At 72.1% G+C, this 42,228-nt stretch carries 43 protein-coding genes and 2 pseudogenes; 28 read left to right on the forward strand and 17 right to left on the reverse strand.

Translation table 11 applies throughout. The annotated features are described in order from the left end of the window. The coding region (locus tag ACZ51S_RS33035; protein WP_468963009.1) for an S-adenosylmethionine synthetase N-terminal domain-containing protein at positions 1 to 119 on the reverse strand (119 nt) is incomplete at its 3' end. A gap of 246 nt (positions 120 to 365) precedes the next feature. On the opposite strand from ACZ51S_RS33035, the gene ACZ51S_RS33040 reads away from it, so the two are divergent. Together ACZ51S_RS33040 and ACZ51S_RS33045 are read left to right on the forward strand one after the other, a co-directional pair. Then, entirely contained in the window at positions 366 to 1,079 is a 714-nt protein-coding gene (locus ACZ51S_RS33040; RefSeq protein ID WP_468479130.1) for a class I SAM-dependent DNA methyltransferase, read from the forward strand. A gap of 139 nt (positions 1,080 to 1,218) precedes the next feature. Continuing rightward, on the forward strand, positions 1,219 to 2,667 hold the full coding sequence (locus tag ACZ51S_RS33045; RefSeq protein ID WP_468479131.1) for a DHA2 family efflux MFS transporter permease subunit: 1,449 nt from the start codon (positions 1,219 to 1,221) through the stop codon (positions 2,665 to 2,667). Positions 2,668 to 2,702: 35 nt separating this feature from the next. Here the strand turns inward: ACZ51S_RS33045 and rfbA are convergent, their stop codons facing one another. The 5 genes from rfbA to ACZ51S_RS33070 all read right to left on the reverse strand — a co-directional run bounded on the left by rfbA (position 2,703) and on the right by ACZ51S_RS33070 (position 7,981). Then, on the reverse strand, positions 2,703 to 3,635 hold the full coding sequence (gene rfbA, locus ACZ51S_RS33050; RefSeq protein WP_468479132.1) for a glucose-1-phosphate thymidylyltransferase RfbA: 933 nt from the start codon (positions 3,633 to 3,635) through the stop codon (positions 2,703 to 2,705). Positions 3,636 to 3,791: 156 nt separating this feature from the next. Beyond that, complete coding sequence (locus ACZ51S_RS33055; protein ID WP_388945696.1) at positions 3,792 to 4,706, reverse strand: NADP-dependent oxidoreductase; 915 nt, start codon at positions 4,704 to 4,706, stop codon at positions 3,792 to 3,794. Between the two features lie 33 nt (positions 4,707 to 4,739). Beyond that, complete coding sequence (locus ACZ51S_RS33060; protein WP_468962989.1) at positions 4,740 to 5,684, reverse strand: aromatase/cyclase; 945 nt, start codon at positions 5,682 to 5,684, stop codon at positions 4,740 to 4,742. Positions 5,685 to 5,707: 23 nt separating this feature from the next. Next, on the reverse strand, positions 5,708 to 6,763 hold the full coding sequence (locus ACZ51S_RS33065) for a hypothetical protein (RefSeq protein WP_468889432.1): 1,056 nt from the start codon (positions 6,761 to 6,763) through the stop codon (positions 5,708 to 5,710). A 63-nt stretch (positions 6,764 to 6,826) separates the two neighbouring features. Continuing rightward, positions 6,827 to 7,981 (reverse strand): nucleotide disphospho-sugar-binding domain-containing protein, encoded by a 1,155-nt coding sequence (locus ACZ51S_RS33070; protein ID WP_468479135.1) that lies wholly within the window; start codon positions 7,979 to 7,981, stop codon positions 6,827 to 6,829. Between the two features lie 127 nt (positions 7,982 to 8,108). On the opposite strand from ACZ51S_RS33070, the gene ACZ51S_RS33075 reads away from it, so the two are divergent. After that, on the forward strand, positions 8,109 to 8,603 hold the full coding sequence (locus ACZ51S_RS33075) for a nuclear transport factor 2 family protein (RefSeq protein ID WP_468479136.1): 495 nt from the start codon (positions 8,109 to 8,111) through the stop codon (positions 8,601 to 8,603). An 89-nt stretch (positions 8,604 to 8,692) separates the two neighbouring features. Here the strand turns inward: ACZ51S_RS33075 and ACZ51S_RS33080 are convergent, their stop codons facing one another. The 4 genes from ACZ51S_RS33080 to ACZ51S_RS33095 all read right to left on the reverse strand — a co-directional run bounded on the left by ACZ51S_RS33080 (position 8,693) and on the right by ACZ51S_RS33095 (position 12,680). Then, entirely contained in the window at positions 8,693 to 9,619 is a 927-nt protein-coding gene (locus ACZ51S_RS33080; RefSeq protein WP_468479137.1) for a ParB/RepB/Spo0J family partition protein, read from the reverse strand. Then, on the reverse strand, positions 9,616 to 10,872 hold the full coding sequence (locus ACZ51S_RS33085; RefSeq protein ID WP_388945675.1) for a ParA family protein: 1,257 nt from the start codon (positions 10,870 to 10,872) through the stop codon (positions 9,616 to 9,618). The genes ACZ51S_RS33080 and ACZ51S_RS33085 overlap by 4 nt, the downstream gene beginning before the upstream one ends. 170 nt (positions 10,873 to 11,042) lie before the next feature. Further along, on the reverse strand, positions 11,043 to 11,714 hold the full coding sequence (locus ACZ51S_RS33090; protein ID WP_468804052.1) for a ScbR family autoregulator-binding transcription factor: 672 nt from the start codon (positions 11,712 to 11,714) through the stop codon (positions 11,043 to 11,045). A 192-nt stretch (positions 11,715 to 11,906) separates the two neighbouring features. Continuing rightward, positions 11,907 to 12,680 (reverse strand): SDR family oxidoreductase, encoded by a 774-nt coding sequence (locus ACZ51S_RS33095; RefSeq protein ID WP_468804063.1) that lies wholly within the window; start codon positions 12,678 to 12,680, stop codon positions 11,907 to 11,909. Positions 12,681 to 12,905: 225 nt separating this feature from the next. Between ACZ51S_RS33095 and ACZ51S_RS33100 the strand changes: the two genes are divergently transcribed. Further along, on the forward strand, positions 12,906 to 13,871 hold the full coding sequence (locus ACZ51S_RS33100; protein WP_468804051.1) for an NAD-dependent epimerase/dehydratase family protein: 966 nt from the start codon (positions 12,906 to 12,908) through the stop codon (positions 13,869 to 13,871). A gap of 96 nt (positions 13,872 to 13,967) precedes the next feature. Here the strand turns inward: ACZ51S_RS33100 and ACZ51S_RS33105 are convergent, their stop codons facing one another. Further along, entirely contained in the window at positions 13,968 to 15,137 is a 1,170-nt protein-coding gene (locus tag ACZ51S_RS33105) for an FAD-dependent monooxygenase (protein ID WP_468962991.1), read from the reverse strand. Positions 15,138 to 15,222: 85 nt separating this feature from the next. On the opposite strand from ACZ51S_RS33105, the gene ACZ51S_RS33110 reads away from it, so the two are divergent. The 9 genes and pseudogenes from ACZ51S_RS33110 to ACZ51S_RS33150 all read left to right on the forward strand — a co-directional run bounded on the left by ACZ51S_RS33110 (position 15,223) and on the right by ACZ51S_RS33150 (position 22,785). After that, positions 15,223 to 15,960 (forward strand): TetR/AcrR family transcriptional regulator, encoded by a 738-nt coding sequence (locus ACZ51S_RS33110; protein ID WP_468962993.1) that lies wholly within the window; start codon positions 15,223 to 15,225, stop codon positions 15,958 to 15,960. A 141-nt stretch (positions 15,961 to 16,101) separates the two neighbouring features. Then, positions 16,102 to 16,593 (forward strand): annotated as a pseudogene (locus ACZ51S_RS33115) (cation:proton antiporter domain-containing protein); the annotation flags it as partial. 155 nt (positions 16,594 to 16,748) lie between these two features. Beyond that, a pseudogene (locus ACZ51S_RS33120) lies at positions 16,749 to 17,206 on the forward strand (cation:proton antiporter domain-containing protein). Positions 17,207 to 17,342: 136 nt separating this feature from the next. Beyond that, positions 17,343 to 17,957 (forward strand): ScbR family autoregulator-binding transcription factor, encoded by a 615-nt coding sequence (locus tag ACZ51S_RS33125; protein ID WP_468479143.1) that lies wholly within the window; start codon positions 17,343 to 17,345, stop codon positions 17,955 to 17,957. Between the two features lie 238 nt (positions 17,958 to 18,195). Continuing rightward, positions 18,196 to 19,044, forward strand: coding sequence for an AfsR/SARP family transcriptional regulator (locus tag ACZ51S_RS33130; protein ID WP_468479144.1), 849 nt, complete (start codon positions 18,196 to 18,198; stop codon positions 19,042 to 19,044). Between the two features lie 78 nt (positions 19,045 to 19,122). After that, positions 19,123 to 19,893 carry a ScbR family autoregulator-binding transcription factor gene (locus tag ACZ51S_RS33135; RefSeq protein ID WP_468479145.1) on the forward strand — a complete coding sequence of 257 codons (771 nt, stop codon included), beginning with the start codon at positions 19,123 to 19,125 and terminating at the stop codon, positions 19,891 to 19,893. Positions 19,894 to 20,124: 231 nt separating this feature from the next. Continuing rightward, positions 20,125 to 20,946 carry an AfsR/SARP family transcriptional regulator gene (locus tag ACZ51S_RS33140; protein ID WP_468479146.1) on the forward strand — a complete coding sequence of 274 codons (822 nt, stop codon included), beginning with the start codon at positions 20,125 to 20,127 and terminating at the stop codon, positions 20,944 to 20,946. A gap of 122 nt (positions 20,947 to 21,068) precedes the next feature. Continuing rightward, positions 21,069 to 22,268, forward strand: coding sequence for an epoxide hydrolase family protein (locus tag ACZ51S_RS33145; RefSeq protein ID WP_468804061.1), 1,200 nt, complete (start codon positions 21,069 to 21,071; stop codon positions 22,266 to 22,268). 10 nt (positions 22,269 to 22,278) lie between these two features. Further along, positions 22,279 to 22,785 carry a DinB family protein gene (locus ACZ51S_RS33150; protein WP_468804047.1) on the forward strand — a complete coding sequence of 169 codons (507 nt, stop codon included), beginning with the start codon at positions 22,279 to 22,281 and terminating at the stop codon, positions 22,783 to 22,785. Positions 22,786 to 22,827: 42 nt separating this feature from the next. On the opposite strand, the gene ACZ51S_RS33155 is transcribed toward ACZ51S_RS33150, so the two are convergent. Together ACZ51S_RS33155 and ACZ51S_RS33160 are read right to left on the reverse strand one after the other, a co-directional pair. Beyond that, entirely contained in the window at positions 22,828 to 23,373 is a 546-nt protein-coding gene (locus tag ACZ51S_RS33155) for a flavoprotein (protein WP_468962996.1), read from the reverse strand. Between the two features lie 103 nt (positions 23,374 to 23,476). Beyond that, positions 23,477 to 23,989: an FBP domain-containing protein gene (locus tag ACZ51S_RS33160; RefSeq protein ID WP_468804046.1), complete on the reverse strand. Its 513-nt coding sequence runs from the start codon at positions 23,987 to 23,989 to the stop codon at positions 23,477 to 23,479. 266 nt (positions 23,990 to 24,255) lie between these two features. Here ACZ51S_RS33160 and ACZ51S_RS33165 point away from each other — a divergent pair, with 266 nt between their 5' ends. The 3 genes from ACZ51S_RS33165 to ACZ51S_RS33175 all read left to right on the forward strand — a co-directional run bounded on the left by ACZ51S_RS33165 (position 24,256) and on the right by ACZ51S_RS33175 (position 26,081). Beyond that, a complete protein-coding gene (locus tag ACZ51S_RS33165; RefSeq protein ID WP_468962998.1) occupies positions 24,256 to 24,810 on the forward strand; it encodes a dihydrofolate reductase family protein in 555 nt (184 codons plus the stop codon). A gap of 117 nt (positions 24,811 to 24,927) precedes the next feature. Then, entirely contained in the window at positions 24,928 to 25,134 is a 207-nt protein-coding gene (locus tag ACZ51S_RS33170; RefSeq protein WP_388945635.1) for a DUF4287 domain-containing protein, read from the forward strand. Between the two features lie 116 nt (positions 25,135 to 25,250). After that, entirely contained in the window at positions 25,251 to 26,081 is an 831-nt protein-coding gene (locus tag ACZ51S_RS33175) for an NAD(P)H-binding protein (protein ID WP_468963012.1), read from the forward strand. 121 nt (positions 26,082 to 26,202) lie between these two features. On the opposite strand, the gene ACZ51S_RS33180 is transcribed toward ACZ51S_RS33175, so the two are convergent. From ACZ51S_RS33180 to ACZ51S_RS33190, 3 genes are all read right to left on the reverse strand, one after another. Continuing rightward, positions 26,203 to 26,676, reverse strand: coding sequence for a GNAT family N-acetyltransferase (locus ACZ51S_RS33180; RefSeq protein ID WP_468963000.1), 474 nt, complete (start codon positions 26,674 to 26,676; stop codon positions 26,203 to 26,205). 219 nt (positions 26,677 to 26,895) lie between these two features. Then, positions 26,896 to 27,576: a ScbR family autoregulator-binding transcription factor gene (locus ACZ51S_RS33185; RefSeq protein WP_468804043.1), complete on the reverse strand. Its 681-nt coding sequence runs from the start codon at positions 27,574 to 27,576 to the stop codon at positions 26,896 to 26,898. A 388-nt stretch (positions 27,577 to 27,964) separates the two neighbouring features. Beyond that, entirely contained in the window at positions 27,965 to 28,966 is a 1,002-nt protein-coding gene (locus ACZ51S_RS33190) for a ScbA/BarX family gamma-butyrolactone biosynthesis protein (RefSeq protein WP_468963002.1), read from the reverse strand. A gap of 1,162 nt (positions 28,967 to 30,128) precedes the next feature. On the opposite strand from ACZ51S_RS33190, the gene ACZ51S_RS33195 reads away from it, so the two are divergent. The 4 genes from ACZ51S_RS33195 to ACZ51S_RS33210 all read left to right on the forward strand — a co-directional run bounded on the left by ACZ51S_RS33195 (position 30,129) and on the right by ACZ51S_RS33210 (position 33,646). Next, a complete protein-coding gene (locus ACZ51S_RS33195; protein ID WP_468479154.1) occupies positions 30,129 to 30,950 on the forward strand; it encodes an AfsR/SARP family transcriptional regulator in 822 nt (273 codons plus the stop codon). A gap of 314 nt (positions 30,951 to 31,264) precedes the next feature. Then, positions 31,265 to 32,086, forward strand: coding sequence for an AfsR/SARP family transcriptional regulator (locus ACZ51S_RS33200; RefSeq protein WP_362457485.1), 822 nt, complete (start codon positions 31,265 to 31,267; stop codon positions 32,084 to 32,086). 247 nt (positions 32,087 to 32,333) lie between these two features. Next, entirely contained in the window at positions 32,334 to 32,606 is a 273-nt protein-coding gene (locus ACZ51S_RS33205; protein ID WP_468963004.1) for a phosphopantetheine-binding protein, read from the forward strand. A gap of 74 nt (positions 32,607 to 32,680) precedes the next feature. Further along, the gene (locus ACZ51S_RS33210) at positions 32,681 to 33,646 is read left to right on the forward strand and encodes an SRPBCC family protein (RefSeq protein ID WP_468804041.1); all 966 of its coding nucleotides are present in this window, start codon (positions 32,681 to 32,683) and stop codon (positions 33,644 to 33,646) included. 127 nt (positions 33,647 to 33,773) lie between these two features. Here ACZ51S_RS33210 and ACZ51S_RS33215 read toward each other — a convergent pair whose 3' ends face one another. Continuing rightward, positions 33,774 to 34,388, reverse strand: coding sequence for a ScbR family autoregulator-binding transcription factor (locus ACZ51S_RS33215; protein ID WP_468479156.1), 615 nt, complete (start codon positions 34,386 to 34,388; stop codon positions 33,774 to 33,776). Positions 34,389 to 34,621: 233 nt separating this feature from the next. On the opposite strand from ACZ51S_RS33215, the gene ACZ51S_RS33220 reads away from it, so the two are divergent. The 8 genes from ACZ51S_RS33220 to ACZ51S_RS33255 all read left to right on the forward strand — a co-directional run bounded on the left by ACZ51S_RS33220 (position 34,622) and on the right by ACZ51S_RS33255 (position 42,030). Continuing rightward, the gene (locus tag ACZ51S_RS33220) at positions 34,622 to 35,395 is read left to right on the forward strand and encodes a response regulator transcription factor (protein ID WP_468479157.1); all 774 of its coding nucleotides are present in this window, start codon (positions 34,622 to 34,624) and stop codon (positions 35,393 to 35,395) included. A gap of 63 nt (positions 35,396 to 35,458) precedes the next feature. Beyond that, entirely contained in the window at positions 35,459 to 36,304 is an 846-nt protein-coding gene (locus ACZ51S_RS33225; protein ID WP_468963006.1) for a hypothetical protein, read from the forward strand. Positions 36,305 to 36,540: 236 nt separating this feature from the next. Beyond that, positions 36,541 to 38,013, forward strand: coding sequence for an FAD-dependent monooxygenase (locus ACZ51S_RS33230; RefSeq protein WP_468479159.1), 1,473 nt, complete (start codon positions 36,541 to 36,543; stop codon positions 38,011 to 38,013). 86 nt (positions 38,014 to 38,099) lie between these two features. After that, positions 38,100 to 38,747: a TetR/AcrR family transcriptional regulator C-terminal domain-containing protein gene (locus ACZ51S_RS33235; protein WP_468479160.1), complete on the forward strand. Its 648-nt coding sequence runs from the start codon at positions 38,100 to 38,102 to the stop codon at positions 38,745 to 38,747. 47 nt (positions 38,748 to 38,794) lie between these two features. Continuing rightward, the gene (locus tag ACZ51S_RS33240) at positions 38,795 to 39,127 is read left to right on the forward strand and encodes a TcmI family type II polyketide cyclase (protein WP_388945592.1); all 333 of its coding nucleotides are present in this window, start codon (positions 38,795 to 38,797) and stop codon (positions 39,125 to 39,127) included. Between the two features lie 52 nt (positions 39,128 to 39,179). After that, positions 39,180 to 40,433, forward strand: coding sequence for a beta-ketoacyl-[acyl-carrier-protein] synthase family protein (locus tag ACZ51S_RS33245; protein WP_468804039.1), 1,254 nt, complete (start codon positions 39,180 to 39,182; stop codon positions 40,431 to 40,433). Continuing rightward, positions 40,430 to 41,650, forward strand: a complete 1,221-nt coding sequence (locus ACZ51S_RS33250) for a ketosynthase chain-length factor (RefSeq protein ID WP_468479162.1) — start codon at positions 40,430 to 40,432, stop codon at positions 41,648 to 41,650. The genes ACZ51S_RS33245 and ACZ51S_RS33250 overlap by 4 nt, the downstream gene beginning before the upstream one ends. A 110-nt stretch (positions 41,651 to 41,760) precedes the next feature. Then, positions 41,761 to 42,030 carry an acyl carrier protein gene (locus ACZ51S_RS33255; protein ID WP_388945583.1) on the forward strand — a complete coding sequence of 90 codons (270 nt, stop codon included), beginning with the start codon at positions 41,761 to 41,763 and terminating at the stop codon, positions 42,028 to 42,030. The last annotated feature ends 198 nt before the right edge of the window (positions 42,031 to 42,228 follow it).

The following is a 42,228-nucleotide window of genomic DNA, read 5'->3' on the forward strand; positions in this document are numbered from 1 at the left end:
ACACGCGAGGTCGGGTCCTCGGTGAGGAGCGCGTCGAGGATCGTGTCGCTGATCTGGTCAGCGATCTTGTCGGGGTGACCCTCGGTCACGGACTCCGAGGTGAACAGGCGGCGGGACATTGCTCTCCGGGGGTGGCTCGAGGGGCAGCGGGTCGGTGTCGCGAAGGGGGAACGCCCCAGGCTCGCCAAGACCTCTGGAGGCTCGCTCAACCTGGAACTGCCTGACGGAGGCTCGGGCGGGCCCTGACGACGGCAGTGGGCCTGGCTCCCGACGTCCAGTGGGGGTCGAGGTGGACACGAGCCGGCCGGGTCAGCCTCGTCCCGGTCCCAGGACCGCGCCGGGACGTGTTCAACGGGAGGGGATCCATGTACGAGAACAAGAGCCAGGCGGAGCTCTACGACCGGCTCTACCAGGACCGCAAGGACTACGAAGCGGAGGCCGCCCAGGTGGCCGGGTTCATCCGCGGGCGCAAGCCGGACGCGGCGAGCCTGCTGGACGTGGCCTGCGGCACGGGCATCCACCTGGCCGCCTTCGCCAAGATCTTCGACCGCGCGGCCGGGATCGACCTGTCCCAGTGGATGGCGGACCTCGCCTTCGAGCGGCTCGCGGGCGTTCCCGTCCACCAGGGCGACATGCGCTCCTTCGAGCTCGGTGAGACCTTCGACGCCGTGGTGTGCATGTTCAGCTCGATCGGCTACCTGCGCACCGTCGAGGACCTGGACTCCGCCGTCCGGGCCATGACCCGGCACCTCGTCGAGGACGGCGTCCTGGCCATCGAGCCGTGGTACTTCCCGGACAACTTCCTCCCCGGCTACGTCTCCACCCACGCGTTCAAGGACGGCGACCAGGGCATCTCCCGCGTCTCCCACTCCACGCGGGAGGGCAACGTCACCCGGATGGAGATCCACTACGTGGTCGCCGACGCCGGGACGGGAATCCAGCACCGCAGCGAGGTCGACTACCTGACGCTGTTCTCCCGCGAGGAGTACACGAACGCCTTCCGCAAGAGCGGTCTCGACGTGGAGTACGTCGAGACGGGCGGCGGCCGTCCCGGATTCTTCCTCGGCACCCGCAAGTAGCCCGGGCCCCACGGCGGTCGGCGCCCTCCGGGCGTGCCGCCGACGCCCGTCCGGGGCGGCCGCGGCACGCGTCCGCGGGAACAGGATCGCTCGAACCGGATTCGAGGCGGAGCAGAGCGCGGCTTCGTACGGTCCTCGTATGCAGACTCCACCCCCGGAACGCCTGGACCGCAGACTGCTCATCCTCGCGGGCACCCTGCTCATAGGCGCCATCGCCTCACTGCTGGACTCCACCATCGTCAGCGTCGCGCTGAACGAGATCTCGGCCGATCTGGAAGCGTCCGAGACGGCGCTGTCCTGGGTCAGTACCTCGTACCTCCTCACCCTGGCCCTGGTGACGCCCCTGGTGGGGTGGGCCGTCGACCGGTTCGGCAGCAGACGGATGTGGATGTTCGCCCTGGCCGTGTTCCTCGGCGGATCGGTGCTGTGCGGGGTGGCCTGGTCGGTCGAGAGCCTGATCGCCTTCCGTGTCGTCAAGGGCGTCGGCGGCGGCATGGTGCTCCCGATGGTGCAGACGATCCTCGCCCAGGCGGCGGGCCCCAAGCGCTTCGGCAAGGTGATGAGCCTGGTGGGCGTACCCGGGCAGCTCGCCCCGATCCTTGGGCCGGTCGCCGGCGGCCTCATCATCGACGTCGCCAGCTGGCGCTGGATCTTCTTCGTGAACGTACCTCTGATCCTCGTGGCGCTCGTCCTGGCGCACAGGGTGCTGCCGCCCTCCGCCGGCGGAGGGGACGCCAAGGTCGACCGCGTCGGCGTCATGCTGCTGCCCCCGGGCATGGTGGCGCTGGTGTACGGGTTCTCGCGGGTACGTGACGTCGCGCAGCTGACCGACCCGCTGACGGTGGGAGTCCTCCTCGCCGGGGCGGTGCTGATCGCCGCGTTCTGCGTGCACTCCGTGCGTTCGCGGTCCCCGCTCGTCGACGTGGGGCTCTTCCGCTCCCGGGCCTTCTCCTCGTCCTCACTGCTGGTGTTCCTCAGCGGTGTGGCCGTCTACGGCCCGCTCTTCGTCCTGCCGCTCTTCTACGCCCGCTCCCTGGGCTATGACAGCTCCACCATCGGCTGGCTGCTCGCCCCCCAGGGCCTCGGCATGCTGGTCGGCCTGTCGGTCGCCGGGTGGCTCACGGACCGCTACCAGCCCCGGGTGCTGATCCTGTTCGCCACCGCCCTGTCCGTGGCGGGCACCGTCGGCTTCACCCAGCTCGCCTCAGACCCGGACGACCTGCTCCTCGGCGTCTCCCTGGGCGTACGGGGCCTGGGGCTCGGAGTGGTCGGCGTGGCCATCCTCATCACCGCCTACCTCGACATCCCGAGCGACCGGATTCCCCGCGGCACCGTCATGATCGCGGTGGTGCAGCGCGTCGGGGCGTCGTTCGGGACCGCGATGGTCGCCCTGCTGCTGTCCGTGAACCTCGGCTCCTCGGACTCCGGCGGCCCGCAGGCAGACCCGTCCGCCTACGCGAACACCTTCTGGTGGGTGCTGGGCATGGCGGCGGCGATGGTCGTACCCGCGCTCTTCATGCCGAGGCGGCCCGACGGGGAGGCCGCCGACGAGACGGCGAAGGCGGCACCGGAGTCCAGCCGCAGCTGACCAGGGGTGCCCGGCCCTGATCCGCCGGGCACTCCCTAGAACAGGGCCGCGACGGTGTCGGCCGTCGCGGCCGGAGCCGTCGCGGCGAGCCGGCCGGCCCGGGCGGACTCCGCCACGGACATGACGTACTCGCCGTAGCCGGACTTGCGCAGGAGCCAGCCGAGCCGGTGGCACTGGTCGGCGTCGATGAACCCCATCTGGAGGGCGATCTCCTCGACGCAGGCGACGCGCAGCCCCTGGCGCCGCTCGAGGGTCTGGATGTACTGGGACGCTTCCAGCAACGAGTCGTGGGTGCCGGTGTCCAGCCAGGCGAACCCCCGGCCGAGATCGATGAGCGAGGCCTTGCCGCGGGCGAGGTACTCGAGGTTGACGTCCGTGATCTCGAGCTCGCCGCGTGCGGAGGGGCGCAGTCCACGGGCGATGTCGACCACATCGCTGTCGTAGAAGTACAGGCCGGTGATGGCCCGGTTCGACTTCGGCCGGGCCGGCTTCTCCTCGATGGAGACGAGCCTGCCGAGGGTGTCCGTCTCACCCACTCCGTACCGCTCCGGGTCGCGCACGGGGTAGCCGAACAGCAGGGCCCCCTCCTTGTGCGGGACGTGGCGGTGCAGCAGCTGGGCGAATCCGGGTCCGTGGAAGACGTTGTCACCGAGGACGAGGGCGACGGAGTCACCGCCGATGTGCTCGGCCCCGATGACGAACGCCTCCGCGAGGCCGCGCGGCTCCGGCTGTTCGGCGTACGACAGATTCAGACCGAGCGCGCTGCCGTCACCGAGGACGCGGCGGAACTGCGGCAGGTCCACCGGTGAGCTGATGATGAGGATGTCCCGGACTCCGGCGAGCATCAGCACGGACAGCGGGTAGTAGATCATCGGCTTGTCGTAGACCGGGAGCAGCTGTTTCGAGATTCCCAGGGTGAGCGGATGCAGCCGGGTGCCGTTCCCGCCGGCCAGGATGATTCCCTTCACGGAAAGTCTCACCTCGTGTTGTCGTCGGCTCGTTCGCAGGGGCCCGGAGGGTTGCTCCGAGACTGTGGCAGGCCGGTCGAGGAAGCCTTGAAGCGCGCACGCGAGAGGGGGCGGCCGTGGTGGCCGCCCCCTTCGCGGTGGGGCATCGCGAGCCGGTCAGCCGATGGTCAGGACGACCTTGCCGCGGCCGTGGCCGCTCTCCACGTCCCGGTGGGCCTCGTCTGCCCTGGCGAGGGGATACGCCTCACGGATGTGGATGTTGACCTTGCCCTGGACGTACAGGCCGACGAGTTCGGCGAGCCGCTCGGCCGAGCGTGCGCCCGCCACCGACGGCAGCCCCAGTTCCTGCGCCGCTTCGTCGGCGATCATCGTGACGACCCGGTTCCGGTCCTTGGCCACCTCGACGGAGGCCCGCAGGGCGTCGGGGCCCGCCGCGTCCAGGGCCGCGTCCACGCCGTCGGGCGCGATCGCCCTCACCCGCTCGGCGAGGCCCTCGCCGTACGTCACGGGGATGGCACCCAGTGCGCGCAGGTGGTCGTGGTTGCGCTCGCTGGCCGTGCCGATGACCCGGCCCGCACCCCAGGCGAGGGCGAGCTGCACGGCGAAGGTGCCGAACCCGCCCGCGGCCGCGTTGACGAGCACGGTGTCGCCCGCGTTGACGCCCACCGTGGACAGGGCCATGTGCGCCCCCTGGCCGTTGCCGGAGAAGCCGGCCGCGACCTCCCAGGGCATGGCCGGGGGCTTGCGGACGATCTGGTCCGCCGCCACGGTGATGTACTCGGCGTAGGCGCCCAGGACGCTGTAGCCGAGCACCTCGTCGCCCTCCGCGAAGGCCGTCACCCCCTCGCCGGTCTGGTCGACCGTGCCGGCGAACTCGTTGCCGAGGACCATCGGGAACTCCCGCTTGATGAACGGCGGGGTCCAGCCGCCGCGCACCCGGACGTCGAAGGGCAGCACTCCGGCGGCCCTGACGCGTACGCGCACTTCGCCGGGTCCGGCCTGCACGTCCTTGACGGTGGTCTCCCGCAGCACCTCGGGGGCGCCGAACTCGGACAGAGCGGCTGCTCGCATCACGGGGGTCCTTTCAGTAGTTCGTCATGTGGATCAGTTCGCATCCTGCTCGAGACGGTTCTTGACCGCGTCGAGAATCAGCCGGACCTTCGAGCTCAGTTCGTTCTGTACGAATTCCCTGGCGGCCGTCAGCCCGGTGCCCTCGCCGAGCACGGCCGCGACGCCGGACTCCTTGATGACGACCGTCTGCAGGGAACGGACGACGGTGCTGCCGTCCCGCTCCGTGAGGAGCCACTGGACGTGGTGCGAGGCGCCCAGCGGCGGCAGCAGCAGCTGTTTGTAGGCGATCTTCGAACCGGGCAGCCCGACCCGGGCCGCCCGGGTGGTGAAGATCCCGCCGTGACGCTCGACGGTGTCCAGCTCCAGGACCTGGGTGTGGCCCTCGCTCCCCTCCCGGACGTCGGCCCGTGCCACGTGCGCCATGTAGGAGGGCCACTCGCCGGCCTCGTAGAGGGCGGAGAACACCGCCTCGACGGGCGCCGTGACGGTGACGCCGTCCTCCACGGTGACCAGGGCCTCGGGCCGCAGCGCGGCCAGCTCCGCGGCGTCGCGCACCGCCGCGACCTCGGTGCGGGCGATCGTCTCGACGGTGGTACGGACCGTCTCGGCCGCCGCCGGGTCCTTGAGACGGTACTCGTGTTCCAGGCGCACCACGGAGCCGCCGTCCGGGGCGGGTTCGACCACCCAGGAGCGGAGCATCGACTCCACCTGCGGCGGAAGGGATTCCGGCCGGAACTCGACGCGCAGGGCTTCCCGGTCGACGCGGCGCAGCGCCACCCAGTGCTCGACGGTTCCGTCGTAGTGCCCCCACATGCCGATCCGGTCGAACTCGCCGTCCCGGCCGAGGTTCTCCAGGTGGACGAAGGGGGCGAAGACGCGCGGCCAGTTCCCCTCGTCCGCGAGCAGCCGGTGCACGTCCTGAGCGGACGCTCGCACCGGCAGCTCGTGCGCGGAGCGGTGCGTGTGTGTCTCTCCCATGTGCTCCTCTTCCGTGGTGCCGGTCAGCTGCGCCAGCGCGCCGCGCGCAGCACGCCCGCGCCGGTGGTCAGCGAACCGACCGCCGTACCGGAGTCGTTGACGGCGTAGGCCTCGGTCGCGCCGGACGGCCAGGCGACGCCGAGGTCGGTGACCGTGCCGTCCGGGCTCCAGGTCACGGCGTGGTAGACGCCGCCGGGCGAGTACGAGAACCCGGCCGTGACCCCGAGGTTGTTGATGCCGTAGGCGGCGGATCCGGTGTGGCCGGGCAGCGGCGCCAGCGGTACGGCCTGCCCCTGCTGGTTCCAGCGCACCGCGTGGTACGGGCCGTCGTAGAACTTGCCGGCCTTGAACGAGTTGCCGACCGTGACGCCGAGGTCGTTGATCCAGCTGGCCTGGCTCGAATCGTCGCCGGGCAGGATGCCGCCGAGCGGGACGGGGGTGCCGTCGGCGTTCCAGCGGACCGCGTTCTGGAAGCCGTTCTGGAGGGAGTAGCCGACCGTGACACCGGAGTTGTTGATGGAACCCGCGGAGCTGGCGGTGCCGCCGGGCAGCGGGGGCAGGTGGACGGCCTTGCCGTCCGAGTCCCAGCGCATCGCCTTGTAGACGTTGTCCGGAGTGGCCGAGAAGCCGGCCACCGTCCCGAAGGTGTTGATCGAGTAGGCGCGGCTCTTGACCGAGCCGGGCAGCCCCTGCAGCTGGACGGGCGCGCTGTTGGGGCGCCACACGACGGCGTGCTCGGACTTGTCGGCACCGACCGAGCGGCCGGCGATCGTACCGGAGGCGTTGATGACGAACGCCGTGCCGCTGACGTCACCGGGCAGCGTGCCCAGGTCGGTTATGTTGCCGTTCGCCGCCCAGCGGACCGGGCGGCTGACGCCCTGGGCGTTGGCGGAGTAGCCGACCGTGACGCCCCAGGGGTTGATCCCGTACGCCAGGCTGGAGGTGTGCCCGGGCAGTGTGCCGAGATCCGTGACGGTCACCGCCGAGTGCGCCGGCAGTGAGGCGGCCGCCACCAGGGCCGCTGTGCCGAGCGCGAGGACGGTCCCTCGCGAAGCGCGGGACAGCAGGGTGAGTCTCATGTTCCGTGATTCCTTTCGTCGTCCGGTATGTCGCGGCGCGCGGAGGGCGCGGCCTCGCCTCCGTCAGCGCCCGCCGGCCAGTTCCACGAGGCGCGGGACCATCGCGTCCGGGCCCGGCTGGGAGGTCAGGTGCTCGGCGACGGCGGCCGCGGTCTTGCGCAGCTGGGCGTCGCCCACGAGGCTCCGCAGCACCTCGACGTCGATCTCGTCCGGCTGGAGGTTGAAGCCGATCCCCGCCGTCTCGACGATGCCGGCGTTGATCCAGTTGTCGGACCCGTACGGCATCGCGAGCTGCGGCACACCGGCGTGCGCGGAGGCCAGCGTGGTGCCCGCGCCGCCGTGGTGGACGATGCCGTCGAGGGTGGGCAGGAGCGCGCTGAGCGGGGTCCAGCCGACCGGCCGGACGTTGCCGGGGAGCGGGCCGAGCGGCTCCAGGTCCACCTGGTCACCGAGCGCCAGTACCAGTTCGGCGTCCAGGCCCTCCGCGGCGTCCAGGACGCTGCGCAGGCTGCCCACGCCCGCCACGCCGGGCACGATGGTGCCCAGGGTCACGACGATGCGCGGACGCTCCTTGGGGGCGGCCAGCCACTCCGGCAGCACGCCGCCGCCGTGGTGCGGGACGAAGCGCATGCTCCAGCCCTCGCCCTGGCCGCGCATGAACTCCTGCGGGGCGAAGTAGACGGGCTGCACCGTGGGCAGCTCCACCGGGACGCCGAGGCGCTCGAACGTGGGCGCGAGGTGCGGCAGCAGGCGCTCCGGGAGGTTCCCCTCACGAAGGAAGCTGTAGCCGTTCTCCACCGCCGGGATGCCGAGGGCGCGGGCGGTGAGCAGCGCGGTGCCCTGCAGGCGGGAGTAGACGATCAGGTCGGGCCGCCAGTCGCGCGCGAACTGGAGGGTCCGGTCCGCCATCAGGTCGTTGATCTGGCTGAACTTCTCCAGGATGAAGTCCGGCGTCTCCTCGGACCGGGTGACCTCCTCGCCCCGGGCGCGCATCGCGGTCATGCGCTCCTGCGGGGTTCCCTTCTTGGGGAAGACCATGGAGAAGTCGGCCTCGGGAGCCACGTCGTAGGCCATGAGGCCGGCGCCCACCGCCGCCTGGACGGAGACTCCGGAGGTCGCCACGGCCACCTCGTGACCGGCGGTGCGGAGGGCCCACGCGAGGCCAAGAGCGGGATAGATGTGGTCGAGTCCGGGAGAAACGTTGAACAGGACACGCACGAGTGCCACCTCGATTCGGCTGGAAGATGCTGCGCGGTCACGATGGCGGGCCCGGCTCAACTCGGACTCGAGAGGCGCGTTGGAGCCTCGGCGCGATGAGCGCGTGTGCGAGAGACGGGGAGTGCGGATGAGCGGGACCACGAGCGGCGCGGAGCCCTACGTGTCGGTTGAGCCCGATGTGTCGGCGGAGCCGTATGTGTCGGCTGAGCTGTACGCCGAGGTGCAGCAGTTCTACGCGTGGCAGATGAATCTGGTGGAGGGCCCCGGCGCGGACGCGGACGCCTGGGCGCAGACCTTCACCGAGGACGCCGTCTTCGAGTCGGCGGGCGAGCCGGAGCCGCAGCGCGGCAGGGACGCCCTGCGCGCCACCGTGCGCGCGGGGGTCGAGTACATCGCCGCGCAGGGGCTCGACTTCCGGCACTGGTTCGGGATGGTGGGTGTCGAGCAGCGGCCCGACGACACGCTGCGCACCCGCTACTACGCGCTGGCGATGGCCACCGCGCCGGGTGGCCCGCTGGCGATCCGCGGCTCACTGCTCTGCCATGACGAGCTGGTCCGCGCGGACGACGGCCGTCTGCTCGTGCGGCGGCGCAGCCTGGAGGCGGACGGCCGCGCTCGCTGAAATCCCCCTTGCCCGCACGCGGGGCGTTGGCGGTGCGGATGCCGCCAGCGCCCCGGCGTGTGCGCGGCCCGTGCGTGCGGGCCGCCGGGTCAGATGCGCTGCATCAGCAGCTCCGTGACGGCCTTCAGGTCGTCCGGGGTGAGGTGCGCGGTGAGGGCGTCCGCGATGGTCTCCGGGGAGTGGGTGGAGATCGTGAGGCGGGGGGCGGGTGCGGGAGGGGTGCCCGGCGCCGGCGTGCCGGCGGCGTTGACGGCGTTAACGCCGTCAACGGTCTGGGGTGCCGGGCGGGTGCGCTGGCGCGGGGGGTTGACGGCCTGGATGCTCTCGGTGGCGGCCGCCGCCTGTTCCTCCTGGGGGAGGCGGCCGATGCGGCGGGCCGGCTCGACCTTCAGCTCGCCCGTCTCCACCTTCCCCTGGAGCTCGGGCGTCAGGTTCAGCAGGGTCAGGCGCTGGGAGACCCAGGCCGCCGTCTTGCCGATCCGCTTGGCCACCTGGGCCTGGGAGCCGTGCACCTCGACCAGTTCCTGGAGGGCGCGGGCCTGGTCCATGGGGGCCACGTCGACCCGGTGGACGTTGGCGATGAGCGCCGATTCGAGGATGTCCGCCGCCGAGGCGGACAGGGCGTCGTTGACGTGGATGTGCATCGTCTTGAGGCCGGCCAGCTGGGCGGCCGCGAGGCGGCGGTTGCCGTCGATGACCACGTACGGGGCGCGGCCCAGGCCGTCCGTCTGGCCGGGGTGGGCCTCCATGAAGGCCAGCCGGGTCGCGACCGCGAGGGGCTGCAGCTGGCCCCGTACGGCGAGGGACTGGGCCAGCTCCTCGAGGTCGGTGAGGTCCTCGCGGAGGTTGAACGGGTTGTGGGCGAGGGCGTCGATGGGGACCTCGGACGGCGGGACCACCCCGGAGGTGGGGGCGCCGGTGGCCTCGGCGATGGCGGCGCGGCGGGGGCTGACCCCGACGGGCTGGGCCCGCGCGAAGGACGCCGAGACGCCGAGCTTGTCGGCCTTGCTGCTCATGAGATCTCCCGGGCGAGGGCGCGTAGGGCGACGGCCTGGTCGCCGTTGGGGGCGTAGACGAAGAGGGGCTGCTTGAGGCGGACGGACTCGCGCTGTTCCTTGAGGTCGGGGACGATCGCCACGACCCGCGGATCCTTTATGTCCATCCACGCCTGGAGCGAGCTCGTCGCGATGTAGCCGCGGCGGCCGTCGTAGAGGTTCACGACGAGGCCGAGGTAGTCGATGTCGAGGCTGAGGTCGTCGCGTAGATCGTTGATCTGGGAGGTGAGGAGGTCGTACGCGTCGGCGGAGGAGTCCTCCGCCTGTACGACGATCAGCGCCCCGGAGGCGCCCGGCTGTTCGGCGTCACGGCGCCGGCCGTAGTAGATCGCCGCGTCCATGCTCAGGCCGAGGCTGGGCGGGCAGTCGATGAGGATGACGTCGTAATCGGACTCGACGGGGGCCAGGGCGCGTTCGAGGGCGGCCTCGCGGGCGCGGACGGTGGAGAGGCGGACGTCGAGGAGGAAGGCGTCCGTGCAGGCGGGCAGGAGGTGGAGGCGGTCGCCGAACCGGTCGTGCGTGATGGGGGCGATGAGGTCCTGGAGGGGGCCCTTGGCCTCGCCGGCCATGTGGCAGGTGAGGCTGTCGCCGCCGATGGGCAGCGGCTGCTGGCCGAGCTGCTTGGTCAGGTGGCCCTGGGGGTCGAAGTCCACCAGCAGGACGCGCATGCCCAGCCCCGGGAGGTCTTCGAGGTCGAGGGAGGAGCCGGAGTGGCCGGCGTCCGTGTCCTCGGGGGTGGCGAGGCGGGCCAGTTGGCGGGCGACGCGGACCGGGTGCAGGCTCGCGGGGTCCTCGGCGAGGGCTTCGGCGGTGCCGGCGGTGACGGCGGTCTTGCCGACCCCGCCCTTCTGGTTGCACACGACGATGCGGCGCACGACGGAGGGACGCTTGACGGTGGGGGCCGGGTTCAGCTCCAGCCAGAGGCGCACCGCTTGGGCGAGACCCTGGATGAGGGAGACGCCGCGGTCCTTGCAGTCGGTGCGGAAGGACTCCCACTGTCCGGCGGGCAGCCAGGTCGAGAACGACTCGGCGCCGGAGGTGTCGACGGGGGAGGGGGCGGAGGCGAGGGCGCTCCAGTGGGCGATGCCCTGGTGGACGGCGTCCTGGATGTCGACCCGCAGTTGGGCGGTGCGGATCTTCAACTCCTGGCGGAGCCACGGGGGGAGCTTGGAGACGACCTTCTCTCGGTCGTTCTGGGACGAGGGCGAAGTCATGAGAGGGACTTTACTAACGTTCTGAGGTGTGCGTGGGTGCCACGCTTGGGTTTTGCTAACGAAATGGGTGGCGAAGGGTTCCGGATACGCGACAGGGCGGCCTCGCACACGCCGTAGCGAGCACCCCCGTGGTTCACCACGGCGTGCGCGAGGCCGCCCTGGAAGCGTCGTCAGCCGACCGGAACGGGCGCCTGCGGGCCGGTCAGGCCCAGCGCGGCGCGGCAGGAGGGGGAGCCCGCCGGGTCGAAGAGGGGGATGCGGGAGGCGGGCACGATGCCCGGGAGGAGGTAGTTCCACAGGTCGACGACCCGGTCGTGCAGGTCCTCGCGGTCGGCGCGGACGTGCGAGGTCACCTGGACACCGGTGAACGAGCCGACGAGGAACGTCGAGAGGTCGTCCACGTCGAGCGAGGGCATGATGTCGCCGCGTTCCTGGGCCGGCGTCAGACAGCTGCGGCAGGTCTCGATCCAGGCGTTGTACGGGGACGGGTCCGGGCTGGTGAACGACCCGAACTCGATGACCAGGCGGATGCCGGCGCGGATGCGGGCGTTGGTGCGCAGCCCGGACGCCATCTGGTGGGTCAGGTCGATGACCGTCTGGAGGCCCGGGTCCTCCAGGGCGGGGACGTCCTTGGACACCTGGAACTGCTCCTCCACCAGGGTGCGGGCGAGGGCTTCCTTGGACGGGAAGTGGAAGTAGAGGGCGCCCTTGGTGACTCCGGCGTGCCTCACCACGTCGCTGAGGCTGGTGCCGCCGAAGCCGGCGCGGTCGAAGGCGACGGCCGCGCCGTCGAGGATCGCCTGCCGGGTGATCTCGGCCCGTTCCTGCCTGACCCTCGCCACGTGTGTGTCTCCTGCTGCGGTCGCGTCCGGTGATACAGGGGGAATCTAGTGGGATTCAGTCAAAGAAAACCAGTCGACAAGTACTTTTCCAGACGTATGGAAGCCGTATTTCAGGACTGGGTGGGATTTTTTGCCGTAGCACCTTTCGTGTCGGAGTGAGCGGCGCGCGGGAGGAGTTGACGCGGGTGCGGGCTACAGGTGGGTGCCGCCCGACGCGTCGAGGCGCTGACCGGTGACCCACAGGGAATCGGGGGAGGCGAGGAAGGCCACGACGCCGGCGATGTCGGAGGGAACGCCGATCCGCTCGAAGACGGACATCCCGGCCAGCCGCGCCGCCCCCTCGGGTGTCGTACGGAGCTTCGCGTTCATGTCGGTCGCGACGAACCCGGGGGCGACCGTGTTGACCGTGATGCCCCGGGGACCGAGCTCCTTGGCCAGGGCAAGTGTGAGGGTGTCCATGGCGCCCTTGCTCATGGAGTACACGACGGACTCCGGGTAGGACATCCGGGTGGCGGCGGAGGAGATGTTGATGACCCGCCCGCCCGCCGGCATGCGGGTCAGGCCCTCCTGGATGACGAAGAGGAGCGCTTTGACGTTGACGGAGAAGATGCGGTCGACCAGCTGCGGCGTGACCTCGTGGATCCGTGCCGAGCCGCTGACCGCCGCGTTGTTGACGAGGATGTCGAGCCGGGGCTCCATGCCGCGCCGGGTCAGCTCGGAGTCGAGGGCGGCGTAGAGGGCCTGGGCGTCTCCATCGAGGCCGAGCTCGGCCCGCACGGGGAACGCGTCCCCGCCCGCGGCCCGGATGGTGTCCACGACATCGCCGGCGGCTTCACCGTTCCGCGCGTAGTGGACGGCGACGAGGGCGCCGTCGGCGGCCAGGCGCTCCGCTATCCCGCGGCCGATGCCGCGGCTGGCGCCGGTCACCAGGGCGGTCTTGGCGGACAGCGGACCGGTGACGGGCAGCGCCGGGGCGGGGCTCGCGGCTTCGTCGGCAGGGGAGGGCTTCCGGCGGGCGGGCGGACGGGAGAGGGGTGAGGTGGACACGTCGGTGCCGTTCTGGACCGGGAAGGTCCGGGTGAGTGCGCGGGCGGCTGTCCGACTGATTGTCACCTGGCCGGTACTCAACGCCGTCGGGGCCGCCACATACGATCACGGCTGTCCGGTTCCGGGGAGAGATCGAGGTACCTGATGAGAGAACCGCAGAGGCTGGTGATCACCGGCTCTACCGGGTTCATCGGCTCGGCGGTCCTGGCGGAACTCGCCCGTCTCCGGGAAGGGCCGGGTGCTGCCGTACCGGGTCTCCTCCTGCGGGCAGTGGGCCGCAGGCCTCCGCAGGCGGCCGACGGGGTGGCCGAGTGGTTCCGGGCGGACCTGTCCGATCCCGGTTCCCTGCGGGGCTGTTGCGAGGGAGCGGACGTCCTGGTCCACCTGGCCTCGCGGATCGGATCGGACGAACGCGACTGTGCCGTCGTCAACGTCGAGGGAACCGCGGCGCTGATGGCGCAGGCCCGCGAGGCCGGTGTCCGCCGGATCGTCCACCTGTCCACCTCCGCCGTCTACGGGCAAGGTCCTCACCGGGGGATCGCCGTGGACGCGGTCCCTCCCGCGCCCCTCTCGCCCGCCAGCCGCACCCGCCTGGCGGGCGAGGCCCACGCACTGGCCGCGGGCGCCGTGGTGCTCCGTCCCGGCCTCGTGATCGGGTCCGGGGACCGTTGGGTGGTTCCCGCCCTGGGCCAGCTCCTCGGATCCACCGGGGCGCTGTGGGGAGGGGCGCGGTCCCGGTTGTCGGCGGTGGCCGTCGGCGACCTCGCCCGCCTCGTCGCCCGTCTCGCGCTCGGCCGTCGCCCGGCCGGCGGGACGGTCTGGCACGCCAGCCATCCGGAGCCGGTTCGGGCCGTCGAGCTGGTGCGGGCGCTCATAGAACGGGGCGTGCTCCTCCCGGTGGACCAGGAACTCCCGGAGGCCGAGTTCCTGGCACGGATGGCGGCGTCGGGCTGCCGGGTGAGCCCGACGCAGTTCAGGCTGGTGGCGCAGGACCACTGGTACGACAGCGCGGGCATCTGGACGGCGGCCGACTGTCCGCCGGGGCCCGGCCCACTGGCGTGCCTTGACGAGGCTGCCCCCTGGTACCGGGAGCACCTGGCCCGCGTGTGAGACGCCCGCGCCGCGTGGCGGTGGCGGGCGGGGGCGTTGACGGCGTTGACGGCGTTAACGGTCCAGTGGTGGGGCCGGGGTGGGGTGTTAACGCCGTTAATGGGGGAGGGGGAGGGTGGCCGTCGTGCGGCCCGCCTTCAGCATCAGGGCCAGGCAGCCGGGGCGGCTCAGGAGGGTGTTGCGCAGGCGCAGGCCGAGGGGGGTGGCGGGGGCCAGGAAGGGGCCGGTGCGGTTGCCGCCGCGCTGGCAGGCCCGGGCGTAGGGGCGGACGAGGGACTCGTAGCGGCGGAAGGCGGCTCGGGGATCCTCGGGGGAGCGGGCCAGTTCGCCCGCCAGGACGTACGCGGCCACGACCGCGGTGCCGGTGCCCATGCCGCCGATCGTCGCGCCACAGGCGGCGTCCCCGAGGAGGACGGTCCGGCCGGTGGACCAGGCGCCGACGTCGGCGCGGCTGATCGAGTCGAAGTAGAGGTCCTCGGCGCCGGCGAGGGATTCGAGGAGCGGGCCCACCCGCCAGGGCAGGCCGGCGAAGGCGCGGGTGATGAGCGCCTTGTGGGCGGCCGGGTCGTGGCGGTCGTACGACAGCTCGGGCGAGGCGAAGAGGAAGAAGGCGCCAGCGCGGCCGGGGGTGGCGGGGGAGGAGCCGACGGAGGCGAGGCGGCCGGGGGCGTTGAAGCCGACGGAGCCGCGGCGGGCGGGGTGGGGGTCGCCCGGCAGGCTCCAGGTGGCGGCGTAGTGGCCGAGGTGGGAGACGTACCGCTCCTCGGGGCCGAAGGCCAGCCGGCGCACGGTGGAATGCAGGCCGTCGGCGCCGATGACGATGTCGAAGCTGCGGGGCGGGGCGTGCCGGAAGGTGACGTCCACACCGGCGGCGGTCTCGGTGAGGGAGGTGATCGAATCGCCGAAGAGGTACTCCGCGGAAGGGCGGGAGGCCTCGTAGAGGATGCGGGAGAGGTCGCCGCGCAGCACTTCCACGTCGCCGCCCGCGAAGGCGGCGGGGAGGTGGAGGAGTTCCCTGTCGTCGGCGTCCACGAAGGTCATCGGGGTGCCGCCGGTCTGGACGCGGCGGAGTGCGTCGAGGATGCCCATGCGGTGGAGGACGCGGAGGTGGGTCTCCCCGCGGAAGTCCACGGCGTGGCCGCCGTCCCGCAGGGCCGGGGCGACCTCGACGACGGTGGGGCGGAAGCCGTGGCGTGCGAGCCAGTGGGCGACGGCGGGGCCCGCGACGCTCGCGCCGGAGATGAGCACGGTTCTGGTGGTGGGCATACGTGTCCCCAAGTGACTGTGTCCGGTGGATACTGTTTCGGTGTGTACGGTAGACGCGGTTTTGGTGCGAGGGCAAGGGGGTCCGGTGGCGGACGGGCAGTGGGCGGCGGCGGTGCGGTTGTTGTGGGGGCCGCCGGTGACGCCGGCGCGGGGGCCGAGGCGGGGGCTGACCCTGGAGCAGATCGCGGGGGCCGGGGTCCAGATCGCCGACGGCGAGGGGCTCGGCGGTGTGTCGATGCAGCGGGTGGCCGGGGAACTGGGGGTCACCAAGATGGCCCTCTACCGGTACGTACCGGGGAAGGCGGAGGCCGTCGCGCTGATGGTGGAGGCCGCGCTGCCCGACCCGGCACGGGGACTGGACGCCGCGCTGGCGGCGGCCGGGGACGGGTGGCGGGAGCGGCTCGGGGCGTGGGCGCGGGAGCTGCTGAGCGGGTTCCGGGCACATCCGTGGCTGCTGGACGCGATGGTGGGGGCGCGGGCGATGGGGCCGCGGGAAGTCGGGTGGCTGGAGCGGGCGCTGGCCGCGCTGGAGGGGTGCGGGCTGAGCGGGGCCGAGGCGATGGACGCGGTGGTGCTGGTGGCCGGGCACGTACGGGGGATCGCCGAGCAGGAGCGGGCGACGGCCGGCGCGGGCGGCCCGGATGAGGAACTCGGGGCGGTGCTCGAAGAGGTCGTGCGGATGAGGGGCGAGGAGTATCCGGCGCTCGCGGGCGCGCTGGCCTCCGTCGCCGAGCACGGGGGGCAGGACCAGGCCCTGGAGTTCGGGCTGGAGCGGATCCTCGACGGGCTGGCGCTGTTGGTGGAGCGGCGGGCGACCTCCTGAAGCCGGGCGGCTTCTGGTTCCGGTGCGCGGTGCCCCGGGCAGGACAGGGCCGTGGCGGGTGGAGTGCTGGTCGCCGTGGCGGTGGTGGTCCTCGCGTGCGGTGCGGGCGGGGTGTCGGCGCGCGGGCTCGGGCAGCCGGCGGTGGTCGGGGAGATCGCCGTGGGGATCCTGCTCGGGCCCACCTTCCTGGGGCGGGTGTGGCCGGAGGGGCAGCGGTGGCTGCTGCCGGATGAGGTGCTGCCGTCCCTGGGGGCGTTGGGGAACCTCGGGCTCGTCGTCTTCATGTCCCTGGTGGGGCTGGAGTTCGATGTGGGGATGCTGCGGGGGATCCGGCGGGCCGTGGTGGTGGTGAGCCAGGCGAGTGTGTGGGTGCCGCTGGGGCTCGGGGGGCTGCTGGCGCTCGGGTTGTACGGGACCTTCGCGCCGGAGGGGGTCGGGCGGGGGGAGTTCGTACTGTTCGTGGCGGTGGCGCTGAGCGTCACCGCCTTTCCCGTACTGGCGCGGATCCTCACCGAGCAGGGCTTGTACGGGACGCCCGTGGGGGTGCTGGCGATGGCCTGCGCGGCGGTGGCGGACGTGGTCGCCTGGTGCCTGCTGGCGGTGGTCGTGGCCGTCGTCGGGGGCGGTGGTGCCGGGGCCGGGCTGGGGCGGGCGGCCCTGGCCGGGGTCTTCGTGGCGGGGATGTGGTGGGGTGTGCGGCCGCTGCTCGCCCGGGCGGCCGGGCGGCCGGGCGGTGGGGGGTGCGGCGGCCGGACGGGGAGCGGCCGGAGGCGGGCGGCGGGGTCGTGGTGCTGTTCGGCGGGATCTGCCTGGCGGCGTACGCGACGGAGGCGCTGGGGGCGCACGCGCTGTTCGGGGCGTGCGTCCTCGGGGCGGTGGTGCCGCGGGGGGTGGAGTCGGTGGAGTCGGCGGCGCGGCGGACGCGGGAGTTCGCGGTGCCGGTGCTGCTGCCGCTGTTCTTCGTGGGGAGCGGGCTGCGGACCGACGTGGGGGCGCGGCGACGGCGGCGGCGCGGGTGGCGGGGGTGCGGGGGCGGGACGCCGTGCTGCTGGGGGCGCTGATGAACTGCCGCGGGGTGACGGAGCTGGTGGTGCTGAACGTGGGGCTCGGGCTGGGGGTGATCGGGGTGGAGCTGTTCACCGTCCTGGTGCTGATGACCATGGTGACGACGGCCGTGACGGGGCCGGTGGTGCGGGTGCTGGGGGTGCCCCCGGCCGCGGGCGCCGGGGCGGGCGACGGGCGTTGACGCGGTCGGCGGTGGACGGCGGCTCTGGCGGGAGTCCGGTCCGGCTCCGGTGAGGGCGTCGACTGTGGCCCAGGATCACGTACCCCCTCGGCGTGGGGCGGCCCGCGGATGCGGCGATTGCGGTGTGGAGCCCCTCATGGTCAAGCAGGAGCGTGCGGTACGCACGCGGGAAGCTCTCGTGCTCGCCGCGGCGGAGGTGTTCGCCGAGGAGGGCTTCGCCGCGGCGTCGATCGCCGCGATCAGCGAGCGGGCCGGAGTGACCTCCGGCGCCGTCCAGTTCCACTTCGACGGAAAGCCCGCCCTGGCGCGGGCCGTGGAGGCCCGGGCGGCGCGGAGGCTGCGGCGGATCGCCGAAGCGGAAGGCGCGGGCGACCGGGACGGCGATCCCCTGCTGGTGCTCGTCGACGCGACGTACGCACTGCTGAAACTGCTGGCCGCGGACGTGGTCGTACGAGCCGGCTTCGCGCTGGGCGCCGACGCCGCCCACCGCAGCAGGGTGGATCTGCGGGGGCAGTGCCGTCTGTGGACGCAGGAGCTGATGGACAGCGCGGAACGGGCCGGGCTCCTGGCCGAGGGGGTTTCCCCGCAGGACGCGACGCGGGTGGTCGTGGCCATCACGTCCGGGTTGAGGGACCTGCTGTCCGTGGAACCGGAGTGGACCGCGCGGCAGGCGCTGGCCCGGATGTGGACGGTGGTGCTGCCGGGGATCGCTCCGGACAGGAAGGCCGTTGCGGCCCAAGAAACAGACTGAATGGTTTGATTGTTGGGCCCTGATGGGTGTTATATGGCTTGCGTAGCGAGGTGGCTGAACGGCTCCAAGCTGTCGTGGGTCTGTGGTGTTCACGCAAAAACCCAGGTCAGACGGGTATTTCCTAGGAGCGGCGAGATTCGCCCGGCCGAAAGCCGGTCGACCGGTTACGCATTGACAAACCGTCCGGCCTGTTTTCTACTGACTCTTGCGACTCATCCAAAGGACAGGGGAGTACGACGTGGACATCGATGTACTGGGCGCACTCGCCGTGCGGGAGAACGGGATCTCCATCACGCCCACCGCCCCCAAGCCCCGCCAGGTCCTGGCGCTCCTGGCCCTCCACGCCGACCAGGTCGTACCGGTGTCGGCGCTGATCGAGGAGCTGTGGGGGTCGATGCCCCCGCGCAGCGCCCGCACCACCCTCCAGACGTACGTCCTCCAGCTGCGCGCGCTCATCGCGACCGCCCTGGAGGGCAGCGACGACTCGGAGCGGACCGCGAAGGACGTGCTCGTGACGCTGCCCGGCGGCTACCTGCTGAACAGCGACGGCGGCACCAGCGACGTCCGCGAGTTCGACCGGCTCGCCGGCATGGGCTACCGGGCGATCGACGCGGGTGACTACCCGGTCGCCGCGCAGCGGCTGCGCGAGGCCCTCGCCCTGTGGTCGGGTCCCGCCTTCGCCGACGTACAGGGCGGCGTACAGCTGGACATGGAGACGCGCCGCCTGGAGGAGACCCGGCTGTGCGCGCTCGACCAGCGCATCGAGGCGGACCTGAAGCTGGGCCGTCACCGCGAGCTGCTGGCGGAGCTGACGGTGCTGGTGAGCCGGTACCGCACCCACGAGAACCTGCACGGGCAGTTCATGCTCGCCCTGCACCGCTCGGGCCGGCGCGGCGAGGCACTGGACGTGTACCAGCGGCTGCGCACCACGCTCGTACGGGACCTGGGCCTGGAGCCGTCCACCGCGCTGCGCCGGCTCCAGCGCTCGATCCTGATGGCCGGCCCGGAGGGTGCGGTCAAGGCGGCGGCGGTGGCCGGGGTGGTCGCCGGTACGGGCCCGCGGGCCGAACGGCTCGTACGGGCCTGACCCGTGCGAGGGCGGCGCCGGGTGCGCGCGGCCGACGGCAGGTGCAAGGACGGAGCGGGGGCGAAGGGAGACGGAGCGGTGCAGGAGAGGTCGGAGCGGACCCGCAGGCGGTTGGTCTTCGCCGGGGCCGAGTTGTTCCACCGCAACGGCTACGCCAACGCGACGCTCGGAGAGATCGCGGGTGCGGCCGGGGTGACGAAGGGGGCGCTGTACTTCCACTTCGCCTCGAAGGACGAGCTTGCCGACGCGGTCCAGCGGCGCGGTTGCGGCCTGTTGCACGAAGCGGTCCGGGTGCTGCGGGAGGGCGGGGCCTCGCCCTTGCAGACGCTGATCGACGCGACGCACTGGCTGGCGCGGACGCTGCACGAGGATCCGGCGATCCCGGCGAGCTTCCGGATCACCAAGGAGTGCGCCGGGCAGCAGCCGGCCGCGGTCGACTTCCACGGGGCGTGGCTGTCGGTGGTGTGCGAACTGCTGCGGACGGCGCGGGACGTGGGCGAGCTGCCGCTGGACCGGCCGGTCGGGAGCGTTCCCGGCGACGGTGACGGCGACCGTTACGGCGACGGCGACCGCGATGCGGTCGGGGGCGACGCCGGTTCGGCCGCCGACCGGTGGGAGAGCGCCGAGGCGCTGGTGGCCGCGGCGGTCTGCGGTATCGAGGTACTGGCCGGCACGGGGCTGTCGTACGCGGAGCTCCAGCGGAAGGTGGCCGCCCTGTGGGGGCTGCTGCTGCCGAGCCTGGTCGGTGCGGCGCGGGTGCGGGACTACCGGACGCAGGCCCCCTCCGGCGGAGCCGGTTCCGGTGCGGGCGACGAGCGGCGGTACGAGTTCCTCGGGAGCGGGGTCTAGGACCGCTTCCGGTGGATCACGTCCGGACCGGACCGGCGGGTCCGCACGACGCACGGTACGGGTCCTGCCCGGACGCGGCCCCCGCGGGTCGCGGCACGCTCGGGCACCTGCCGCCAACCGGAGCGGCGCGACGCGCGGAGAGGTACGGACCCGGCCGGTCCGGGCGTACGGGACGGGGGCCACAGCGACCCGCGTCATCGAGGTGAATCGACGAACTGCGGAGGGGGAACCGTGAGGATTCAGATTCTGGGACCGCTGAGGGCCGAGGTCGACGGGGAGTCCATCGTGCCGACCGCGGCCAAGCCGCGGCAGATCCTGGCCCTGCTCGCCCTGCATCCCGGCCGGGTGATGCCGGTGCCCACCCTCATGGAGGAGATCTGGGGCCAGGAGCTGCCCAACAGCGCGCTGACCACCCTGCAGACGTACATCCTCCAGCTCCGCCGCAGGCTGGGCACGGCCATGGGGCCGGGCCGGCCGGGGGCCGCGAAGGAGGTCCTCACGACGCGGCACGGCGGGTACCTGTTGCAGGTGCCGCCGGAGTCCGTCGACGTCCACGCGTACGAGGACCTCGTCGCGCGCGGCCTCGCCGCCTTCGAGGGCGGCGATGACGAGGGCGCGGCCACCCTGCTGCGGGCAGGGCTCGCGCAGTGGGAGGGGCCGGCGCTGGTCGACGTACGGGTGGGCCCGGTCCTCGCGATCGAGGTCATGCGGCTGGAGGAGAGCCGGCTGGTCACGCTGGAGCGGCGGATCGACGTCGACCTCCGGCTGGGGCGGCACACCGAACTCCTCGCCGAGCTCACCGAGCTGACGGCACGGCACGCGCAGCACGAGGGCCTGCACTCCCAGCTGATGGTGGCGCTGTACCGGTCGGGGCGGCAGGGCGCGGCCCTGGACGTGTACCGGCGGCTGCGCGGACGGCTCATCGGTGAGCTGGGCGTCGAGCCGGCGCCGCAGCTCCAGCGGCTGCACCAGGCGATGCTGACGGTGGATCCGGCTCTGGACGTCGCGGCCGGCCCCAAGCGGGGATCGACCTTCGACCTCTACGCGGCTTGACCGCGACCGGCGCCGGGGCGGGGCGAGGCGGGGCGGGTGCAGGCGGGCCCGAGCCGTCGGCCGGCCAGAACACCCGGGTCCACCGCCCCGGGCAGGGCTGACATCGTGGGCGCATGGAAGAAATGGGTTTCAGGCCGTTCCGGTTCGACGTGCCGCAGGAGGAGCTGGACGACCTCGACGGGCGGCTGAGGCGGGCGCGGTGGCCCGACGAGCTCGACGGGGTCGGGCGGGCGTACGGGATGCCGCTCGGGGAGATGCGGGAGCTCGTGCGGTACTGGCGCGAGGAGTACGACTGGCGGGCCGCCGAGGCGCGGCTGAACGAGTGGCCGCAGTACACCACCGTCATCGACGGGGCCCGTGTGCACTTCGCGCACGTCCGCTCGCCGGAGCCGGACGCCCTGCCGCTGCTGATGACGCACGGCTGGCCGGGGTCCTTCGTGGAGTTCCAGAAGGTGGCCGGGCCGCTGACCGACCCGCGCGCGTACGGAGGGGACCCCGCCGACGCCTTCCACCTGGTGCTGCCGAGCATTCCCGGCTTCGGGCCCTCCGGGCCGACCACCGGCACCGGCTGGGAGTTCAAGCGGGTCGCGCGGGCCTTCGGGGTGCTGATGGAGCGGCTCGGGTACGAGGCGTACGGGGTCCAGGGCGGTGACTGGGGCGCCGCGGTCTCGCGGGAACTCGGCAGGATCCGCCCCGGCGACGTCGTCGGAGTGCACCTGAACCTGCTGCCCGGGGCGGGAGCCACCGCCGAACCCGCGCCGGCCGAGCTCGCGGCGCTGGACCCCGGCGAGCGGGAGCGGACGCTGGCCTCCTGGGAGCGCTACCGGGTGTGGGCGCGGGAACGGCAGGGGTACGCCGACATCCAGGCGACCCGGCCGCAGACCCTCGCGTACGGGCTGAACGACTCGCCGGTCGGGCTGCTCGCCTGGATCGGGGAGAAGTTCGCCGAGTGGAGCGACCCCCGGACCCCCGTCGACCGGGACCAGATGCTGACCAACGTGATGCTGTACTGGCTGACCGGGACGGCGGGGTCGGCCGCCCGCATCTACTACGAGCGGGCCCACGCGGACTACCACGGGCAGCCGCCGGAGGTGTCGGACACCCCGACCGCGCTCGCCGACTTCCCCCGCGACAACTTCGTCCCGCTGCGCCACGTCGCCGCGCGCACCGACCGGATCGTGCGCTGGACCTCGTACGACAGGGGCGGGCACTTCCCCGCGATGGAGGTGCCGGAGCTGCTGGTGGAGGACGTACGGGCGTTCTTCCGGGACGAGGCCGTCCGGCATGCGGAATCCGGCGGCGGGGACCGCGTGACGCTGTGATCATCGTCCGATGGACCTCGAACAGCGCACCCCGCCCGTACTGACCGGTGACGGACGCTCCACCCTGACCAGCGTCCTGCAGTGGCAGCGGGACACCCTGCGGATGAAGTGCGCCGGCCTCACGGACGAGCAGCTGCGGCGCCGGGCCGTACCGCCGTCCGGGCTGAGCCTGCTGGGGCTGGTCCGGCACCTGGCCGAGGTGGAGCGGGGCTGGTTCCGCAACGTGCTGAACGGGGAGGACACACCGGGCCACTTCCCGGAGAACGCCGCCGGGGAGCGGACGGAGTTCCACGTCGAGGACGCCGACCCCGCCGAGTCCTTCCGGATCTGGGAAGAGGCCTGCGAGCGGTCGCGGGCCGTCGTGGCGGCCGCCGAGTCCCTCGACGTACGAGGGCACTCCGGCGGCCGGGCGTACTCGCTGCACTACATCCTCGCGCACATGATCGAGGAGTACGCCCGGCACAACGGGCACGCCGACCTGCTGCGCGAGGCGATCGACGGGGTCACCGGGGAGTAGGCGCGCCCGCCGGGGGCACGGGGTGGGCCTTGGCCGCCAGCGTTACGCGGAGACCGCTCCGGCCCGGTCCACGGCGTCGAGGGCGGCCTGCCAGGGGAAGTGCGGCGGGATGTCGGACCCGGCCGGGCCGGGCAGGAAGCCGCCCTCCCCGAAGAGAAGTTCGGCGCCGGCGCCGCGCAGGACGGCCAGCGACTGCTCGAACTGGGGGTGCGCGGCGAGGGCGGCGTTCGTACACGGCATGGCGACGACCGGGGTGCCCTTGCCGAGGGCCTCGGCGGCGACGCCGACGGTGAAGCGGTCGGTGAGGCCGAGGGCCCAGGCGTTGACCGAGTTGAAGGTGGCGGGGGCGAAGAGGACGGCGTCGGCGGCCGGCCACACGTCGGGCTCCCCGGGGAGCTTGTACTGCCAGCGCACCGGGTTGCCGGTCAGGGCGGCGAGACCGTCGAGGCTCTCCGCCACCCACTGCGCCGCCGCCGGGGTCAGGCCCAGGCACACGTCCCAGCCGCGCGACTGGGCGTCCTCGATCACATGGGCCACGTCGAAGACGGGCGGGGCGGCCGAACAGAACAGGTAGAGAGTCCTCGTCATGCGGTTATGTGATCACATTCCTGGCCCTCAACTCTCCTCGAGGGCCGGGCCGCTGACATCGCGGTGGCGGTGGAGGCGGGCCGGGAGGGGATCCCGGCCCGGTTCAGACGGCCGCCCCGGTGGCGATCCTGGCGGTGAAGGCGTCCAGATTGCCCCACATCCGCGCGAGGCGGTCCTCCACGGTCAGCGACTCCTCCTGGCGCCCGGCGCGCAGCTTCGGCTGCCGCTTGCCGCGTACGTAGAGGGGGCAGGCGAGGTCGGCGCAGATGTACGTGCCGACCGTGTTCCCCTCACGGCCCCGGGCGCCCGCCAGCGGGGCGGCGAGCAGGGTGACCCCGGACGAGGCGTGTCCCGTCAGGCAGATCTGGCACAGGCTCGACTTCACGGCGCTCGTCCGCGTCGCGGCGGGCACGCGCAGGGTGATGCCGACCGGACCCTCGGGGCGGGGGACGACCAGATGGGCCCGCAGCGGGGCGCCCGGGTCCACCCAGCCCAGGAAGTCCAGGTCCTGCCAGGGCAGTTGGGCGAAGTCCAGGGGCAGACGCAGGCGCGCCGCCTCACCCTTGGTGCAGTTCACGAAGGATGAGCGGATTTGTTTTTCGGTGAGCGGTTCCACGGGAGTCGACCCTACGGGGCGCGTGGGGCGCTCCGCACGTCATTTACGCAGGTGGAGGGCGGGGTGGGGGTGGACGGGGGGCTGGGGGCGGCGGATCTTCCGGAATCGGTGGCCGGTGCGCCGATGAGTCGGGGGGAGGGGGCCGGTCTACCCGTGTGAGAGGCGGGAGTTGCGCCTCCGGCAATATGTGGACACCGTCCACTTTATTGGATAGGCTGCGGAGCGTCTGGATGTGGACGCTGTATACATCTCTAAGGGGAACCCTCATGCGCAAGGTCATCGCCTCCGTCTTCATCTCGGTCGACGGCGTCTTCGAGGACCCGAGCTGGTCCATGCCGTTCTGGAACACCGAGGCGGAGAAGTTCGCCGGTGAGCAGCTCGCCGCCGCCGACGCGCTGCTGCTGGGCCGGGTGACGTACGAGGCGATGGCGCCTGCCTGGATGGCGCGGGCCGAGGGCGCCGACGCCGGGACCCTGCGGATGAACGCGATGCCGAAGTACGTCGCGACCTCCAGCAGCGCCGCCCCGGAGTGGAACGCCACCTTCCTGACGGGTGACCTCGCCGCCGAGGTCGCCGCGCTCAAGCAGCAGGACGGCGGCGACCTGCTCGTCTACGGCAGCGGACAGCTCGTCAACGCCCTGCTCGCGCACGACCTGCTCGACGAACTGCGGCTGTGGACCCTGCCGGTGGTGCGGGGCGCAGGGCGCAAGCTGTTCGGCGAGGACTCCCCGGTGAAGACCCTGCGCCCGGTGGGGACCACCGCGCTCGGCGGCAGCGGGGCGCAGGTGCACGCGTACGCGCCGGCGCCCGCCGCCGGGTGAGCGGCGGGGCGCCTGATCCGTCCCTGGATGCCGGTCACGCGTTCCCGTCCTGTTCTGTTCTGTTCCGTCCCGTCCCGGACTTCGTTTCCGTCCCGCGCTCAGAAGGAGCACCACGTCATGACCGAGCAGCCGGTGAAGGGCCCCGCGAGCTACTTCCCCTCGATCGAGAAGAAGTACGGCCGCCCGGTGGCCGAATGGCAGGCCCTCGTCCGGGCCTCCCCGCTGACGAAGCACATGGAGCTCGTCTCCTGGCTGAAGACCGAGTACGGCATCGGCCACGGCCACGCCAACGCGCTGGTCGCGCACACCCTCGCGGAGAAGTAGACGCTCACGCATGCGGCAGAGCGTCCGGGCCATGTCCTGTCCCGCCGGACGCGGCTTGACTGGGTGTCATGACGAACAGCACGGACAAGCGCACGGACAACGGCACGGACAACGGCATGGACAACGGCACGCGGGGCGGCACCACCCTCGTCGTCGGGGGCAACGGGAAGACGGGACGACGGGTCGCCGAACGGCTCCTGGCCCACGGGCGCGCGGTGCGCATCGGCTCCCGCACCGGTGAGCCGGCCTTCGACTGGGACCGGCCCGAGACCTGGGGACCCGCGCTGCGAGGCGTGGACCGGGCGTACGTGACCTACCACCCGGACCTGGCCTTCCCGGGAGCCGCCGACCGCGTCGGTGCCTTCGCGGAAGCCGCCGTGGCCGCCGGGGCGCGGCGACTGGTGCTGCTGTCCGGGCGCGGGGAGGAGGCGGCGCGGCGGGCCGAGGACCGGCTGCGGGACTCGGGGGCCGACTGGACCGTCGTACGCGCCAGCTGGTTCCACCAGAACTTCGACGAGGACTTCTTCCTGGACTCCGTACGGGCCGGGGAGATCGCGCTGCCCGTGGGGGACGCGGTGGAACCCTTCGTGGACGCCGGTGACATCGCCGACGTGGCGGTTGCCGCGCTCACCGACGACCGCCACATCGGCAGGACGTACGAGCTGACCGGGCCGAGGCTGCTCGGCTTCGCGGAGGTGGCCGACGAGCTCTCGAGGGCGACCGGGCGCGAGATCGCGTACGTCCCCGTCACGGAGGCGGCGTACCTGGCGGTGCTGCGGGAACGCGGCCTGCCGGAGGAGTTCGCGGAGCTGTTCGCCCTGATCTCGGACGGGCGCAACGCGCACCTGGACCACGGGGTGGAGGAGGTACTGGGACGCCCCGCCAAGGACTTCGCCGATTACGCGCGCCAAGCGGCGGCGAGCGGGGTCTGGGACGTCCGGGGGTGAGCCCGGCCGGCGGCGGTCCGCGAGCCGGTGCGGGGGGTGGGCCCGCGGTGGTTCCGGACGGGGACGGCCGCGGGCACGGTGGCAGGCCGGGCGGGCACCGCGGTGCCCGCCCGGCCCCGGCTCAGGAGAGCTCCAGGACGCCGACGGGCTGGGGGCCGCTGAGCTCGCCGGTGGGCCGGAAGCCGAGGCCCAGGTAGAAGGGCGCCGGGCTGTCGTCGCCGTCGTGCCAGGTGACGTACGCCCGCGTCCCGCCGCGACGGCGGATCTCCTCGGTGACGGCCTCCACGGCGAAGCGGCCGTAGCCCTTGCCCTGATGACCGGCGGCGATGTTCAGGCGCCAGATGCCGGAGCGGCGGTGCTCCGGGTCCTTGGCCGGGTTCCAGACGATGTCCAGGAAGGCCATGATGAAGCCGACGACCTCGTCACCGTCGACGATGGCGCGGGGCCAGGCGACCTCCCCGTGGACGTAGGCCTCGGCGAGGGACTGCGTGACGGACTCGACGAGGTGCTCCTGGTCGGGGCGGACGCGGACGGCGGTGACGGCTTCGAAGTTGTCCGGGGTCACCGGTACCAGGCGGAGTGATGAGCTGATCATTTGCGCAGCCTAGTTCCGCCGCTGAGGGCTGCAAAAAGAACAGGACGTGCGGTATATTTCTGAGTGTCGCGACACCTTCGGGAGAGGGCGTTCTGAAACGATGGGCGGGTCTTGGTGTGGTGGCCGGTAATCGTCGTTCCACGGGCCGGTCCGGAGCCGGGCACGCGGACATCAGGCGCCGTGCCGTGCCGGAGCCGCGTACCTGCGGGTCCGGGGGAGTCAGGCGGTGGCCTTCGTCAGGCCCGCCGCTTCCAGTTCCTGCGAGTACTCCAGGGCCTCGTTGTAGACGGTGACCGTCCGGCTCTCGGAGATGTCCACGGCGGTGAGGACCGAGGACTGCACGATGCTGGGCAGCAGATGACGCAGCAGTGCGGTGACCCGGATGCCGAGGTCCTGGTAGTCGGTGAGGGCCTGGGACATCGACTGGATGCCGGCGTAGGTGCCCACGATCACGTCAGCGGTCTCGGCCGGGACGACGTGGGGGAGCAGTTCGCCCCTGGTCTTGGCCTTCTCCAGGCGCTCGCACACGGGAGCGACCCAGGCGAGCCAGGGCCCACTGCGGTCGAGCCCCCGTGCCAGCTGGTCCATGGCCAGCCGCACGCTCGCCCGGACCATGGCATCGGTCTGGAGGCGGTAGGTGTGGAGCATCATGATGTCCACGACCTCCTGCACCATGGTCGCGCGACCGGGGATGACCAGGTTCTGGTTCTGGGACGCGAGGACGCCGTGGGCCAGATCCTCCTTCGACTGGAAGTGGAAGTACAAGGCTCCCTTGGTCACCCCCGCTTCGGCGAGGATCTCCGAGATGGTGGCTGCCTGGTAGCCGCGCTCCTCGAAGATCTTGGCCGCCGCTGCCAGGATCGCCCGGCGCGTGCGGATGGCTCGTACCTGCTCAGCCATGCTGGCTCCTTCCTCCACGGGAGCGGAGCGTCGGAAGCCTGGTGCAAACCGCCCGTCCCGTACGTATCTTACAGCGCGTAACTTCCACGCCAACCCTGACGCTGCGCCGACGCCTGGTACGCCGAGAGAGGAAGACGGTTCCGAGAGTGGGGTGCGACCGAAACCGCAGGGGGCAATTCTGCCCGAGGGCATGCCTCTGACCTGCTGGTTCCGCCGGTGCCCGAGCCGGCGCGAGGTGTCGTCGGCACGGGGGAAAGGGCTGGATCCGTTCAGGAGACCGTGAAGCGGGCGGTCCGGGGTCATGGAGGTGGTGCCGAGGCGCTTGGTGGAGCCGGGCGTGCCTCGGCACCGGAAAATGCGGCCGGCGTCGGAGCCGGAGCCGGCCCCGTCAGGAGTACGAGGCCGCCGTGACGAGCGCGCTGAAGGCGACCGTGCCGTTCTGGAGGCCCGTCACCCGCACGGCTTCGTCCGCTCCGGGCGTGTCCGGGTACAGGCGCTCCGCCTGGATCATGCACGGCATGTCGAACTCGACGTACCGCTTGAAGTCGCTGCTGATGCCGAGCGGCAGGAAGGACGAACGTCCGAGAGTGGCCGCCGCGGCCTGTCGGGCGGCTTCCACGAGGAGCATGCCCGGTACGTGGTCGAGGGGGTGGTCGAACAGGATCGGGTGGAGGGTGTCCACCCTGAGCTGCCAGCGGTTCGGCTCGGCCGACGGGGACAGGACCACGTCGGTCGGGGACAGCCGCCCCACGCTCTGCGGCGCGACGGGAGCCGTCAGGGGCAGCGGACGGTGGTCGGCCTGCCGGGTGTGCGGGGGGCGCAGGCGCTCGTAGACCGCCGGGCTGGTGCAGGTGGAGGAGACGCGCCCCGTCGCGACGACGTGTCCGGCGCGGCGGACCACGGCATCGTAGGTGATCTTGCTCAGCTTTCCGGCCCGGCGCTTGATCTCGGTGAAGGTGACGTCGATGTCGAGAGACGTCGACTTCGTCCGCTCAGCCTTGAGGTGCTCCGGCTGGTGGATGGTGATGCCGAGGTCCCACAGCAGGTACTGGTGGCCGAGAGGCAGACCGAACTCGGCGTGCCCCAGCAGGATGCCGACCTGCCGGATCGTCTCCACGCAGATGAGGGGATCGTGGTGGTCTCCGGCGACCTGGGTGTAGAAGCTGTGGCTGCGGGGCCACTGGGCGGTGACGGAGAAGCGGGTGTCGTCGAGACGCTGCCAGTCGGTCAGGAAGACTTCGGCGGCGGATGCCCGGTGCACCAGTTCCTTCGGAACGGTGGCGGTGAGCGACGGATAGTCGTATCCGCTCTGCCCGAGTGGCGAGAGTGCGGCCCGCAACGTCGGGTCGTAGGTCGGAGTGCGCTCTACATGAAACGTGCTCGCGCTCATTGTTCCCCCTAGACAGCGCTGGCGAGTTACAGGTGTGACCTGCGAGAAAAATATATACCAACCGGTTTTTTATCCAGAGAGAGAGTCACCCTTGCCGGAGAAATATGCGGAGGTGCCCATTCCGGCCAAACCTCCGCCCGACTGTTTTCCCAGTTCCCTGCCGGTGGGCCGACGTTGAATCTCTGCCACCCCGGCTGGAACAGCTCAACCGGGCCAAGAGTGGTTCTTGAGCCGGTGGCCGGTAGGAGGGCGGTATCCGGCGCGGGAAGCCGGCGGACCCGTGTCGGAAGAGCGCTTTGCGGTCTGCGACGGCCGGGCCGTTCGCCGCGATGCCTCGTCCCTTCCTTGGGGGGCGACGACTGCCGCCCCAGGAAGTCTCGCACCGGTCCGACCGCAGGGCTTGTGCCGTCCAGAACGGTTCTGCCGTCCGCGATGCGCGGAGCGGACCGGGCGGCCGACCGGAGGTGCTCCCCTGGATGACGACCGGCCCGATCCGCCCGTCGTGCGCGTTCGCGGTTTGCCGGGGCGAAACGTCTCGGCTGACTCCGTTGCCCGGCTCCGGCGCGCCGAGGTCTGGGTTCCCGGGCTTGCGGGTGATTGGTCTACCGGCTGGCGGAAGGGCGTCCGGTGGGCGGGCGGGATGAGGGGGCGGCCTTCCGCCGGATGGGTTCCGGCCCTGGCGGCGGCTCGCGGCCCAGGGCCGGTGGGAGTCGTTCCTCTTCGTCTTGAGTGACGTTCGAGCCGAGCTCGGGCCGGTCTCCGCCGTTCGCCAAGTGTAAATATCCTCCAGCAAACCGCTAAAGCGGTTTGTTAACTCCCTGCCGGGTGTCGCGTAGAGGTATGTCCGGCCGTTCGGCTCCTCGTGCCAGGTCCACCGATGAGGCGTCACGAGCCGACCAGGGGGTCGGTTCTCAGCCGTTTATTGGCTCGTATGGCGCGCCTCCAGCCGTGTCCTGCCCCTCCTGTGGCGACCGGAGGGGAGCCTCAGGTGTTCCGCTTGCAGGCAAACCTGCAGCTCGTGGCGCGTTCGTGGGTTCCTGAAGGGGTGTGGAGGTCAGAAAACGGTACAGCCGGTTTGGTATTGACAAACCGGCTCGTCTGTTTTTTGCTCGTTCCAGCGAAAGTCGAGGGCTCATCCATGGACGAACAGGGGAGTACGGGCGTGGACATCGATGTACTGGGCGCACTGACCGTGCGGGAGAACGGGGTCTCCATCACGCCGACCGCGGCCAAGCCCCGGCAGGTGCTGGCGCTGCTCGCGCTCCACGCCGACCAGGTGGTGCCCGTGGCCGCGCTGATCGAGGAGCTGTGGGGCGCCGAGCCGCCGCGCAGCGCCCGTACGACGCTCCAGACGTACGTGCTCCAGCTGCGCGGGCTCATCGCCACCGCGCTGGAGGGGACGGACGGGTCGCGCACCCCGAAGGACGTCCTCGTCACGCTGCCCGGCGGGTACATGCTCAACAGCGCCGGCGGGACCAGCGACGTCCGCGAATTCGACCGGCTGGCCGGGATGGGCTACCGGGCCATGGACGCCGGGGACTTCCCCAACGCCGCACGGCTGCTGCGCGAGGCGCTCGCGCTCTGGTCCGGCCCGGCCTTCGCGGACGTCGACGGCGGCGTGCAGCTGGACATGGAGACGCGGCGCCTGGAGGAGACCCGGCTGTGCGCGCTCGATCAGCGCATAGAGGCGGACCTGCGGCTCGGCCGGCACCGGGAGCTCCTCGCGGAACTGACCGTACTGGCCAGCCGCTACCGGATCCACGAGAACCTGCACGGGCAGTTCATGCTCGCCCTGCACCGATCCGGGCGTCGCGGCGAGGCGCTCAGCGTCTACCAGCGGCTGCGCTCCACGCTGGTGCGCGAGCTCGGCATCGAGCCCTCCGCCGCCCTGCGCAGTCTCCAGCGGTCGATCCTCATGAGCGGCCCCGAGACCCCCGCCGAATCCCCGGAGACCGCCCGCAAGCGGCTCGCCCGGGTGGGGTGACCCGGTATCGGGATGATCGATTTGTGAAATCGTGTACCGGGATTTAAGAAAGAGCGCGGGAGAACCTGAGAGTTAATTTGCGTTAACGGGAATCGGAACAAAGGTGAGCAGCTCAATCACTGGGCTGAGCATGGGGTTCCGTCTCCAATCGGAATCCTGTCTTTCGAATCCGCCGTCTGTTCGCCTGTTTCGGAGGTCCGCTCGACGTCGGCTCGAGCGCCCGGTGATGTTGCCCTGGGCTGCCTTACCGTCATCGGGTCGAATACTGAAAACCGAGAGTATCTCGACGAAATATGGAGGGGAGACGGGAGACCGTGAAGATTCAGGTTCTGGGTCCGTTGAGTGCCGAGGTCAACGGGGCATCGATCGTTCCTACGGCGGGCAAGCCGCGTCAGATCCTGGCGCTTCTCGCGCTCTACCCGGGCCGGGTGATGCCCGTACCGACCCTCATGGAGGAGATCTGGGGGACGAAGCTGCCCGAAAGCGCGCTCACCACCCTGCAGACGTACATCCTCCAGCTGCGCCGCAGACTCGGCACGGCCATGGGCCCCGGGGCCCCCGGCACCGCCAAGGACGTGCTCGCCACCCGGCACGGCGGCTACCTGCTCCAGATCCCGCAGGAGTCGGTGGACGTCCACGAGTACGAGGCCCTCGTGGCCGCCGGCCAGACCGCCTTCGACGACGGTGACGACGAGCGCGCCGCGGACCTGCTGCGCAAGGCCCTCGACCTGTGGCAGGGACCCGCGCTGGTCGACGTACGCGTCGGGCCGATCCTCGAGATCGAGGTGCTGCGCCTGGCGGAGAGCCGGCTGGTGACCACCGAGCGGCGCATCGACGTCGACCTGCGCCTGGGGCGGCACACCGAACTGCTCGCCGAACTCACGGAGCTGATGGCCCGCAACCCGCAGCACGAGGGCCTGCACTCGCAGGCCATGGTGGCCCTCTACCGCTCGGGCCGGCAGGCCACCGCCCTCGACGTCTACCGCAGGCTCCGGGCCCGCCTGATCGGGGAGCTCGGCGTCGAGCCCTCGCAGCAGCTCCAGCGCCTGCACCAGGCGATGCTGCGGGTGGACCCGGCGCTCGACGTGGTCGCGGGACCGCGCCGCAGCTCCACCTTCGACCTGTACGCGGCGTAGGGGCGGCGCGGGCGGGCGACCGCCTGCCGCCCCCCGCGCGGCGCCGGTGCACCGGGCGGCCGTGCCGCCGCTCCGCGGACCCGCCGCCCCGGGCCATCCTTGTGCACCGGTGGGTTCGTGGCAGGGCCGCGACCTGGTTCTTCGAGCGGTGCTCGGCCGTGGCGTGAGCGGCTCTCCAGTGCGGGCGGTCAGGCTCCTGGCGACCCGGTGTGCGTCGGTGCGCCGGCGGACGAGGAGAGAGGCGACCATGCAAGCCACGGATCAGCTGGAACTCGTCGACCTGGCCCGCATCCTGCGGGTCTGGGGCGGCGAGGAGGACTGTGTCGAGCTGAGCGAGGACGTCCAGGACCTGTACTGGATGGAGCTCGGCTACGACTCCCTCTCCGTCCTGCAGACCACCGGCTCGATCGAGCGGAAGTTCGACATCCTCATCGACGGGGACCTCCTCGAAATGGCCGACACCCCGAGGCTCTTCCTCGAACTGGTCAACGGAGTGCTGGGCAGCCGGGCCGCCGCCTGAGACTCGAGCGGCAGTCCACGCGGGCTCCGGCCGACTCAGACAGGCTCTGTGTCAAGCGTTGAGAGAGGTGTCTGATGTCTGTCGAGCGAGTGCACCGGTTGTCATGCGCGGTTGACGCGGCCGCGCCCGCCGGAGCCCTGTACACCCTGGTGGCCGACACCGCCCCCTGGCCGCTGTTCCTGCCGGACGCCGTCCACGTCGAGCGGCTGGACTTCGACGGCACCACCGACCGGTACATGCAGTGGGCGATCGCGGACGGGGAGCTGCGGCGTTCGCTCTGGCGGCGGACCCTGGACCCCGACCAGCGGCGCATCGGCTTCCGCGAGGAGCGCCCCGATGACCCCGTGGCCGCGGCGGGCGGCAGCTGGAGCGTGACGGAACTGGCCCCGGGCTGGTCGCGGCTGACCCTGGAGCAGGACGTCACCGTCTCCGGGGGCCGCGGCGCGGAGGCCGAACGGGTCCTGGCCTCCGCCGAGGAGCGGGGCCGGGCGGTGCTGCACGGTCTGCGGACCGCCGCGGAAAGCTGGCGGCGGCTCGACGAACTGCTGCTGTCCTTCGAGGACTCCGTACGGATCGAGGGCCCGGCCGAGCCGGTGTACGAGTTCCTGTACGGCGTGGACTCCTGGCCGGGCCGCGTCGCGCACGTCGTGGAGGCCGAGGTCACCGAGGACCGGCCAGGCGTGCAGCGCACCCGGCTGGTGAACCTGGCCGAGGACGGCTCCTCCTACACCACGGAGGGGGTACGGGTGTGCTTCCCGGCGGCCGGGCGCATCGTCTTCAAGCGGACCCGGCCGCACCCCCTCCTCGCCGCGCACGCCGGAGAGTGGTCGCTGGAACCGGACGCGGCGGGGGTGACCGTGGTGTGCCGGCACGACGTGCTGCTGGACGAGCGGGCCGTGGAGCGGGTCCTGGGCCCCGGCGCGGACCTCGCGCGGGCACGGCGCTCCGTGCGCGAGGTGCTCGGCCGCGAGGCCAGGGCCACGCTGGGTCCGGTGCCGCAGTCCGCCGGGGACACCGTCAGGGCCCTGCGGTCCGTGTGAGGGGCCTTTCGCGGGCCGAGCGCGCCGCGGGGGACCCGTAACGCCCGCGGGGGACCGCCCGCGGGGAACCGTAGCGCCCGCCCGTCACCCACCACCGTCTTCGCCGAGGTGGTGGGTGGCGGGCTTCTCAGGTCCGGCGACCCGCGGTGTCGAGACGGCGCAGTGTGGCGGGGAGAGCCAGGCAGGGCATGACCACCCGCCAGAAGCCGGCCAGCGTGCGCGGGGCGAGCCACTGCGGGTCGTCACGTGCCAGGGCCTCGAAACCCAGGGTGGCGGCCACCACCGTCGCCGCCACGTTGCGGAGGTTGAGGCCGGGCAGCAGGGTGCCCTCCTGCGCGGCCTCCGTGAGCAGCCGGTGCACGTACTCGTGCCACTCCCGGGGCAGGGCGTAGGCGGGGGAGTACGCCGGCTCCCGGTTGAGCCGGAACCCGGCCCGTGCCACGACGTCGGACACGAGCAGCCGGGCGAGGGCCTGCGAACTGTCGGCCAGAGCCTGGAGGGCCGACGTCCGCTGCGCGTAGACCTCGCAGGCGACCGCGCGCAGGGCCCGTGCCCCGGCGGCCTCGACCGCCTCGGCGACCGCCGCCTTGTTCTCGAAGTGGAAGTGCAGCGCGCCCGGGCTCACACCCGCCCCGACGCTGATCATGCTCAGCGTCGCCTCGGCGTAGCCGCGCTGTCCGAACACGGTCGCGGCTGACTCAATCAGTGCTCGACGGGTCCGGACGGCGCGTTCTTGTTTCATCACGCATAGCTCCTGTATCAGTTTCCTTCCATTATTAAACCGCGCCGTTGGTATAAAAGAAGGGGGTCGAAGGTCCCGGGTGGCTGGTTTGATGGTGATTCCTCCCCTGTGGTGGCCGGTTTCAGGCTATCCGTCCCTGTATCTCATGGGCTTGTGAGGCCTTTGACAAACCGGCGACGCGGTTTGTATCTTCGCTGACGTTGGCTCAACCGAGCTTGAGGGGAGGGGGGCAGATGAACCAGCGGACCATCGCTGTACTGGAACCTCACGCAGCCGCCGCCGGAGTGAACGGGGGGTTCCTTCCGGCCGAAGGACTCAGGACACCACAGCACGCGCCGACCCAGTCGGCCCTGTGGCGGATCCTCATCGTGGACAGCAACACGGCCGAGGCGGAGACGCTCGCACGCGGCCTGCGCCGCCACGGGCACGAAGTCGACATCGTCAGCACCGGAAGCGAGGGGCTGCGCGGCTACGCCGACGCCGACCTCGTGCTCCTCGACCTCGAACTCCCCGACCTCGACGGGCTGGAGGTCTGCCGGAGCATCCGCGCGGCCCACGAGATCCCGGTGATCGCGGTCACCGCCCGGGGCAGCGAACTGGACCGGGTCCTGGGCCTCCAGGCGGGCTCGGACGACTACCTGGTCAAGCCGTACGGCTTCCGCGAGCTGATGGCGCGGATGGAGGCGGTGATGCGCCGGGCGCGCCCGAGCCGGCCCGTCGCGGCGACCATCACCTGCGGCCCGCTGCGGATCGACGCGGGAACGCGCGAGGTGACGCTGAACGGGGAGCCCGTCGAAACGACGCGCAAGGAGTTCGACATGCTCTACCTCCTCGCGTCCCATCCCGACACCGTCATCCCGCGCAAGATGCTGATGCAGCAGGTCTGGGGCGACTCCTGGTCCCGCCGGACCGTGGACACGCACGTGAGCACGCTCCGCAACAAGATCGGCGCCGGCTGGATCATCACGATCCGGGGCGTCGGTTTCCGGTTCGGCCAGGCAGCCTGAGCCGGCCCCGCGGGATCCCGCGGGAGGACCGCCGACCACCGATACCAGCTGAGGGGGACGACCATGACAGCGACGTCGCTGTGCCAGGGGGAGGGCTGCCGCAGCGGGCACGCCGGCGGACGGCCCCGCAGGCGGACGGCCGACGGCAGCCTGCTGTGCCGTTCGTGCCGCGAGCACCTCACCGCCGGCCTCGCCGAACTGACCCACCTCTACGAGGAGTGCGGGCGGATGCTCGGCGGCGCGGCCCCCGGCAGCCTGCGCGAGCGGACCACCGGCGGATACCTGCCCGGGCTGCCCTTCAACGGTGCCGCGGCCGACGTGCGGGCCCGCATGGTCTCCGTCCTGGGTTCGTGGAGCGGGCTGGTCGCGCAGCAGCGCGGGTTCACCGCACCGCCCCGGACCGTCGCGGCGCTCACCGCCTTCCTGCTGCGCAACGCCGACTGGCTCGCCGCCCACTCCGCGGCCGCCGAGGCCACGAAGGAGATCGCCCGGCTGGTCCGGGCCGGACGCCGCGCGGCCTTCCCGGACCCCGCCCGCAGCATCCGCCTCGGCGACTGCCCCGAGTCCGGCTGCTCCGGTGCCCTGGCGCTGGCCGTACGCGCCAGCGCGCCCGCGGCCGGAGAGGCGATCGTGTGCGACGCCGCCCCGGCCCACCGCTGGACCAGCGACCAGTGGAGCGAGCTCAGCCGCTCCATGGACTCCGCGCGGGAGCCCGGAGCCGCCCCGGCGGCCGCCACCGAACGCTGGCTGACCGCAGCCGACATCGCGCGGCTGTGGCACACCCCGACGGGCACCGTCTACCGGCTGGCGAGCGAGGAGCGCTGGCGCAGGCGCAATCGCGCCGGCCGTACGTACTACAACGAGGGCGACGTCCGCGCCTGCTTCAGCCGGCGGGCGGCGCGCACCTGAACCACCCGCCCCGCCTGATCTTCCGCAGCGGTCAGCACGGCATCCGGTAGGACCCGGATCCAGCCGTCTGACCGCTGCTTGACGTTCCCTTGGCCGCCCTGCGACACAGCGGACCGGCCCTTGTGGAACCTGACCTACTCCTGAATCCAGGGCCATTGAACGGCCGCTCGGGTCCGAAGAACCTTGTAGTCAAGATCCGGTGCACTGTCTCCGGAGGTTGAATTCAAGGAGACGTGATGGACGCCCCAGTGATCGTCGTCGGCGCGGGCCCGGCGGGCATGATGCTCGCCGGCGAGCTGCGGCTGGCGGGAGTCGCCGTCGTCGTCCTGGAACGCCTTGAACGGCGTACAGGCGAATCCCGCGGCCTCGGCTTCACCACCCGCACGCTGGAGACCTTCGACCAGCGCGGCCTGCTCGCCCGCTTCGGCGAGATCGAACGCAGTACGCAGGGCCACTTCGGCGGGATCCCGCTGGACTTCGGCGTGCTCGACGGCGCCTGCCAGGCCGCCAAGACCGTGCCGCAGTCCGTCACCGAGACGCACCTGGAGGAGTGGGCCACCTCGCTGGGCGCCGACATCCGGCGCGGCCACGAGGTGCTCTCCGTACGCGACGACGGCGAGGGCGTCGACGTCGAGGTCCGCGGTCCGGACGGCACGCACACCCTGCGCGCCGGCTGGCTCGTGGGCTGTGACGGCGGCCGCAGCACCGTCCGCAAGGCGGTCGGCTTCGACTTCCCCGGCACCGCGGCCACCATGGAGATGTTCCTCGCCGACATCAAGGGCATCGAGCTCAAGCCCCGCATGATCGGCGAGACCCTGCCCGGCGGCATGGTGATGGTGGGCCCGCTGCCCGGCGGAACCACCCGCATCGTCGTCTGCGAGCGCGGCACCCCGCCGCGCCGGCGCGAGAGCCCGCCGTCCTTCGAGGAGGTCGCGGCCGCCTGGCAGCGGCTGACCGGCGAGGACATCTCGGCCGCCGAACCGGTGTGGGTGAGCGCCTTCGGCGACGCGGCACGCCAGGTCACCGAGTACCGGCGCGGCCGGGTGCTGCTCGCCGGCGACGCCGCGCACATCCACCTGCCCGCCGGCGGCCAGGGCATGAACACCGGCATCCAGGACGCCGTCAACCTCGGCTGGAAGCTCGCCTCGGTGGTCCTCGGCCGGGCCCCGCTGAGCCTGCTCGACACCTACCACGGCGAACGCCACCCCGTCGGGCGGCGCCTGCTGATGAACACCCGGGCCCAGGGACTGCTGTTCCTGAGCGGCGCGGAGGTACAGCCGCTGCGCGACTCCCTCCGCGAACTCATGGCGTACGAGGACGTGGCCCGCCACCTCGCCGCCATGGTCACCGGACTGGAGATCACCTACGACGTCGGCAGGGGCAGCCACCCGCTGCTCGGCCGCCGCATGCCCCGCCTGGAGCTCACCGGCGCCGACGGCCGCCCGACCTCCAGCACCGAACTGCTGCGCCCCGCCCGCGGGGTGCTCCTCGACCTGGCGGACAACCCCCGGCTGCGCCAGCGCGCCGCCGCCTGGGCGGAGCGGGTCGACACCGTCACCGCCCGGCCGCGCGAGACACCGGCCGGCGGCGACGGCCCGCACGACACCACCGCCCTGCTGATCCGGCCCGACGGGTACGTGGCCTGGGCCGCGCCCGGCAGCCACCACGACCTGCCGATGGCGCTGGAGCGCTGGTTCGGCACGCCCTGACCACCGGCGCGCCCCGAGGACCGGCACTCCCGGGCGGCCGCCACACCCGGCGGCCGGACGAGTACGTCACGAGGAGGAACCACCCCATGGCAACGCCCACCGCGGCGATCGAACGCGCTGCGCCCGGAGCTTCCGAGGAGCGCCGAGGCATCGTCCGCGCCGCCCGTACGGTGCTGGCCCGCGAGGGCTGGACGCGCTGCACCTCCGAAGCGACGGCGCAGGAGGCCGGGTTGCCGCCGGAGTCCGTGGAGCGGCACTTCCCGGACCAGAAGCTGCTGCTGCTGAGCGTGCTGCTGGACAGCTCCGCCTCCGTCGCCGCGGCCCTCGAGGCCGTCGCCGAGAGCCACCTCGCGGAGATCACCGACCTGGAACAGGACCTCATCGCGCTCGGCCGGGCGTGGCTGGCGCCGCTGGAGGCCTTCCGCGAGCACTTCGCCATCGTCCGTCACATCAGCGCCGAGGTCACCCGCCTCCCGGCCGAGGCCGTCCAGAAGTGGCAGGCCGCCGGTCCCCGGCGGGCCCGCGGCGCACTGGCCCGCCGGCTCCGGCACCTCGCGGACCAGGGCCTCCTCGACATCTCCGACGCCGACCAGGCGGCGGAACGTTTCATCCTGCTGGTTCCCTCCGGCGTCGTCCAGCGGTCCTTCCTCGGGGCGCTGCCCGTGCCCGAGGACGAGGCGGACGCCCTCATCGCCGACGGAGTGGCGGACTTCATCCGCCTCTACCACCCCTGAACCAGCCCCCAGACCCGGCCCCCCGGCTCACGGAAGAGAGACACCGAATGCAGCACAGCAACCTCATCGTGGCCCGGATGGACAGCATGTCGAGCGACCAAGTCGCGAAGCTGTTCTCCGAGTTCGACAAGACCGACATGCCTGCGCGGATGGGCACCCTCCGCCGTCGCCTGTTCATGTACAAGGGGCTCTACTTCCACCTCCAGGACTTCGCCGAGGACGACGGCGGCGAGCGCATCCAGGAGTCCCGTACCGACCCGCGCTTCATGAAGATCAGCCACGACCTGCTGCCCTTCATCCAGCCGTACGACCCCGCCACCTGGCGCAGCCCGGCCGACGCCATGGCCACCCGCTTCTACGACTGGACGGCGTCCGAGTGACATCCGTCCGGGCCGATACGAGAGGAGGGCCGCACCGGTGGTTCGCCGGGTAGTGATCACAGGACTCGGAGTGCTGTCGCCGGGAGGCATCGGCACCCGGGACTTCTGGAACCTGCTGAGTTCGGGACGTACGGCGACACGGGGGATCACCCTCTTCGATCCGTCCCCCTTCCGGTCCAAGGTGGCGGCCGAGGCCGACTTCGACCCCGGACTGCACGGGCTGACCGCGCAGGAGGTCCAGCGCATGGACCGCGCCGCCCAGTTCGCCGTGGTGGCGGCCCGGGAGGCGGCGGCCGACAGCGGCCTCGACTTCGCGGGGCTGGACCCGTACCGCATCGGTGTCAGCTTCGGCACCGGCATGGGAGCCGTCGGCAGCCTCGACAGCGCGTACCGCGAGGCCAGCGACCGCGGCAGGCTGGACGCAGTCGGCCACGAGGACGTGCCCCGTCATCTGTACGACCACCTCGTGCCCAGCTCCTTCGCCGCCGAGGTGGCCTGGGCCGTCGGCGCGGAGGGACCGTCCACGGTGGTCTCCACCGGCTGCACCTCCGGGATCGACTCGGTCGCGCACGCCGTCGACCTGATCCGCGAGGGCAGCGCCGACGTCATGGTCACCGGCGCCGCCGACGCCCCGATCACGCCCTTCATCCTGGCGTCCTTCGACGCGATCAAGGCGACGACCACCCTCAACGACGAGCCGGAGAAGGCCTCGAGGCCCTTCGACGCCTCCCGCAAGGGATTCGTCCTCGGCGAGGGCGCCGCGGTCTTCGTCCTGGAGGAGCTGGAGAGCGCCCGCAACCGCGGCGCGCACGTCTACGCGGAGGTCGCCGGCTACGCCTCCCGCTCCAGCGCCTTCCACATGACGGGACTGCGCCCCGACGGCCGGGAGATGGCCGAGGCCATCACCGTGGCACTGGACGAGGCGCGGCTGAACCCGGGCGACATCGACTACGTCAACGCGCACGGCTCCGGCACCAAACAGAACGACCGCCACGAAACGGCCGCGTACAAGCTGGCACTCGGCCCGCACGCCTACGGCACGCCGGTGAGCTCGATCAAGTCGATGATCGGGCACTCGCTGGGCTCCGTCGGCTCCATGGAGATCGCCGCGTCCCTCCTGGCGATGGAGCACCACGTGGTGCCGCCCACCGCGAACCTGCGGACCCGGGATCCGGAATGCGACCTCGACTACGTTCCGCTCGTGGCGCGGGACCACCGCACCGATGCCGTCCTGACCGTCGGCAGCGGATTCGGCGGCTTCCAGAGCGCGATGGTGCTGGCCCGTCCCGACAGGAGGACCGCATGAGCGCCAGGACCCTGGTCACCGGCATCGGTGTGGCCGCCCCCAGCGGGCTCGGGGTGGAGGACTTCTGGGCGGCGACCCGTATCGGCAAGAGCGCCATCGGGCCCGTGACCCGGTTCGACACCTCTTCCTACCCCGCGCGCCTGGCCGGGGAGATCCACGGCTTCGAGGCCAAGGACCACCTGCCCGGCAGGCTCGTACCGCAGACCGACCGGGTGACCCAGCTCGCCCTCGTCGCAGCCGACTGCGCCTTCGCCGATGCCGGCCTCGCGCCGGGCGACATCCACCCGTGCGACATGGGCGTGGTCACCGCGGCCGGCTCCGGGGGGCTCGAGTTCGGCGAGAACGAGCTGCGGAACCTGTGGAACCAGGGCCCAAGGCACGTCAGCGCGTACCAGTCCTTCGCCTGGTTCTACGCCGTCAACAGCGGGCAGATCTCGGTCCGCAACGATCTGCGCGGGCCCACCGGCGTCCTCGTCGGCGACCAGGCGGGCGGACTCGACGCGCTGGCCCACGCCCGGCGCCAGCTCCGCAAGGGCAGCAGCAGGCTGATCGCCACCGGCGGCTTCGACGCCTCGATCTGCTCCCTGGGCTGGGCGGCGCACCTCGCGGGAGGCCACCTGTCCACCAGCGACGAGCCCGAGCGCGCCTACCTGCCCTTCGACGAGGCGGCGGCCGGCTACGTGCCGGGAGAGGGCGGCGCCCTGATCCTCCTGGAGGACGAGGACAGCGCCCGCGCCCGAGGCGCGCGCAACGTCTACGCCGAGTTCGCCGGGTACGGAGCGACGCTCGACCCCAGGCCGGGCAGCGGCCGGGAACCCGGCCTGCGCCGGGCCATCGACGCGGCGCTCACCGACGCCTCCTGCCACCCGGCCGAGGTCGACGTGGTCTTCGCCGACGCCGCCGGCGTCCCGAGGCTCGACCGCGAGGAGGCCGCGGCCATTTCCGCGGTCTTCGGCCCCCGCGGGGTGCCGGTCACCGCACCCAAGACCATGACCGGACGGATCAACGCGGGCGCGGCACCGGTCGACGTGGTCTCGGCGGTCCTCTCCATGCGGGAGGGCCTGATCCCGCCGACCGTCAACGTAGAGCTGTCCCCGGCGTACGACCTCGACCTGGTGGCCGCGCGGCCCCGGACGGCCTCGGTCCGTACCGCCCTCGTCCTCGCCCGCGGCCGCGGCGGCTTCAACGCCGCGGCCGTGGTGCGCGCCGTCGACTGACGGCGCCCCCCAGCCGGCGTCCGCCACCGTCCCCGCCCCGACGGAGGCGGCGTCCTTTGTGCCCCGCAGCCGAAACCCCCGGATGCGGAAGACCAATGAAGGGATCCATCGTGTCCAAGCAGGAATTCACCTTTGACGACCTCAAGCGCATCCTCCTCGAGGGTGCCGGCGCCGACGAGGGGGTCGACCTCGACGGCGACATCCTCGACATCGAGTTCGAGACGCTGGGCTACGAGTCGCTGGCGCTGCTCGAGACCGGCGGCCGCATCGAGCGCGAGTTCGGCATCACGCTCGACGACGACGTGTTCGTCGACAACACCACGCCGCGGTCCCTGGTCGAGGCCATCAACCTGAGCCTGCGCGCCCTCGTCGACGCCTAGGCCTTCCGCGACGCCGGGCGGCCGCCCCCTGGTACGGCGGCCGCCCCGTCGGCACGGTGCCCACGGCCGGCACACAGGGTTCGTCCTGGGGTTCCGTTCGTCGCCGAACGGTTCGTCCCGAGTCTGAAGGAGTCATGAGCATGTCGCAGTCCGGTCTGCGGGAGGTGGAGCACGAGATCACGGTCTCGGCTCCGGCCG

Source organism: Streptomyces sp. NPDC034043, assembly GCF_055575675.1.

Bases quoted from the DNA above. Each gene is read 5' to 3' on its own strand.
- ACZ51S_RS33105 (WP_468962991.1), bottom strand. From the start codon at position 15,137: ATGCCCACCACCAGAACCGTGCTCATCTCCGGCGCGAGCGTCGCGGGC.
- ACZ51S_RS33205 (WP_468963004.1), top strand. From the start codon at position 32,334: ATGCAAGCCACGGATCAGCTGGAACTCGTCGACCTGGCCCGCATCCTG.
- ACZ51S_RS33075 (WP_468479136.1), top strand. From the start codon at position 8,109: ATGAGCGGGACCACGAGCGGCGCGGAGCCCTACGTGTCGGTTGAGCCC.
- ACZ51S_RS33180 (WP_468963000.1), bottom strand. From the start codon at position 26,676: ATGATCAGCTCATCACTCCGCCTGGTACCGGTGACCCCGGACAACTTC.
- ACZ51S_RS33190 (WP_468963002.1), bottom strand. From the start codon at position 28,966: ATGAGCGCGAGCACGTTTCATGTAGAGCGCACTCCGACCTACGACCCG.
- ACZ51S_RS33040 (WP_468479130.1), top strand. From the start codon at position 366: ATGTACGAGAACAAGAGCCAGGCGGAGCTCTACGACCGGCTCTACCAG.
- ACZ51S_RS33065 (WP_468889432.1), bottom strand. From the start codon at position 6,763: ATGAGACTCACCCTGCTGTCCCGCGCTTCGCGAGGGACCGTCCTCGCG.
- ACZ51S_RS33240 (WP_388945592.1), top strand. From the start codon at position 38,795: ATGCAGCACAGCAACCTCATCGTGGCCCGGATGGACAGCATGTCGAGC.
- ACZ51S_RS33060 (WP_468962989.1), bottom strand. From the start codon at position 5,684: ATGGGAGAGACACACACGCACCGCTCCGCGCACGAGCTGCCGGTGCGA.
- ACZ51S_RS33250 (WP_468479162.1), top strand. From the start codon at position 40,430: ATGAGCGCCAGGACCCTGGTCACCGGCATCGGTGTGGCCGCCCCCAGC.
- ACZ51S_RS33225 (WP_468963006.1), top strand. From the start codon at position 35,459: ATGACAGCGACGTCGCTGTGCCAGGGGGAGGGCTGCCGCAGCGGGCAC.
- ACZ51S_RS33150 (WP_468804047.1), top strand. From the start codon at position 22,279: ATGGACCTCGAACAGCGCACCCCGCCCGTACTGACCGGTGACGGACGC.
- ACZ51S_RS33215 (WP_468479156.1), bottom strand. From the start codon at position 34,388: ATGAAACAAGAACGCGCCGTCCGGACCCGTCGAGCACTGATTGAGTCA.
- ACZ51S_RS33235 (WP_468479160.1), top strand. From the start codon at position 38,100: ATGGCAACGCCCACCGCGGCGATCGAACGCGCTGCGCCCGGAGCTTCC.
- ACZ51S_RS33100 (WP_468804051.1), top strand. From the start codon at position 12,906: ATGAGAGAACCGCAGAGGCTGGTGATCACCGGCTCTACCGGGTTCATC.
- ACZ51S_RS33125 (WP_468479143.1), top strand. From the start codon at position 17,343: ATGGTCAAGCAGGAGCGTGCGGTACGCACGCGGGAAGCTCTCGTGCTC.
- ACZ51S_RS33045 (WP_468479131.1), top strand. From the start codon at position 1,219: ATGCAGACTCCACCCCCGGAACGCCTGGACCGCAGACTGCTCATCCTC.
- ACZ51S_RS33165 (WP_468962998.1), top strand. From the start codon at position 24,256: ATGCGCAAGGTCATCGCCTCCGTCTTCATCTCGGTCGACGGCGTCTTC.
- ACZ51S_RS33220 (WP_468479157.1), top strand. From the start codon at position 34,622: ATGAACCAGCGGACCATCGCTGTACTGGAACCTCACGCAGCCGCCGCC.
- ACZ51S_RS33085 (WP_388945675.1), bottom strand. From the start codon at position 10,872: ATGACTTCGCCCTCGTCCCAGAACGACCGAGAGAAGGTCGTCTCCAAG.
- ACZ51S_RS33170 (WP_388945635.1), top strand. From the start codon at position 24,928: ATGACCGAGCAGCCGGTGAAGGGCCCCGCGAGCTACTTCCCCTCGATC.
- ACZ51S_RS33155 (WP_468962996.1), bottom strand. From the start codon at position 23,373: ATGACGAGGACTCTCTACCTGTTCTGTTCGGCCGCCCCGCCCGTCTTC.
- ACZ51S_RS33185 (WP_468804043.1), bottom strand. From the start codon at position 27,576: ATGGCTGAGCAGGTACGAGCCATCCGCACGCGCCGGGCGATCCTGGCA.
- ACZ51S_RS33230 (WP_468479159.1), top strand. From the start codon at position 36,541: ATGGACGCCCCAGTGATCGTCGTCGGCGCGGGCCCGGCGGGCATGATG.
- ACZ51S_RS33210 (WP_468804041.1), top strand. From the start codon at position 32,681: ATGTCTGTCGAGCGAGTGCACCGGTTGTCATGCGCGGTTGACGCGGCC.
- ACZ51S_RS33145 (WP_468804061.1), top strand. From the start codon at position 21,069: ATGGGTTTCAGGCCGTTCCGGTTCGACGTGCCGCAGGAGGAGCTGGAC.
- ACZ51S_RS33055 (WP_388945696.1), bottom strand. From the start codon at position 4,706: ATGCGAGCAGCCGCTCTGTCCGAGTTCGGCGCCCCCGAGGTGCTGCGG.
- ACZ51S_RS33080 (WP_468479137.1), bottom strand. From the start codon at position 9,619: ATGAGCAGCAAGGCCGACAAGCTCGGCGTCTCGGCGTCCTTCGCGCGG.
- ACZ51S_RS33175 (WP_468963012.1), top strand. From the start codon at position 25,251: ATGGACAACGGCACGCGGGGCGGCACCACCCTCGTCGTCGGGGGCAAC.